Origin of the sequence: Streptococcus cristatus (assembly GCF_003943815.1) — a bacterium.
Taxonomy (GTDB): Bacteria; Bacillota; Bacilli; order Lactobacillales; family Streptococcaceae; genus Streptococcus; species Streptococcus cristatus_F.
In genome coordinates, this window is the sequence record NZ_RJNA01000002.1 from 115,344 (window position 1) to 173,014 (window position 57,671).

Consider the following 57,671-nt stretch of genomic DNA (forward strand, 5'->3'; position numbering starts at 1 on the left):
TATCACATTCTCGACCCAGAATCTGCTGAATCGTATGATTTTTTAAGACAGTCTTTCTTCGAGGACAAAATCAATCGGCAGCCAAGCTAAAACCTTCTCCAATTGCTTTTCCCAGTAGTACCATTCGTGCTTACCAGGACTGTGGCTGTAGCTAATATCCAGTCCTAGTTTTTTCAAATTTTCCACGGCATGGTTATTGGCCGCATAGAGGAAATCCTCCTCGCCGCACCAAGCCCAAAACTTGGTTTTTCCATCCGACTGCTTGGCCAAAGTTTCCAGCGAATAAGGGCTGCTGGTCCAGTCCTCCAAATCACCAAAAATACCACGCCAGTATGCCGGCTTGGCTAGGTCAGTATCATCTGGATGCTGATTGTGAAAGCTGAGTGCCCCAGACAAACTAGCTGCATAAGAAAAACGATTAGTCTTAAGCGCCAGCATAAAAGATCCATAGCCACCCATGGACAAGCCAGCAATAAAGTTTTTCTCCCGCTTATCAGACATATTGGGGAAAAAGCGTTTGAGCACCCGTGGCAGCTCCTCAGCGATAGCTTCATAGTAAGGATAGCCATACTGGGTATCGGTGTACCAGCCATTGTTGGTATTTGGCATCACAACAATCAAGTTAGTAGAGCGAACCAGACGTTCGATATTTGAGCGCTTGAGCCAGCTATTGTGATTACCGTTCATACCATGAAGCAGATACAAGACAGGAATATCCGGATCATCTGGTTCGTCCACGCGCGACGCATCTGGATAAAGGACATTGACTCCCCACTCCATCTCCAAGGCTTCTGAATAATATTCTATCTGCATCACTGCCATCTTTTTTCTCCTCTTGTAAAAACTACTGTTCTTAGCTAGGCGTCACCGCTAGCCACTCTCTGAAATCAAATCCTGTTCTGCGACCGCCAAAAGATAAGAAAAAGCCGATATTCGACTTTCTCTCTGCAAAATACTGGGAAAGCTGTTCCCACGAATAATCTAGCGAACTTCCATGACAACCGGAAGAATAGCCGGCCGGCGTTTGGTTTGCTCGAAGAGGAACTTGGCCAAACTATCACGGACGGTTCCCTTAAGCTCACCCCAGTCAAAGTTATCCTGAGCCAGATAGTCTTCCACTGTCTTATTGATCAAGTCAGTGCTCTCCCGCAAGATATCACGGCTCTTCTTAACATAGACAAATCCACGAGTATGAACCTTGGCTTTGGAAATGATTTTCTTTTCCTTGCGATTGACTGTAAGTGCCACGATAAAGATACCGTCTTCAGAGAGAACCTTACGATCACGCAGGACGATATTGCCCACATCACCGATGGCATTTCCATCAATCATGACATCGCCTGCTGACACTGCTCCAGCTGGCACAAAGTCGCCATTTTCGTAGGACATGACGCTACCACGCTTCGGTATCAAGATATTTTCTGGTAAAATCCCGACTTCCATGGCTGCCTTAGCATGGGCATCCAGCCCACGGTATTCTCCCTGAATCGGGAAGAGGTACTTGGGTTGCAATAAGTTGAGCATGAGCTGCAAGTCACGCGCATTGGCATGGCCAGATACACGCAAGTTTTGAGTAATCAGCTTAACCACGCCACCAGCTTGGTAAATCATATTTTCCACACGCGCTACGACTGCTTCCTTGGCAATAGATGGCGTTGTAACGATATAAACCAAGTCCCCGTCTTTAATTTCTACATAGCGGTGACGACCAATGGACATCTTGCGTAGACCATTAATAGGCTCGCCCATCCGACCCGTCTCCAAGATAATCAGCTCGTGGTCCTCAAACTTAGACATTTCCTTAGGTTTGATCAAAAGGCGCTCATCCGCCAAGGATAATTTCTTGAGGCGGATAGCCGTACGGACGATATTTTCAATATCAAAGCCTGTCAAAACGACACGACGACCTGTTTCTGCCGCAGCTTCAAAAACCTGTTGGATCCGAGACAAGTTGCTGGCAACCGCTGCCACGATGACACGCCCATCCCAATCCGAAATCGTGTCCGTAATCTCACGGCCAACCTCGCTTTCACTAGCCACTTGCACAGTGCTGTCAGCGTTGGCTGAATCACTCAGCAAAGCTAAAACGCCCTCACGGCCGATCTCAGCCAAACGGCCGAAATCTGTCGCATAAGATTCGCTGGCAGATTGGTCAAACTTGAAATCTCCTGTATAAACAATATTGCCTTCACGCGTCTTGACAACGATTCCCAAGCTCTCTGGAATCGAGTGCGTCGTCCGGAAGAAAGAGACAACCGTTTCGCCAAATTCAATTTCTGTATTTTCATCGATAACATGAAAATCATTGAACTTCTTAACAACATCATTGTTTTTGACAAAGAGCTTAGCTAGCTCAATCGTCAATTCCGAACCAAAGACTGGTACCTTAGCTTCTGCCAAAAGATAGGGCAGTGCACCGATGGCATCCGCATGACCGTGAGTCAGAAAGACACCCGCAATTCGGTCTTTATTTTCAAACAAATAATCCATGTTGGGAATGACTACATCTACTCCCAACTGCTCATTTTCTGGGTACTTGAGCCCAGCATCCAATACAAAAATGGAATCATCCACTTCGGCGACATAGAGATTTTTCCCATTCTCACGAACGCCACCCAAAGTAATCAGCTTAATCGTGCTTTTACTCATTTTTACTCCTATTCGATTTTAGAATCTCATGTATCAAAGATTCCTTGATTTTATTACTAACGGTCCTTGGCAAGCCAAGTCGAATTACAGTTTTGCAAACAAAGTTTGCACATCTTAGTCATTATAGCATTTTTTCACGTTTTTTTCAAAACAAAGGAAACTCATAGAGCAAGCTAGAAATCTAAAAATAGGTATTTGATACAGCAAGTTTCTGGCCACTTCTTCCTTCCTGATTAAAAGTGCAGCTACGCTCTAGTCAATCTCTTCTCTAGCTCCACTATAGCAAAAAAAGAAGACGCTAGCAACGCCTCCTTTTCGACTTCCTAAAAAGCCACTCTTTCTTCTATAATTTGTGGAAGACTGAAAATCCTGACCTAGTCCTTGCAAATCCTTTTACTGATCTCTCAGAATTTCAAATTCCTTTGAGTGCCTTTAACATCCCCTAACATAATAATCTTGACAAACCTTAGTCAATCACAATCATGGCTTTAATGGTCTTCCGTTCGTCCATATCTTTATAGGCTTGGTCAATCTCTTCAAGTTTATAACTTGAAGTGAAGACACGTCCCGGATTAATGTCCCCATCAAGAACTGCTTTCAGCAAGACTTGCTTGTCGTAGGTGGTGACAGAGGCTGCACCACCTGCCACTGTGATGTTTTGTGCAAAGGTGGAACCAAGGGCACGATTATTATAGTGGGGAACACCAACAAAACCTAATCGACCACCATTATGGAGGACACCAAGGGCTTGGTCAACAGCCGCTTCTGTTCCGACACATTCAAGCGCAGCGTCGGCTCCGCCACCGAGGAGTTCGCGCACCTTAGCAATGCCTTCTTCGCCACGTTCAGCAACCACTTCTGTTGCTCCTGATTCAAGCGCCATCTTTTGTCGGTCTTCGTGACGGCTCATGAGGACGATTTGGGAAGCTCCCCGCATCTTAGCCGCGATAACAGCACATTGTCCAACAGCGCCATCCCCAATGACAACTACCTTGTCGCCTGGTTTAACATCCGCCACACGCGCTGCATGGTAGCCTGTTGGCATGACATCGGCCAGCGACAAGAAGGACTTAAGCATCCCTTCTGAATAATCTGACGGCTGACCCGGAATTTTCACCAAAGCCCAGTTGGCATACTCGAAGCGAATATATTCCGCTTGCACCCCATCTGACCAGTTATTGCCAATATGGCGGTCACAAGTCCCGTCATATCCTGCACGGCAGGCATCACAGTCCCCACATCCATGAGTAAAGGGAGCAATGACAAAATCACCTGCTTTCACAGTCGTTACTGCTTCACCGACTTCCTCGACAATACCGATCGCCTCGTGACCGCTATTTGGATGTCCCTTTTCGATATCTGGACTGCGATAGCGCCATAGATCAGAGCCACAGACACAGGTCCGAACAATGCGGATAATGGCATCATCTGGATCTAGAATTTGTGGATGATCCATTTCTACTAGTCCAACTTGACCAACCTTGAGATAAACTGCTGATTTCATTGCTTTTCTCCTTGTGTTTTGCTAACTATATTATATCACTTTTCAGAGACCTAGCCTAAGGGAAGGTAAAAGAGTTGCGTGACAATTTTCTTTCCCAGCAAGCCCTACCTCATCGCTTTTTAAAAGCTGCTTTCTTAGTCCTCACTAGCTGAGGGCAGACTCCAGCAACACCCGCTGAATCCATCAAAATGACCTCTAGCGTGACTCGGCTAGAGGTCTGATTCACCTTGCTGATATGGGAGCAATCAGTTTATTCCATTTGGAACTGACTAACAATAATTGTTGATTATTAAATTTTTAATTCCTTTAAGCGCTAATGATTTTCTTTTATCTTAGCATTAGAAATATTGATCACAAAGCAACTATCGGTTAACATCTCGAAGACTGAAAACCATCTAAAAGCTTCTACTTTCTATCCCACTGTCATAATCAGATAGGCTAAGCAGGCCTACCCAATGATTTAACCAATAGTCCAGTAAAGCAACGACTTATATGTTACAAATAAATATATCAGCAAAGCAAATCGAATGCGAAATTAAGTTTTTCCTTTCCCTATCTTTACTTATATTATACTCCTCCTACCAAAATATTGCAAGCGTTTACGCTATGAAGTTTGGAAAAATTTAACTAAAAAGAATGAACAGAAAAAAGTAAAGGAGACCCTAAAATGAGGCCTCCTTTAGACTGTAGTTGATTTCTATCAGCTACTATATATAATATAGCATAACCTTATTTCTCGTCGTCTTTATGAAGCATGTTTTTAACACCTTCAATAGCGCCTTCAACTGCATCTTTTGCATCTTCAGCAACTTCTTTGACTTTAGAAACAACTTTTTCAGCTGCTCCTTCTTTTTCAAGTTTTTCGTCACCGATTACTTTCCCAACACCTTCTTTGACAGCGCCTTTAGCTTGGTTGAATTTTTCTTCTGTTGACATAACTATGTCCTCCTTTATTTCTTTTTGTTTCTAATTAATGTACGCGAGCTTTTTCACTTGATGAAGCAGCATCTTTAACAGCTTCTACACCTTCACCAACTTTTTCTTGAACGGCTGAAAAACCACCGCTAAGACCAGATTTTGCTTTTTCGAATTGCTCTGAAGCAAATTCTCCTGTTGATTCAGCAACATCTGTCACTCGATCTTGAAGGCTAACTGAGTCAGCTTCATGTTGTTCTTTCGTTTTAATATCAACAACATTGACATTTACTTCAACAACTTCCAAATCAGTCATCTTAGAAACTTCCGCCACAACAACATCTTTAATTTCCTTGTACAAGGCAGGAACATTCTTTTGATATTCCACTACTACGTTCAAGTCAACAGCCACTTGTTCTTTCCCAACTTCAACATTAACACCATTCGTTACGTTATCAGTGTTAATCAATTTATCTGCTAAATTAGAGAAGAAGCCACCATCAACAGCTAGCAAACCTGAAACTTTCTCTAAAGAGAGACCAATGATTTTTTGAATGACTTTATCTTCGTAAGTCAATTCACCTTTTACTTCATGAGTTGCTTGCGCAACTTCTTTTTTAGCAACATCTTTAAAATCTTTATTTGTATTTGACATAAGAAACTCCTTATTATTTATTTAATATATTTTTTTGTTGTATATAATATCCGATTCCTGCTCCTATGGCAGCGCAAATCAAGACAAATAGTGTCTTAAAGAAGCCAAAGGATAGGATAAAGCAGGCTAGAACACCGCCCGCTAATCCAGATAGGATTAGATATTGATATTTTTTAAACCATTCCATTTTGGTACTTCCTTACTTTACACGACTAGTATTTTTTTTAGCCTGCGATTTTGGTTTGAAATCTGATACAGAGATTTCAAGCTTGACATCATGATTGAGACCGAAGAATTCTGTTAATCCAGTAGCAATTTCATCCTGAATCAACTGACTTCTTTTGATGATGTTTTCTGACGGAACAATTGCTCCTTTAACAGAAACCAGACATTTGTTTTTCCGGCTATTTACGGAAACTGTAGGATCTTTAATAAAATCATGGTCTGTCACCAGACTACGAACAAATCCTTCTATCGCTGAATTTTTCAGCATTAGTTTACCATCCGCATCAGCTAACTGAATTTCCAAACGTCTCTTAGGATAAAAAAGTATCACTAACATCAGCAACAATATTAAGCTTGCTAAAACCAGTGTCCCCCAGAAAACATATCTAGATAGATAGTACCCTACAAACGGAATCTTTTTCCAAGTGAATAACTGGAGGCCTAAACCGCTAACTTTATGAAAATCTAGTAAAACAGGAATCAAAATCGTCAAGATTAAAATACAGAAAATAAGGGAAAGTATTTTTCTTGATTTTGACATATTGAATCCTTTCATCATTAAATTATATTTGTACAAAAAGCAATTCTATGCTTTCTTTCCTACAAAAAACGATACAACTGCAACTACAATAACTGCGCCGATGATAGAAGGAATCAAAGCCATGCCAGCCAAACTAGGTCCCCAAGTTCCTAAAAGAGACTGACCAACAGCTGAACCAACTAAACCTGCAACAACGTTGGCGACAATTCCCATAGAACCGCCTTTTTTTGTTATTGATCCAGCAACCAGACCAATAAGCCCACCGATAATAATTGACCACAACATAGTGATTCTCCTTTCTAATTTTTCTGAATCAAAATGTCTTAATAATATTTTTATATTATTTTTTGATTAATATAATTATATAATTTTCCAAATTGGAAACATAATAATTCAGCTTGGTTTTCTTACCGTTTATCTGTACTATAGATACAAAAAGATAAGAATTCCTTGTTCTACAGGCTTTTACAAGCATTTTTAGATATATTTCAGAGTTATTAAACGAGATTAAATGTATAAAAATATGGTATAATTTCCTGATAATAAAAACACTATATAAAGAAAGATAATATTTTAATGCGAGAATTACTGTCTAAAAAGAGTCACAGGCAATTAGAACTATTAGAACTACTATTTAAAAACAAACGCTGGTTTCATATTTCTGAACTGGCTGAACTATTAAATTGTACAGAACGTTCAGTAAAAGATGATTTATCCCATGTTAAGTCCTCTTTTCCTCAATTGATTTTTCACTCGTCCACTAATGGCATACGTATCATTAATACTGATGATAGTGATATTGAGATGGTCTATCATCATTTCTTTAAGCATTCAACTCATTTTTCAATTTTAGAATTCATCTTCTTTAACGAAGGATATGAAACTGAGAATATTTGTAAAGATTTTTATATAAGCTCTTCCTCACTCTATCGTATAATCAGTCATATTAACAAAATCATAAAAAAACAATATAATTTTAAAATTAGTCTCAATCCTGCTCGAATCATTGGAGATGAGATTGATATCCGTTATTTTTTTGCACAATATTTTTCGGAAAAATATTATTTTCTTGAATGGCCCTTTACAGATTTTTCAGTAGAACCTTTGTGTAAGCTGTTAGCACTGGTCTACAAAGAAACTGCATTTCCTGTCAATTTCGCAACTCAACGAATGTTAAAATTGCTCCTCGTTACGAATTTATATCGAATCAAGTTTGGCCATTTCTTGGAAGTTGAGAAAAATTCTTTTAACAATCAATTGTTAGAATCCTTCATGCAAGCAGAAGGAATTGAAGACATTGTAGCGAGCTTTGATTCTGAATATCATATCTCTTTGAATAAAGAAGTGATCGGTCAACTATTTGTCTCCTATTTTCAAAAAATGTTTTTCATTGATGAAAATCTATTTATGAGCTGCGCAAAAACAGATAGTTATGTAAAAAATTCGTATCAATTATTAAGTGATTTAATTGTTCAGATAGAAAGCAAATATAATCTTAAAATTGACAATAATGATAATCTTATTTGGCATTTGCATAATACAGCACATCTGCACCGTCAGGAACTATCTACAGAGTTTATTCTGTTTGATCAAAAAGGAAATACAATCAAGAACTTTCAAAATATTTTCCCTCAATTTGTTTCAGATATTAAAAAAGGGATTGAACATTACCTAGAGACTTTGGATATCCATAGCACACCAATGAAAGTCAACCATCTATCCTATACCTTTATCACTCACAGCAAACATTTAGTGCTGAATCTTTTACAAAATCAGCCTAAATTAAAGGTTTTAGTCATGAGTAATTTTGATCAGTATCATGCAAAATCAGTAGCAGAGACACTTTCTTATTATTGCAGTAATAATTTTGAACTTGAAGTTTGGAATAAATTAGAATTATCAATCGATTCTTTAAAAGAATCACCTTACGATATCATCATTTCTAATTTTATTATTCCACCCATTGAGAACAAGAGACTGATCTATTCCAATAATATTAATACAGTCGCGCTCATCTCCCTGCTTAACGCGATGATGTTTATTCGCTTAGATGAGTGATTTAGACTATTTTGATAACAAAAAACCGCAATCTAGCGGTTTTTATTCATTTATCTGAGCAAATTTTTGAAAAACGGATACACCCCTGTGAAGACAGAGATATATCCGTTTAATAATTATTTACTGCTTATTCATTTTTTAGCATTCCAAAAAAATGGGCAAGCCTATTCAAACAAGCCATAATAGTCCGCTATGGTCATCTTGGCTTTTTCTTCCTGCTTGAGGTCTTGGATGATTTGCCCTTCCTTCATGACAATCAGCCGGTTGCCGTATTTGAGAGCATCCTCCATGTGATGGGTAATCATGAGGGCCGTCAGCTGGTCTCTGCGGACAAAGTCGTCAGTCAACTCCATGAGAGCCACACTAGTCTTGGGATCCAGTGCTGCTGTATGCTCGTCCAAAAGAAGCAGTTCCGGACGCTTGAGGGTCGCCATGAGCAGACTCAAAGCCTGTCTCTGACCACCAGAGAGAAACTCAATCGGCGTATCCAGATGTTTTTCCAGACCATTGCCAATCTTATCAATGGTCTCCTGAAACTCCTGCCGATAGCTATTCAGCCGACGAGGGACTAGACCGCGCGATTCGCCACGAAACTTGGCAATCAGCAGGTTTTCCGCCACTGTCATCCGAGGAGCCGTTCCCATCTTGGGATCTTGAAAGACCCGCGACAGATATTTGGCTCTCTTTTCAGGTGAAAAGTTGGTCACATTTTCGCCCAGGATGTGAATGCTACCGCTGCTCAGAGAGAGCGTGCCGGCAATCACATTAAAAAGAGTTGACTTCCCTGCTCCATTACCACCCAAAATCGTGATAAAATCATGCTCATGAATCTCCAGCGACACATCGTTTAGGATGACCTTTTCTTCATCAAAGCCGTTATTGACCCGCTTGCTGGCATTTTTTAATTCTACAATCGCTGTCATTTGCTTAACTTAGCTCCTTTAAAGAATGTATTTTTCAAGGTTGGAATCATGAGGCAGATCGCCAAGATAACCGCACTGTAGAGACGGAGATAGCTCGTGTTGAAGCCAAGAGCAATGACGCCCCAAATCAGAAACTGGTAGGCAATGGCACCAACCACAATGGTAATCAGGCGTTCAGCCAAGGTCAGACCCCTAAAAAGCACTTCTCCGATAATCAGACTGGCCAAGCCGACGACGATAACCCCAATCCCGCGGGACACATCCGCATAGCCTTCCTGCTGGGCAATCAGAGCACCAGACAAGGCAATGACGCCATTAGACAAGATCATGCCCATCAATTCCATGCGGCCAGTATTGATACCGAAACTACGCGCCATATCAGGATTATCCCCAGTTGCGATGTAAGCCTGCCCCAGCTTGGTATCTAGGAAAAAGAGCAGAGCGACAATAACCAGACTGACAAAAATTAAGCCTGTCAGGAGATTATTGATTTCCCCAGAGAAGGGCAAAAAGTCCTGAATCTGTCGAGTTCCCAGCAAACCTAGATTAGCCCGCCCCATGATCATGAGCATGATGGAATGGCAAGAGGTCATGACCAAAATCCCTGACAGCAGGGTCGGAATCTTGCCCTTGGTATAGAGAAGCCCAGTCGCCAAACCTGCCAGACAGCCCGCCAATACCGCAGCTGCCGTTGCCAAGAAAGGGTTAACCCCCTTGGTAATCAAGGTGACAGCTACCGCCCCACCTAGAGGGAAGGAGCCCTCAGTCGTCATATCTGGAAAATTTAAAATCCGAAAAGTCATGAAAATCCCCAAACCTAAAATGGCCCAGACCAGACCTTGTGAAATAATGGAAAGAATCATCTTATTGTCCTAACTAAATTAAAATCGTATTCTATTTTAACACAAAAAAGCAGCCAATTTCAATGCCGAAATACCGACAGATAAATTGGCTTTCCTAGCTAATTACTGAACGACGGTCATTCGCCCTGTAGCAACGTCATACACTGCTCCTGAGATCTCTACATCATCTGGGATTAGGGGGGATTGGCGGAGAAGCTCCACGTCTTCCCGCACACTTTCCTCCACATCTGTAAATGGAAGAAAATCCTGACCGTTGACATCAACGCCTAGCTCTTGATTGAGAAAAGCAGTAAATTCTTCATTTTTGAAAGTCTGTGCTCCACAATCCGTATGGTGCAGGACTACGATTTCCCGCGTGCCCAGCTGCTGCTGCGAAATAACCAGCGAGCGAATCATGTCCTCCGTCACTCGACCGCCAGCATTGCGCAAGATATGAGCATCTCCCAGCGCCAAGCCCAGAGCCTGAGCCACGTGGAGCCTAGAGTCCATGCAGGTCACGATTGCCACCTTGGTCTTGGGTTTAATCGGCAGGTGGGAGGTTCCATGCAGGTCCACATAGGCTTGGTTGGCCTTCATAAAATTTTCAAAATAGGACATTCTTTCCCCTTACTAGAATTTATTTGATAGTCAAACCATTTCCTACCATCTTATCATCTTTTGGGTATTTTGTCAGTTTTCAGATCTAGATAAAGCAAAAATGTCCGTTTTTTATGAACAAATGAAATGAAATTTTAAAAAAGATGCGGAAATTCATCCACACCTTTCTATGAACCTTTTGCGATATAGCGGCTGAGTGAGCCCGCAAAGCTTTGAAGATTGAGACTTTGAACATAGATTTCCCCAGTGCCTCGGAAGGTGTTGACAACTCCTTCTCCCGTTCCGATCGACTGCCAGAAACCATTTTCCAGATGGATATTATAATCCAAGGACTGACTCCAAGCTACGACATGAGCATTGTCAATGGTTACTTCTTGGTTATTTAGTTCAATTTTCCTAATCGATCCGTAGGCATTGGCCAAGAGAGTGCCCTGACCTTGAGTCGTCATGACGAAGAGGCCACCTTGACCGCCAAATATCGCCTTGCCAACAGATTGGCGCTCCATGGTATAGTAAGCTGTACCGTCCAGAGCCAGAAAGGCACCGTCATTGAGCCGGTACTGCTTTTCTCCCAGATAGAGAGGAATAACTTGGCCGGGAACTTCTGGTGCTAAAGCTAGGAAACCGTTATCGGACTGGGCAACAGCTTGGGTAATGAAGGTACTTTCACCAGACACCATAGAACGGCCGACTGCCTTGACAAAGCGTCCCAAACCTGAACCGTTAGCATTGAGCTGAGTGTTCAAGGTCACATTAGGGGTGTGATAGACCATACTGCCACGCTGGATAAAGACCGTCTCTCCTTGATTGAGGTAGAGGTCAACGAGTGGAAATTGCATGTTGCTATCCATGGAAAATTGCATAAGAGTTCCCTCCTTGTTTTTTAAGAAAATTATAGCAATAATAAAATATTTTTGCAATCTAAAACAAAGAAAATCATCCAGCAAAGACTTTTTTCAAGACTTCCCCAATTGTTGTCACACCGATGACTTGGATATTGTCTGGCACCTTGAGGCCGTTCAGAGAGTTTTTAGGAGCGTAGACTTTGGTGAAGCCCAGCTTTGCTGCTTCGTTGATGCGCTGCTCGATACGATTGACCCGGCGGATTTCACCAGTCAGGCCAATTTCACCGATAAAGCACTCTTGGGGGTTGGTCGGCAGATCCTTGTAACTGGAAGCAATGGCTACCGCCACCGCCAAATCAATCGCTGGCTCATCTAGTTTGACACCTCCAGCTGACTTGAGGTAGGCATCTTGATTTTGCAGGAGGAGCCCCGCCCGTTTTTCTAGAACCGCCATAATGAGGCTGGCTCGGTTAAAGTCCAGTCCAGTCGTGGTCCGCTTGGCATTGCCGAACATGGTCGGTGTCACCAAGGCCTGCACCTCAGCTAAAATCGGCCGCGTTCCTTCCATGGTCACGACGATGGATGAGCCTGTCGCACCATCCAAACACTCTTCCAGAAAGACTTGGCTGGGGTTGATAACCTCAACTAGCCCACCAGACTGCATTTCAAAAATGCCGATTTCATTGGTTGAACCAAAGCGATTTTTAACTGCCCGCAAAATACGGAACGTGTGCTGACGTTCGCCCTCAAAATAAAGCACGGTGTCCACCATGTGCTCTAGCGTTCGAGGGCCGGCCAAGGTTCCTTCCTTGGTCATGTGACCAACGATAAAGGTCGCGATATTATTGGTCTTGGCCAGCTGCATGAGCTCAGCTGTCACCTCTCGGACCTGAGAGACAGAGCCTTGAACACTGGAAATTTCCGGCGACATCACCGTCTGTATAGAGTCGATAATCAGAAAATCTGGCTTGATTTTCTCAATCTCCGTGCGGATGTTTTGCATATTGGTCTCGGCGTAGAGATAAAATTCACTGTCAATATCACCGAGGCGCTCCGCCCGCAGCTTAATCTGCTCAGCTGATTCCTCCCCACTGACATAAAGGACGGTGCCCTGATGAGAAAGCTGAGTGGACACCTGCAGAAGCAAGGTAGACTTCCCGATGCCGGGATCCCCGCCAATCAGGACCAAACTGCCAGGCACTACGCCACCACCCAACACACGATTGAACTCGTCCATTTCCGTCTTGGTCCGATTGACATCAATCGAAGTGACCTCAGCCAGCTTCATTGGCCGAGTCTTTTCACCTGTCAAGGAAACTCGGGCATGCTTGACTTCCGCAGCCTCTACTTCCTCAACAAAAGAAGACCAAGAGCCGCAGTTGGGACAGCGGCCTAGGTATTTGGGCGAATGGTATTCACAATTTTGACAGACAAAGGTCGTCTTTTTCTTAGCGATGATAAACCTCTTTCTATATTTCTATCTCACACTCAATCACTTGGCAAAAATCAATTTGCTCATTTGGCACAAACTGACGGATCAGCATGCGATGGGCTACAAGGACTACTGTCTGGTAATCTCGATACTTTGCCATACAGTCTACAAAACGAGCCTTCATCTCCTCAGCCGTCTCATACTGAATAGGACTACTGGGGAGCAAGGCACCATTATTTTCTAAAAACAGGCTTCGAGCTTTTTCAAAGTTCCCTCTTCCCGTTTGATAAACCTGCCATTCGTGTAGCAAAGGCTCCACTCTCAAAGGAAGGCCAGTGGCACAAGCCACATAAGATGCCGTTTCTAAAGCTCGCGTCATTGCAGAAGACACCAGCAAATCAGCTGAACGCAGTAAAGGATGCTGGCAAAGTTCCTGAGCCTGCCGTCTTCCCTGCTCACATAAAGGCGCCAAATCCAGACCAAAGCCAGTATAAGAACGCTCCTCTAACTCATGGTAATCAGGCTCACCATGGCGCACAAAAATCACTTTCATCTCAATGCCCCGTCGATCCAAAGCCGCCAGTCCGCACGCCGTCGGCTACATCCCCATCCGCAATCAAAAATGGTGCAAAGACAGCTTGCACAATGCGGTCACCCACTTCCAGTACAACCTCTTGGTCTGTGATATTTTGCATCTGAGCAAAGATATGGCCTTCATTTTCAGGATTGCCGTAGTAGTCGCCGTCAATAACCCCAACGGAGTTAATCAAAACCAGGCCTTTTTTACGAGGATTGGACGAGCGGTCGTAAAGATAAAGCACCTCGCCCGGCTGCATATAGGCCTTGACACCAGTCGGAACCAGCTTAATCTCCCCTGGCGCAATGATGGTGCGCTCTGCTACTTTCAAGTCATAGCCCGCTGCGTGAGCCGTCTCTCTCTTGGGCAGCAAATCTTCATTTGGAAAGCTGGAAACCAGCTCGAATCCACGAATTTTCATACAGTTCTCTTTTCTATTTTTGCTGTCCCTATTATACTAAATTCGCAAAAAACAAGCAAAAGAACCGCTGATTGGGCGGTTCTCCCTAGTATAAATCTCTGACAACCTCTCCATCCTCTAGATAGGTAAACTGCTCCGTCAAATCTGATGTGAAAACCTGATACATTTCCTGAAAGCTCACAGCCAGCGAGTAGCTGTCAAGGTCTTTGCGGTCAATCCAGAATACCTCGCCTTCTTCGGATGAGACCAGTTCTCCCTCAAAACGATTGGTCTTGTAAAGAAAAACGATATAACGCTCATCTTTTTCAGTGTAAAACTGCTTGACACCACACAAGCGAGGCTCATAGATAGTCAGGCCTGTTTCTTCTTTGATTTCCCGTATCACTGATTTGACAAAGGACTCACGATGTTCAACATGACCACCTGGAAAGCAGAGGCCCGTCCAATCATCATTTACTTTATTTTGCACTAAAATGCGGTCCCCATCGTAAACCATACACATATTTGTTAAAATAACTCGTTCTGCTCTTGACATCTCTGCTCCTCCATCTACCGACCGATTCGCTCGGCCCGCTGTGACTCATTATAGCATAAAAGTGATCAAATTGATGAAAATCCAGATTTCTCAGCCCTTCCAGCAAAAAAACCGCCGATTGGGCGGTTCTTATAGGGAGATTATTATGAAAAAGAAAAGTTTTAGGATTTCATCAAATAAAGTTAGGAGGTCTTCATTTGATGGTTATATTATATAAAGCTTATCTTAAAATTAGCTAAAAATAATTTTAGATTTTATAATTCTTGCAAAAGATATTGAAATAGCTCTAAATTGCCCTTTTCTTCGTTGATCAAAAACTCTGGATGCCACTGAAGGCCGATGATACGGCTGCCGTCCACAGCTTCAATCGCTTCGATGGTATTATCCCTTGGGTCAAAGGCAGTTGCTCGGAAATTAGGCGCCAAGTCCTTGATGCTTTGGCGATGGACAGAATTAATCTGGCTGGCTTGACCAAATAAACGCTCCACGACGCTGCCTTTCTCTGTGCGAATGGAGTGCGAAGTTCCAAATGGTTGCCCCTGCCAATGATTGTCAATTTGCTGATTAAGCGTGCCACCAAAAGCAACATTGACCAACTGCAGACCGCGGCAGATAGCCAAGACTGGCTTACCCTGACGAATAGCCTCCTTTAAGAGTGCTAGCTCAAACTCATCGCGAGCTAGATTGTAATCATCGCTATCGATGGCCTTTTCCTCCCCATAAAACTGCGGATGAACATTTTGACCACCTGATAGAATGAGCTTATCAATGGTTTCTATATAGTCCTTGACCAGACTTTTATCCCCGACAGGAATCACCATAGGCAGACCGCCGACCAGCTTGATGCTTTCGGCAAATTTGCAGGATACAGATGAATGAATGTTTTTGCCCGCCTGATCCACTGGACAAAGATTAGCCGACACTCCAACAATTGTTCTGCACATAGATGATCCCTCCTTAACTTGATATAGAATATCTTACCATTCCACCTCTCAGTCGTCCAATAGTATTTTTTAAAGCTGGCCATAAAAATTTTTTATGTCAAGAACAGATTTCCACAAAAAGGAATCTAGTAGCGACAGACAAGAAAAATCAGCAGAAGTCCGCTGATTTCATTTTTCTAATTCAAGCATAACGCTGACTGCGGTCAAGGCATAGAGCGGGGCGGTTTCAGCCCGCAGGATACGTGGACCTAGACCTGCTGACACAGCGCCTACTTGGTCAAAGGCTGCTATTTCCTCTGGCGAGAGACCACCCTCCGGTCCGAAGATGAAGAGCAGTTTGTCTCCCTCGGCCAAACCTTTCACAGCCTGCACTAGAGCTGCAGATTCTCCTTCTTTGGCCGATTCTTCATAGGCTACGATGATGCTGTCAAAGTCTGCCAAGGCGGCCAGAAAATCTGCCTTTTTATCAAAGAGTCGAACCTCAGGAATCAGATTGCGCTTGCTCTGCTCTGCTGCTCCCTGAGCAATTTTCTCTAGCTTTTCACTCTTTTTAGCCAGCTTTTTGCCATCCCACTTGGCCACCGACCAGTCCGCTGGAAAGGCCCAGATAGCACTGGCTCCTAGCTCCGTTACCTTTTGAGTGATAAATTCCAACTTATCACCCTTAGGAAAGCCTGAAGCAATGGTCACTTGAATCGGCAACTCGGTATTGTCTGCCAGTTCCTCCAAGATTTCCAAGCTCTGCTGACTGGGGTCCAATACTCGGGCCAGTCGTTTCACGCCATCATCAAAGACCAGTGTGACTTGGTCGCCCTCTTTGAGCCGCATGACTGAAAACATATGTTTGGCCGTGTCCTTATCCGTAACCACCAGAGGGGACTGAGGATTTCCTTTTATAAAATACTGCTGCATCTATCCACCTATCACGCCTGAAATGTCCTGCGTTTTCTTAAAGACACAGGCATTCCATTCGCCCTGAATCATATGTGTTTCCAGGAAAAATCCTGCTGCTTCTGCTGACTCGCGCACCATTTCCCACTTCTCAGAAATGATTCCACTCATAATCAGATAGCCCTCATCATTGACCAGACGGTAGGCATCCTCTGTCAGATGGATGAGAATATCTGCCAAAATATTGGCAACAATGACATCCGCTTCGATTTCTACACCTCGAAGAAGATCCCCCGGCGCAACATGGATGTTCTCCATACCAGGGTTAAGCTCAATATTTTCCTGGGCCACGCGCACCGCCACCTCATCTAAATCATAGGCGTAGATGTCCTTAGCACCCAAGAGAGAGCTAGCAATGGAGAGGACACCGCTACCTGTACCCACATCCAGCACAGTTTCTCCGCCCCGCAAGACCTGCTCCAGAGCAAAGAGGCTCATCTTGGTCGTCGGGTGAGTACCCGTACCAAAGGCCATGCCAGGATCCAGCTTGATAATCTTCTCATCAGCTGTCGCCTCATACTCCGTCCAGGACGGGACAATAGTCAAGTCATGGGTGATCCGAGCCGGCTCAAAGTATTTCTTCCAATTGTCCGCCCAGTCTTCCTCAGCCAGTTCCTGCCGAGTCAGCTGAATATCTCCTGTCTCCAAGCCAAAACCATCCAGCTCAGCCAGGCGCTCATTAGCCTGGGCCGCAATGGCCTCTATATCCACAGAATCCGGGTAGTAGCCGGTGATCTTGACCCGCTCGCTCTGCTCAACTTCTGGAAAAAGCTCACCGTACTGGTCAACCTGCCCCAGATAATCTGCGCTATCATCGATAGCCACACCCTGACTGCCCAGTTCAATCAGAATATTCGAGGCAGCTTCCTCCGCCTCACGCTTCACTTCAATCGTTAATTCCTGCCAAGTATCCATCATTAAAATACCAAGCCCGTAAAACACAAAGCCAAAATAGGAAATTCTCTAACGACGTTTGCGTCTAAGAGGACTTTATCTTTTGCTACAGTGTTTAGGGCAGGTTCAGTTTAGAAATTTAACTGAACAATCCTTTCTTTGTTTATTTTATTGTCTTCGTCATGTAAACCATATACATGCCCTCTTTTTCGGGCTCCGTATGGGTCTGATGATAGCCATTTTTCTCATAAAAAGCTACCATACCTTTATCTTGGAAAACCGTACATAAATCCCATTTCATAACGGTGGAGAATTTCTCCTCTATTAGAGCGAGCCCCTCAGAGCCATATCCTTTATTCTGGTGCTCTGGCAAAATCGCCACTGTCCCAATCCAGCCTGCTGTCTGTTCGTCATTTGTATTCAAGCGAATAAAGCCCAGAATCTTCTCGTCGTCTTTGACAAAATAATAAAAACTATTGGGCCGCTCAACCAACTTCCAGCGAATCCGCTCTCGCTCCTCCAGATAGGGGTCGTATTGATCCTGATATTTCTCATAAACAGCCTTAAAACTCGCTCGCTGAATGGCAATAATGGTTTCTAAATCCTCAGCTCCCGCCCGTTCAATATGAATCATGCTCGCACCTCCAAATAATCCCTCACCCTATCCTGCAACTGAGGCACAACCTTATCTGAGCCAAGAAACTCATCAATGCTCATCAATTTGTAGCCCTGTCCTTCATCGCCAAAGACGATACTATTAAACTGGTCCTGCGTTAACTCACCGACTAGAAAGACGGATTCCTTCCCCTCAAAAAGCATGCTTGGATAAACCTTACTCCAAAGCAGACAATCCTCAGTCAAATGAATGCCCAGTTCTTCATAAACTTCACGCGCCACGCACTCAAAAGGACTTTCATCGCCTTCACGTCCACCACCGGGCAACTCCCACATATTGGGCCAGGGAATGTTTGACTTATCATCCCGCAAGATAGTTAAAATTCTATCGTCACAAAAGAGGGCAATCTTGCAGCCTGTAAAATCAGAAATTTCTATTTCCATATTAGACTCCTTCGGCTAATGCCTTTTCCAGCTCTGCTAACCAGTTTTCATAATAGCGTTTCTCGTCCCGTAGCATTCGGCTGCTATTCATTTTCTGTCTAGCAATCTTCATAGCCTTGCGAGTTTGAGCTACATCTTTCTTTACCTTAAATTGATACCAGGCTTGAATCATCTGCACATCTGCTATTTTTAGAGATAAAAAGGATTTAACACTTCGAATACCTGCATATTTCTCCGCTTTCTCATTATCTCCTTCCAGCAAGGCGATTTGAAGAAGGTATAATTGCGAAAGAGTTTGAGACATCGAATTATCTGTTTTATCTAATAAAGACTGAAACCGTTTTTTTGCACCTTCTATATTATCATCCAATATGAAAACCACTCCCTCAAGAGTTTGAATACTTTCTGCAAAGCTCCCACTTGCATCCTCAGGAACAGGCATGGTAAAGTCTTTCAAATCATACTCTTGAGGAGCAAGCAAAGTTTGGGCAGAATGCCTTAACACCAAGTAAGCGTATTTGATATTTTCAGGGTGTTGTCGCAATTCCCAGATTTTTGCTCCATCGGTGATGCCGACTGGCAAAGCGTTGCTTAGGAAGAAAGACAAATTCAGAAAAATCCAAGTACCAGCAAAATACCAACTTTTTGTCAAAAATCCAAACAATATCGCTAATAAGATCAAACTGAGATGAACCAGCAAACCTCCTGAAAGCATCAAGATGATTCTTTGATCGCTTTCATCTTCTTTCAATCCAATGTACTGAGCACCAACATTTTTCAGAACGGCTGTTCGACTAAGATGAAACCTACCTGACTTTTTGGTCAAAAGAAAATGTCCTAATCCAAATGCCACCAACCGATAGCCTGTCAAGTAGCCACAAAAAGCATGACCCAGCTCATGAAGAATAAAGATTAAATACATGCTTAGAAGAGCGAAGCTATAACCAAAAGTAAAGACTAAAACTGCGGAATACCCCAACTCTGCAAATGCGATAGTGCCACAAGCAAAAGCTAGCATAATAAAGGCAAAAGCTAGCACATAAACCAAATACGTCCCAATTTTCTTCATAAAATCTCCAACCAACTCCTAATATCTCGGATAAGGATAGAATTCCGTCTCAGCCAAGTCAGCTCTGCCATTTTCAAAAGCCTCAGCATTCCAAGCCATCTCAAACTCTGCTGCCTCTGGATCTGCTAAAAAGTCCATGAGCGCATCAAGGCCAGACTCAGCCGTTTGGGTTAGGAAATCCACGAAATAAGCCAGAAACTCCCTTGACAGCCCCTTCTTCGGCTCATAGGGCAGGGCAGCCAGATAGTCCTCGGCCTCAAAACGAGACTTGACCGGATTATAGAAAAGCACAGCTTCCTCAAAGTAAATATCTTCTGCCGAGGCATTACCCTCAGCATCAACCGTCTCAATACCGCCGGGATTTTGCACCTCAAGGAGGAAGGCCACTTCCACTGCGTGATTCTTCTTGTCCCAGTTTATCTCATAGTCAAAAGGAAAGCTCTTCCCCATTTCCTCGTCCAATATCTCTAAAAAACCGTACTTAGCCATGATTTCCTCTTTTCATTGTGATAAAATATTACTATCTATAATAGTAACACAAAAAGCCAAGAAAAACACTTGCAGAAAGGAAATCTTATGCCAGAAAACCTCGCCCTGCGCATGCGGCCAACCAGCATTGATCAGATCATCGGCCAGCAACATCTGGTCGGACCCGGGAAAATCATCCGCCGCATGGTTGAAGCCAACCGCCTGTCCTCGATGATTCTATATGGACCACCCGGCATCGGCAAAACCTCCATCGCCTCGGCTATTGCCGGCACAACCAAGTTTGCCTTTCGGACCTTTAACGCCACCGTAGATAGCAAGAAACGCCTGCAAGAGATCGCTGAAGAAGCGAAATTTTCCGGCGGACTGGTGCTCCTGCTAGACGAGATTCACCGTCTGGACAAGACCAAGCAAGATTTCCTGCTGCCACTATTAGAAAGTGGGCTGGTTATTATGATTGGGGCGACGACGGAAAATCCTTTCTTCTCAGTGACACCCGCTATTCGCAGCCGGGTTCAGATATTTGAACTTGAGCCCCTCAGCAACGACGACATTCGGACAGCTATTCAGTTAGCCTTGACAGATAAGGAACGAGGATTTGATTTTCCAGTGGAGCTAGACAAGGAAGCTCTGGACTTCATCGCTATCTCTACCAACGGAGACCTGCGCTCCGCCTATAACTCGCTGGACCTAGCCGTACTCTCTACCCCAGAAGATAGCAAGGGCATCCGTCACATCACGCTCGATGTCATGGAAAACAGCCTGCAAAAGAGCTATATCACCATGGATAAGGACGGGGACGGCCATTACGATGTCCTCTCTGCCCTGCAGAAGTCCATCCGTGGCTCCGATGTCAATGCCAGCCTCCACTACGCAGCTCGCCTCGTTGAGGCAGGAGACTTGCCTAGCCTAGCTCGACGCTTGACCGTTATCGCTTACGAAGATATTGGCCTAGCAAATCCTGACGCCCAAGTCCATACCGTTACAGCCCTGGAAGCAGCCCAGCGGATCGGCTTTCCTGAAGCCCGTATCCTCATTGCCAATATTGTTATTGATCTGGCTCTGTCGCCCAAGTCCAACTCAGCCTATGTGGCTATGGACAAGGCTTTAGCCGACCTCAGAAAGAATGGAAATCTGCCCATCCCACGCCACTTACGAGACGGCCACTACGCAGGAAGCAAAGAATTGGGCAACGCACAGGACTATCTCTACCCTCACTCCTATCTTGGCAATTGGGTCAAGCAGGACTACCTGCCCGATAAGATAAAAGACGCCAATTATTTCACTCCCAATGAAAATGGCAAATACGAGCGAGCCCTTGGATTGACCAAGAATAAGATTGATGACTTAAAAAAATGATGGCATCGTTTGCAAAAAATCACATTTTTCTCTTGAATTTTTCAAAATTTATGGTATTATAATTATAGAAACGCTGTGGTGTACGACTTCACACTTAAGTGTTGACCGACTATTTTTTGTATTATTAGGGAAACAAAAGACTTCTAACAGCGTGCAAGCCGTGTCACGCGGAAGCAGCTTCAGTTAGAGCGAGTTGCCCACCTGCTTAATTGCGCGGGTTCAATACAAATCGTGAAGGTCCGGCACCAATACAGCTTTTTCTCTTGCCTCCTTAGCTCAGTTGGTAGAGCAGTAGACTCTTAATCTATGGGTCGCAGGTTCGAGCCCTGCAGGGGGCATAGAAAGTATGACTAAGAAAGCCTACTCTGTAGGCTTTTTTGCTTGCTCTGAAATCATTTTGCCCCACTTTCTGCCCCACATTTTTTTATGAGCAATCTTTCCAAATATCTCTTATTTGATTAAATTCTTCAAAAATTTTCTCTTCTAAAGTGTGTCCGTACACTTCTACCAACATTGAAATATCTCTATGCCCTAGAATTTTTGCGATAACTCCAAGGTCAAATCCTTTGTGCCAGAGGTAGCTCCCATAGGTATGACGTGCTCCTTTTGTCGTGATAATTGGATAAATGTCCAACTCATTTAAGAGAACACTCAAAGCTTTATTGACACTTGCGATATCTGGGACTGAATGAATATATCCAAAATGTTGAAAAATCATCCGATATCGATTTTTGATTCCTAACTCCATGTTTGCCCTTTCTTGCTCCGTTTGTAAAAGGCGCAAAATTTTGATACACTCCTCGTCTATTGGAACCATCCGAATAGACGTTTTATTTTTTGGTGGAACAAACTTATGAGAGAGAGTATTATACCTCCTGTATGTTTTTAACAATCCTCTGTCAAAATCAACCTCATTCCAAGTTAACGCTATTAACTCTCCAAACCTCATGCCTGTTTTTAATAGAAAATAGACAATATAAGGAACAATTGAACGTTGGTAATCAAATTTTCTCTTTACTGCTAAAAGTAAATCCAGATAGTCCTTTTCTGTATGTAAATATTTCTCTTCTGTCATCTGTTGTTCTTTGGATGAAAATAATTTGCTGTATGAGGGCGATTTTCTTTTTGTAAGTCAGACTGAACTTCCAAATTATCCATTTAGTTTATTGACATTTCCTAAAAAAGGGTGTAGAATACTTTTAATAAAAAACTATACTATATAATAGGAGTGTATTGAAATGAAATTTTCTAATCGTTTACTGCTATTCCTTGCAGGAGTTGTTTTTGTCCTTTTAGGACTTTTCCTATTTACACACCCAGTAGCTAATCTTGTTGCTTACAGCTGGTGGATTGCATTTGATTTACTGGTTTCTTCTATAGCAGCTATTTTAGGCTATTTCTCTGCACCAAAAGAGCTTCGCTCACCTGTTTATCTTTTCCAAGGGTTTGTTAGTCTTCTCTTAGCTCTTTACCTCGTTGCTTATGGCTTTGTGACCCTGCCGGTCGTCATTCCGACCATTGTAGGAATTTGGTTAATTGTAGAAGCCATTATTGTTTTCTTTAAAGGCAATCGTCTAGGATTGATTTTCCCTATTATTGGTAGCAATATCATGTGGGTAGCCTTGCTTGTATTTTTACTAGGTCTAGTGATTCTGTTCAATCCAGTGGCTACAGGTGTCTTTGTCGTTTATGTCATTGCCTTTTCATTTTTAGTTACTGGCTTCACCTACATTATTGAGGCCTTTCGTAAATAGTCTAGTTGCTATTTCTATCGCATTCAAAAAAGCTGGGAAATCATATTCTCAGCTTTTTCGTCTCTTTACCTAACAAGAGGCAACCAACTATACACAGAAGATGGAAAAGAGTTGTATATTGATCCAACTTCTCAGAAAAGAACACTTCATACCCAATATGAACCTGGTTTTATTGAAGCAAGAGATAAATCTCCACTAGAGCTCTTAATTGAAAATAAGGAGCTATTAGATTAAATAAAAAAAGCGAGGATATCCTCGCTTTTCTATTGTAAAATCTTATTCTTCATTATCAATCATCAAACACTCTGCCTGTGAGTTGGTACATGAGGTAAATGTGCTCCAAGGTTTTGACAATTCGCGTCACATGAAGTTATTTAAGCATCTCCTTTTCTCTCATTACCATTTTCTGTTATAATAAATTGTACTTCTAGAATAGAAAGGACTTAAGATGACAACTCTTATTAAACATAAACGTGTAGAATTTTCAGAACTTTTTTATGACCTAGTTTTTGTTTTTGCAATTTCAAAAGCAACTACTTTAATTGAGCATCTTCATAACGGTATTTTGACTTGGAATTCTTTCCTTGATTTTTTCATGGCTGTTTTGGTTCTCACTGATTCATGGATGATTCAAACCGTTTATACCAATCGCTATGGAAAGAACTCTTTATTTAACATGGTAATCATGTTTATCAAAATGGGACTTTTACTCTTTATAGCCAATATGATTGGACCTGATTGGCAACAATATTTTCATTATCTTTGTTGGGCTGTTGGTACATTAACCTTTACCTTATTTTTACAATATTTGGTTGAATTTTTTAGAAAATCAACCGATAATGTTGAACGGGAAAGTATCAAAGGTTTTCTATGGATAACAGGGCTAGGAAGTTTAGGAGTCTATCTAGCAGCTCTTCTTCCTATTTACGTTGGAGTCTCTGTCTTATTTGCTAGTATTCTGCTAACATTTATTATGCCAATTATCTTGCTTAGTAAAGATAAGCATTACCAGGTAAATCTCCCCCATTTAATCGAGCGCATCTCCCTTCTTGTCATTATTACGTTTGGAGAGATGATTATGGAGCTAGCTAACTTCTTTACAATCGAGAATTTCTCGATTTATTCGGTTCTTTATTTCATTATTATGCTTTCTCTGTTCTTGTTTTATTTTGGTCAATTCGACCATGCTATTGATGAAGAATCTAATCAAAAGGGACTATTTCTAATTTACAGTCACTATCCTATTTTCATTGGACTTATTATGATGACCGTTTCGATGAGTTTTCTTCTGAATCCTGAAGCTAATCTTCTCTTTGCAACCAGCTTCTCTTATATCGGATTTGGCCTCTTTCAAGCTGCTGTCCTAGTAAATGGGCCCTATAACAAACACTATCTTCGCTATTCGAAAAGTTACTACTGTGTCCAAGCGACACTCTATCTGGCTGCCTTGATTCTCTCTTTAATCTTTGCNTCTAATCCTATAATAGTAGTGAGTATAACAACCATTTTAGCTCTAGCTATAGCCATTCATTTTATTTATTTTTATGTGACACAGAATAAAAAATATTCCAAATCTAACTGGGGGTTCTTTTAATGAGTTTATAACATAAAAAAGCTTTGGGAACCAAGGCTTTATATGATATCAATCACCGACCACGAAAATGTTTAGCTTACAGAACTGCTAGTGAAGCTCTAGAGGATGAGTTCGAGTAAATGTTGCACTTATTCTTGCAATTTATCATTTACTTGATGCACGAACTCGATATTTTTTTCGTTAATTTGTTTTTGCCCCACTTTTGCCCCATTTTTAAATCCTGACATTGAAAATACCTAAAAGTATTTCCCTAAAATCAGCTATATTTCAACATTTTTGTTTATTTTCAATATGAAAAGTTCTTACAAATTCATGCAGGGGGCATAGAAAGTATGACTAAAAAGCCTTGGAATCTAAGGCTTTTTCATTATTTTACAAGTTTTTGTCTCATTAATAGCACAATAAAAAGGCTTCAAACCATTGTTTTTGATCAATAGTTTGAAGTCTTTTTTACTTTATTGATTTCAAAAAAGTTGTACTTTCTTTGATGTGCCTTACATCATGCCGCCCATCATACTTGGGTCCATAGCTGGTGCTGCTGGCGCAGGTTCTGGCTTATTAGCCACAACAGCTTCTGTTGTCAAAATCAAGCTAGCAACTGAAGCGGCATTTTGCAGGGCTGAGCGCGTTACCTTAACTGGGTCAATGATTCCAGCTTCAATCATGTTCACCCATTCGCCAGTCGCAGCATTAAAGCCTGTACCTGCTTCAGAGTTTTTCAGGCGGTCAATGATGATAGAGCCTTCAAATCCTGCATTCAAAGCGATTTGACGGACAGGCTCTTCCAAGGCACGGAGGACGATGTTACGACCTGTTGCTTCATCACCTGTTAATTCGAGAGCAGCTACTGCATCCAATACGCTAACAAAGGCTGTACCACCACCTGACACGATTCCTTCTTCTACTGCGGCACGAGTCGCGTTAAGGGCATCTTCGATGCGGAGTTTCATTTCTTTAAGTTCGGTTTCGGTTGCCGCACCGACCTTAATCACCGCCACACCACCGGACAATTTAGCCAGACGTTCTTGTAGCTTTTCTTTATCAAACTCAGAAGTTGTACTTTCGATTTGAGATTTGATAACGGCCACACGATTGGCAATAGCTTCTGGATTACCAGAGCCTTCCACAATCACAGTGCTATCCTTGTCAACAGTTACTTTAGAAGCTTGTCCAAGCGCTTCAATGGTCGCATCTTTGAGCTCCAGACCAAGGTCTTCTGTAATCACTGTACCACCAGTCAAGATTGCAATGTCTTCCAACATAGCCTTTCGACGGTCACCGAAACCTGGTGCTTTAACAGCCACTACATTGAAGGTGCCACGAATCTTGTTAAGAACCAGTGTTGGCAGAGCTTCACCATCCACATCATCCGCAATAATCAAGAGCGGACGGTTGGTTTTCAAAATACTTTCCAACAATGGCAGAATCTCTTGAATGTTAGAAATTTTCTTGTCTGTAATCAAGATATAAGGGTTGTCCAGATCAGCCACCATTTTTTCACTATCCGTCACCATGTATTGAGACAGGTAGCCACGGTCAAACTGCATTCCTTCTACGACATCCAGCTCTGTTTCCATCCCTTTGGACTCTTCGATAGTGATAACGCCATCGTTGCCAACTTTTTCCATAGCTTCAGAAATGTACTCACCGACTTTTTCGCTACGAGAAGACACGGCAGCAACCTGAGCAATCGCTTCCTTGTTAGAAACCGGAATCGCCGTTTCTTTCAGAGCGCTGACAGCAGTCGCAACTGCTGCTTCAATCCCGCGGCGGATACCGATTGGATTGGCACCAGCAGTGACGTTTTTGATTCCTTCACGGACGATAGCCTGGGTCAATACAGTAGCAGTCGTTGTTCCGTCTCCAGCAATATCATTGGTTTTTGAAGCAACTTCTGATACCAACTTAGCGCCCATATTTTCAAAATGGTCTTCCAGTTCGATTTCCTTGGCAATGGTCACACCGTCATTGGTGATGAGGGGTGAGCCAAAAGATTTTTCCAAAACAACATTGCGACCTTTAGGGCCCAAGGTTACCTTGACAGTATCTGCTAAAATATCCACACCACGAACCATTGCACTGCGTGCATCTGATGAAAATTTAATATCTTTTGCCATTTTTAAACCTCTTTCTTAGATTTTTACTCCACAATTGCAAGAATACTTGCTTCTCCAACAACCAAGAATTTCTCATCCTGATCTTTGACTTCAATGCCAGCATGGCTTTCAACTAAAACCTTATCACCTGGCTTGACACTTGGTGCGACCAGTTCTCCGTTGAGCGTACGGATGCCTTGGCCGACTGCGATGACTTTCGCTTCTTTTGTTGCGTCCTGCCCTGCACCAGCAATGACAAAGCCACCAACTTTCTGTTCTTTTTCTTCTACTTTTAAGACCACACGGTCACCTAATGGTTTTAACATGGTTTTCCTCCAAAGATTGAATTTTAGCACTCTATCTACACGAGTGCTAATCTATAGTTAATATTGTATCACTTGGTCAGAAATAGTCAAGAAAAAAACTTTGCCAAATGACAAAGTTTTTTGGGGGAAAATTAATTGGAATCCTTATTGAGCTAACTTCAGTTTCTCTTCAAAATCATCAAGAACCTTTTGTAAATTTAGTCTACCCTTATAGATGCCATAGCCAAAAACTAGCATGGCAAGGATGCCCAAAATAGCTAAGATAACACCGATGATGAACAGAAGCAGATTGGTTCGATGAAAGAGATAGATCAGGACAAAACCGATACTGGCAATGGTAAAGAAGAGACTAAACCAGCGTCCGAGATTTTCAATCATATGCTTCTGGTATTGAATTTCTGTTTCATAGCCTTGAATCAATTCTTGTTCTGTCATGATGTTTCCTCTTTTTCTTAATATTGGAGACCTGGATTAAAGAAGCCAGCTAGTACACCAAGGAAGGCAATAACAACAAGAATGAGCATCACTTTGATTGGAGAAAGGTTCTTCTTGGCCATGAGCCACCAGCAAAATACGATAAAGACAGCTGTCAAGAGGCCTGGATAAACACCGTCTAATTTGTCTTGCAGGACAAGGTAAGGCTCTTTTTCACCTGGATTGGTCAATTGGAAAGCAGTTTTGATAGGTACCCAAGTTGCTGCAACAGCACCGATAACCATTCCGCCGACAATCCCAACAGATTTACGGATAGCTTGCCCTTGTTCTCCTACTAAGAATTCAACGGCCTTGTCTCCTAATTCATAGCCTTTAAAGTAAGCAAAACGCATACCGAAATAAGCTAGCAGATTCCAAACTAGGATATAGAAGATAGCACCGACAGGTGAGCCTCCATTTGAAAGTCCCATTGAGATCCCCAAAATAACTGGAATCAAGGTTCCAACGATCAGAGAGTCACCGATACCAGCAACCGGCCCCATCAAGCCAGCCCGAAGTCCGTTGATGGTTTCGTCATTTACCGCTTCTGCACCATTGGCACGCGCTTCTTCCAAACCAGCTGTGATCCCAACGACCAGAGTACCCAGCTGAGGTTCCGTGTTGAAGAAGGCTGTATAAGTGTGCATAGAACGCGCTTGCTCTTCTTTCGTATCGTACAATTCTTCCACGATTGGTAGCATAGAGGTCAAGTAGCCAAAAGTCTGCATGTGCTCTTGAGAGAAGCAGGTCAAGTGACCATAGTACCAGTGGTGGAACGATTTGGTCAGTGTTTTTTTAGATATTTTTTTAGTTGCCATTTAGATATCCTCCTCGTCATCATCGTCAAAATCACCTACTGCCACAGCACTAACTTTGACATTTTTCGCCATCTGTACTTCATAGAAGAGCAGAGCAAAGATCAGTGATACAACTGCACTAGACACAAGGTTGAGGCCAAGTGAAGCAGCCAAGGTAAAGCCAACGAAGAATGGAACAAAGTCTGTCACCTTTTCAACGATTTGCTTCAAGAGAATCGCAATACCGACACATGGAAGGAGAGAACCTACTGTAAAGAGGGTTTTCATTGGTAGTCCATCCATTGGGAGGGCATCTTTCAGAGCTGTAACGGCATCAGCACCGTAACGGCAAAGAATCAATGTTGGCAAGAAAGAGAAGAGGAAGTGGGAAATCCATGGCAGATACCAGTCAACTGCATACAATTTTTTGTATTCTCCCTGTTCGACTGCTTTCCAGCCCATGTGTTGCCATACCAAGTTCATCGTTGCTGTTCCGTAGAAGAGAACGGTTCCCAGCGTACCAACCAGCACACCCATTGATTTTGCAAAGTCAGCAGCCTGCTGAGCATCTGAAATCCCTTGTGATTTGATCGCAACCATTGCCAAAGGAATACCGATATAAGAAATTGCACGGACATCGGCCGAAACAGTACCGCCAGGCGTTACCAGCGCGATATACACCAACTGCATGGCCACCCCACAGATAATACCGAGGCTCACATCTCCTAAAATCAAACCACAGACGAGTCCTCCGACAAGCGGACGTCCAAGTGTATAGTTACCAATACTTGTGCCACCCATACCCGGCATAGAAGATAAACTAGCAAAGATACCGAGTATTGCGGCTTGCAACCAAGAAATTGTCATAATCTTTCTCCTTTAAGTAAGATTGAGCAGTAGCAGGAGATCGGTTCTAACTCCTTCAAACAGATCTTGCCCCGCAAGGCTATAGGAAGCTTAAAACCTTGTCCTGCTTAAACTTCTGCTCCTATTTAAAAACCAAATTTAGATTTGAAATCGCTCCAGTAACCGATGGAAACGTCTGGAAGCAGCTGGAATTTTACCTTGTAACCTGCTTTTTCAATCGCTTCAATCGCTTCCGCTTCTTCTTGCGTGATGGATTGATTGTTGCCCAGCTTGACAGCTCCTGGACGGTCATTGGCTGGTCCGACGATGATTTCTTTGACATTACCTGGCACAAAGCCTTGGTCCACCAAGATTTCTTTCATATCAATCGGATTTTTAGTAATCAAGAAATAACGGCTGTCAGATTCGGTTACCTTGCCAGATTTTTCCTTGAAGGCTTCCTTGGTCCAAACGAAAGTTTTCTTGTCAGAAGCCCCTTTGTAGGCTTGGATCAAAACTTTGTTGCTGGCTGCTGCATCATTGACTGCAATCAGCCCATCGCAAGGATATTCCTTAGCCCAACGAGTGACCGTTTGACCGTGGATCATGCGGTCGTCAATCCGTACAAATGTTACTACCATTTTGAATCTCCTATCTAATTTAGTAAATGAATAACTTTTTAAATATCGTCGTCCTCATCATCATCGTCTGATGAGACTTCAAACTCCTGCAAGGCTGCCGTCGCTTCTGAAAGAATCGTCTGTGCAAGGTCTTTGCCTTCCAGCATGTCCTTCATCACAAGGCCAGTGAGCCCCATCGTCAGATTCAGCCCTCCAAGAATGACTGCCGAATCCAATTTTCCTAATTCTGCTAGGACACTAGCCGCTGTTGTCAGAGGACTTCCTCCCACAATATCGGCTAAAACTAAGACAGAATCCTCTGCTTCTAAACCTGCCAAGGCTTGACGGAAATCATGAGCAAAATCATCGACTGATTTCCCCTCTTTCAGACCCACGGCAATGATTTGGTCTGTTTTATCTCCAGCAAACATCTTCAAGGAGCTTTGTACGCCTTCAGCTAGCCCCCCATGACTGACCAGTACAAGATATTTCATCTTTCCTGCCTCCTTATTTTCTTGATTCTATTGTACACAAAATGAAATCGCTTCCCTATTGTCAAATGTCACTTTGAAAAGATGACAAATGTGAGTTTAGATGTGACAAATGTCATATTGGTCTAGTCATCCGTTACTTTCTTTCTGACTTAATTAGAAATAAAAAAGAAAGCAGAAAATTATCTGCTTTCAATTTCTTTTTGAATACTTGGGAGGGCACTGTCAATTTCTTGATTTCCCAGAGCTTCCTTAATCAAATAATCAAGTCTTTCCAAGGTCTGCCGATCAACTTCTTGTCCAATATCTATGATAGAACGCTCCATCATACTATCTAGCCTCTCAGAAGTCAGAGAATCCAAGCCGAAGTCATCTGCCTGCAAGATTTTTCTGGTTTGCTGACTTTTCACGACAGAGGGCAAGACTGAAGTTCCCTGCGATTTTTCAAACAAGTCCTGCTGGCTCTCTTTGTCCTGTGACAACAAGAGCATAAATTCCCAAGCCAGCTTTTCTTGCTTAGTGTTGGAAGACATGCCAAAGAGGGAAGTCTTGACCTGCGTTCCCATCACCTTGCTATCGGCTGTCGGCATCGGGATACAGGTCCAAGAAAAGCTAGAATATTTAGCAACATGATAAGGATAAGGCTTGTAGGTCCGATACTGGGCCAGACTCATAGGATAGAAGGCCACTCGCCCCTCATCAAAGTCATGAGAAGTCACCTTATAGTGCTGGCTGAGCATGTCTAGCTTGCTCATAAAGGCCAAGGCTTGGTGCATCTCTGGGCTGTCTACATTGATACCGGATTTATCGGTTAGATGGCCGCCGTAAGCTATCAGAGCTTGCTGCCAAGTATAGTCTGTAATACCGTACTGATCTGCCACGCCATCGCCATTGGTATCCTTGGTTACTTTCTTGCAAATCTCATAGAAATCCGCCAGGGTCCAACCTGACTCAGGAATGCTGATTCCTTCTTTTTCAAGCAGGTCCTTATTGACACACATCATGATAGGATTGCTCTCAACTGGAAGAGCATAGCTGACTCCCTGATATTGTCCAGCTTCATAAGCGACGGGATAAAAGGCTGTCCGTTCATCATCCGTTAGGAGGGTATCCAAGGATTTGAGGGCACCAGCTGAAGCCAACATGCTAAAGTCATTTTCTGGCACCATGAAAAGATCTGGCTGTTCGCCTTTTAAAACCTGTTCTGCCAGCCAGTCAGCATAATTCTTCTTGGGAATCCCGCTTTCGTAGATGATCTTGACATGGGGATGCGTCTTTTCAAATTTTTTAATCAGGGTGTCCAAGGCCTTGTTTTCACGACTATTTGGAACATCCCAGCTCGATCCCGCATAGACACCGATGCGTAGGACTTTTTCATGACTAGACGACCAAAGTGCAAAGCTTAAAATAACTGAAACAAAAACCAAAACAAGAACAACCAAATGTCTAAGTCGCCACTTCATTTGTCACTTCCCTTGCTAAAGTCTCGCTGGGTGACTCCGGTCTGCACGGCCCAGATAGCCAGCTGAGTCCGGTCACGCAGATTCAGTTTAGACAGAATCCCTGATAGGTAGTTGCGCACGGTTCCTTCCGACAGATAAAGCTTGGCTGCAATCTCCTTATTAGAAATCCCAAAGCCAATCTGCTGGATAATCTTCCACTCCGTCCGGCTCATGTCCTCTACATTTTCCTCTGACACCGTGATAGCAAAGTTGGACTGGGCCATCTGTGAAAAGATTTTGAAGACCTTGGTGGCAATATTGGGATTGATCATAGCTCCGCCCCGATAGACTGTCTGAATGGCTTCGTGAAGCTCTTCTGTCGAGACCCCTTTTAGAATGTAGCCAGAGGCACCGTATTTGAGAGCAGAGAAGATAAATTCATCGTCATCAAAGGTCGTCAGAATGATAATCTTAACATCCGGATACTGCTCCTTGACAGCCTTGGTACAGAGCACACCGTCCATGACTGGCATGCGAATATCCATCAAAATCACATCTGGACGCACCCGATGAAGCTTTTCCAGCACTTCCTTGCCATCTCCAACTGTCCCGACTACCTCGATGTCAGCATGAGCAGACAGGATGATTTGCAGAGACTCACGAATCAAGGCCTGATCGTCTGCAATTAAAACTTTAATCATTCCAACCTCCTATTTTAGGGATTTCAATGTAGGTATAAAAACCTTCACGGTTTTCAAAATGAACCTTCCCACCGATAATAGCCAACCGTTCCTGCATTTGCTTCAGACCATAGCCATAGTGCAATTCATCAAAACCTACACCATCATCTCGAATGGTCATAATATAATTTTCTTTTTCTAACAACTCAATCCAAACGGTCTTGGCGTGCCCGTGACGCACAGAATTGGTAATTGATTCCTGAACGATGCGAAACACAATATCTTCTTTGGCAATATCTAAATCGATCGTATCCCATTCATAGAGAAAATGGATATCCAAGTTGGAAATGGCTTCATACTCTCGGATAATCTTTAACAAAGCCTCTTTCAGACTATTATTCTCCAGAGTACCTGGCCGCATTTTATTGAGTGAGCCTCGGACATCCCGAATCCCGTCACGAACGACGACCGAGACATTGTTGAGCTGTTCCTTGGCCCGCTCGGTATCAATATCCACTAGTACCTTAATGGCATCAATTCCCGCTGAGATACCCGTCAAAGCATGGCCCAGTGTATCATGAATCTCACGGGCAATTCGTTTCCTTTCTCGGTCTTCAGCAATTTTTTCTGACAAAGCTAGATAGCTATTCAGCTCCCGATTGGCCTGAGAAGCCATGCGAAGCTCCTCCTCAATTCGGTGCCGCTCTGTAATCGCCGACATGATATAAAAGAGCAAGGAAATCATAAAGACTACAATATTGAGGGAGAAAAGAAAATTCTTACCAAAAAGCAGCAGCAAACGTATAGATTCTGGATAAAAACGAATATAGGTATCCAACGAAGGCAGTTTAACAAAGAGTGACAGCAGGTCGTAGTTTGACAATAGCAACATACTGAAACTCAAGATAATAAAGGAAAACCAGTATTTTTTATCCTTGGAGGCATTGAACTCTTTAGATCCATAGAAAATATCTGCAAAGACGAGAAGAATCAGCCCATTGTAAGACGAATGCAGGGCAGTAAAGATGACCAACATCAGCAAAATCTCAATCATGGTCACCTTATCGTAAACGGATAGCTGATTGGGGTGCTTTTCCCGATAGTACATCACCAGCAATAGGCAGGCATAAAAGATAATGGAAATCAGAAAAATGAAACTGGGAGATCCTGGAATGGCATCCAAACGTTCCAAAAGCGAGTGACTGAAGCCTCTTGTTACGACATAATTGGTTGCAAAGAGGTAAATCGAAGCATTATAGACAATGGCTATAAAATTGATGACCATCAGAGCTATTTTACTGTAAAAAATGCTTTTGTTTGGTTTCATTACTGCCACCCTGTAACTATATACTCGCTGATATTGTCCTTGTTTATCAAGCGGACTGGTATCAAATACTGTCTATCACACGACTTCTCTTCCCGCAGCAGCTCAATCACTTCTGCCACCTTTCGTCCCATCTGAATAGGCGACTGGGCCACTGTTCCTTGAATGTCGTTCGTATTGGCTAAAAAATTCTTAATATCTGGAGAACCGTCAACTCCATAAATATAAATTTTTTCTGCTACACCTTGATCCTTGATTGCTGCCAAGGCACCGATTGCTGCACGGTCATTAAGAGCCATGACAACGTTAAATTCCAAGCCATTATCCAAGGCATTTTTGACCTGGGGCATGCTTTCTTCGGTCTGTCCCAAAGTCTCCAGCTGAGAAACGATTCGATAGCCGGGATGTCCCTTGATGGTATCCAGAAAGCCCTGTAGCCGATCCATAGCTGAGATGGCATTCTGATGTTCAAGCAAGAGAATATTCGCCTCGGAAAGCCGACTCATCATATCTTTAGCAATCAAAACTCCCGCTTGATAGTTATCTGACACGATAGTCGTGTCAACAGCTACTTGCTTGCTCATTGGCGCATCTACCACGATAATGCGAATACCCGCTTTTTTAGCTTTATTCAAAGCCTTGATAATAGCTGGGCTGTCACTCTTTACTGGATTGATGACGATGATATCCACTTTCTCTTTGATAAAATAAGCAATTTGCTGGCTCTGCTTTTTCTCATCTAACTCCGAATCACGAACATAGAGCCGACTCCCCTGTTGATTGGTTTTTTTCTCCAATTCAGCATTCAAGGTTTGATAAAAATCATTGTTCATGGTCATATAGGTCGCCCCGATTTTCATTTGATTGCTATCGGGCATACTAGCCTTAGAATAAATAAAAGTAAGGCAACAGATTACCAGCACAAAAATAGACCAGAGAGCACATTTCTGGCAAGTCTGAATCCTCTTTTTCCCCTTACTTAATCCCATTCCCATCTCCTAGTCACCTATACTTATTAACAGTTCACCTACGTTTATTATATTATAATCAAGCGAAAAAGCAAAACGTTTCTTGAATCCTCTAATCAATCAGAGGATAAACGACAAACTTTTTTATCTTCTGATTTTTAGGGCAAGATAAATGAATATCAAAAACAAAAAACGAAGGTATCCTCATGGAATATCTCCGTTTCTGTATATATTTATTCAAACACAAATTGATTGTGGTAGAGCTCAGAATAGAAGCCGCCTAGATGCAGCAATTCATGATGATTGCCTCTTTCAATGACTTCCCCATCTTTTAAGACAATAATCTGGTCTGCATTCAATATAGTCTTTAAGCGGTGAGCAATGACAAAGCTGGTTCGGCCTGCCACAATAGCCTCCATCGCACTCTGGATCTTGCTCTCAGTCACCGTATCAACATTGGAGGTAGCCTCATCCAAGATCAGCACTTGAGGATCGGTCAAAAGGGTTCGAGCGATCGAAATCAATTGCTTTTGACCTGTTGAAAAGATGTTTTGATCATCATCTACGATTGTATCGTATTGATCAGGCAAGCTTTCAATATACTCGTGAATATGGGTAGCACGCGCAGCAATTTCAACCATCTCCTGACTGGCATCCGGCACTCCAAATCGGATATTATCTCGAATGGTTCCGCTGAACAAGACAGAATCTTGCAAAACGATACCTACATGACTGCGCAAGCTATCCAAGTCATAGTCTCGGATATCGCGCCCGTCAAATTCGATACTGCCCTTATCCACATCGTAAAAACGATTGATCAGGTTCATAATGGTCGTCTTTCCTGATCCTGTCGGTCCTACAACGGCAATCATTTTACCTTTTGGAGCCGAAATGGAAACATCTTTCAAAATCGGCTTTCCTTCTACATAAGAGAAATCCACATGCTTTATCTCGACGCCTTCTTTCAGCTCGGTAAAGGCTGGTGCATTCTGAGGGCGCACTTCCTCAGGCGCATCAAACATTTCCTGAATCCGATCCGCACCAGTGAAAGCCAGCTGCAGGCTTCCCCAGCTTGCCGCAACCTGAATGATAGGCTGATAGTATTGTTGAGAAAACTGTGTAAAGGTTGAAATCAGACCAATGGCTACTGAGGTCTTCACATTAGGATCATTGAGCATAATGGCTGAACCTACAAAAATCACGATAGCCGTATTGATCAGGCTCATTCCGTTCATGACAGGAAAGAGCAAGCCAGCAAAAGCGCGTCCTTTGAAAGTAGCTGACCGAACCTTATCATTTTGCTGGACAAAGCCTTTGATGACTTCTTCTTGCATTCCCTGCACAATGACTACCTTCTGGCCGGAAATCGTCTCATCCATATAAGCATTGAGCTGACCGACTTCTTTTTGCTGCAAGTCTGTGTACTTGCGAGCCAGTTTGACGATAGACACCAAGACAATGATGGCTACTGGCGTACTGGCAATCGTCACCCAAGCCAGGGTCGCATGCCGCATAAACATGATGACAATCAGGCCGATGTAGAGAGCGATATTGCTCATCACTTGGACTAGACTCTCGTTGAAAGCCTGCAAGATATTATCCAAATCGCTGGTAAAACGCGACAAGATATCCCCGTCTTGATGGCGGTCAAAGAAGGAAACGGTCAAGCGAGCCAATTTTCCAAAGAGCCCCTTGCGCATTTCATTGGTTGAGTAGGAAATGATCCGACTCATCAGCAGCATGTAAATCAAGCTCGATAGCGAAAGGAAGATGAAAGCTAGCGCTAAATTCCACATGATTCCTTGAAAAGCGGCAAAGGCTGAAACATCACCTGAAGCAAGCTTGCCACTCGCAAAAGCACTGCCCAACTCCACCAGCTCACTAATGGCTAGACCGGTAAAAATTGGAAAGAGAACCTGTAAAACCGTCGAGATGACAATCATAATCATGACGACCAAAAAGGCCAGTTTATACTGTTTAAAATATTGCCAGAAAAATTTTGCTGTCTTCATCTTAGTCCTCCTTTCCTTTTTGAGTCTCATAAATTTCTCGGTAGACATCATTTGTAGCAACCAAGTCTGCGTGTCTACCTTGGCCAATCAAACGCCCTTGATCTAGCACCAAAATCTTGTCCGCATGAACAACGGAGCTAATCTTCTGAGCAATGATGATGGTCGTTGTTCCCTTCAAATCCTTGTTCAGCGCCTCTTGGACCAGTTTTTCGGACTTGGCATCTAGAGCTGAAGTTGAGTCATCTAGGATAAGAATATTAGGATTGCTGACGACACCACGGGCGATAGACATTCTCTGCTTTTGTCCGCCAGAGAAATTATTTCCCCGTTCTTCGACTTGGCTGTTGTAGGTATCTTCCATGCGATTGATAAACTCGCTTGCCTGAGCAATTCGCGCCGCCTGTTCTAATTCTGGCAGGCTGGCATTTTGCTTTCCTTGACGCAGATTGTCCGCAATTGTCCCCTTAAATAAAATAGCTTTTTGCAGAACGATGGAGACATTTTTTCTCAGCGAAGCTTCACTAATGTCTCTCAAGTCCTTGCCACCAATTTTGATGGAGCCTTCCTGAGGATCAAAAAGACGCGGAATGAGCTGGGCCAGAGTTGATTTTCCCGCTCCTGTCGCTCCGACAACACCAATCATCTCTCCCGGTTTGACTTCAAAGCTAATATCCTTGAGCATGGGCTCTGTATCTGTCGGATAGGTAAAGGTCACATGGTCAAAGACCAGACTACCTTCCAAATCTTCTTCATCTTCATTCTTGAAAGTCATCGCTGGCTCTGTATCCAAGACCTCCTTGATCCGCCGAATCGATACCATGGCACGTGTAACGGTATTGCCCAGAAAGCCAACCATGATGATGGTAAACATAATTTGATTCAGGTAAGAAATGAAAGAGACAATCGAGCTAACCAAGCCTGGATCCATCTGTATCATGCTAGACAAGAGCCACATAGTCAGATAGACAGCACCGTAGCCGACGATCATCATCATCGGTTGAACGATCGAAAAGGCATAGCCAATAAAGAGATTTTGCTCCAAAAGTTCATCTGAAACTTGCGTAAACTTCTGATACTGCTCTCTCTCCTGCACGAAAGATTTGACGACACGGACGCCACGCAGATTTTCTTTGGCAATCGCATTGATCTTTTCTAAGAGAACTTGGAATTTGGCAAAGCGTGGACCCATCAAGCCCATCATCACTCCTGTCAAAAAGAAGACCAAAAAAACCATCAGGACAATGACCCACCACAAGGAAGGAATGGTCACCACCGCCAAAATAAAGGAACCTAAAAATAAAATAGGCAGGCGGAATAAAATCTGAAACATCATCATGACCAAATTTTGTACTTGGTTGATGTCGTTGGTCATGCGGACGACTAGATTCCCTGCATTGAACTGTTCAATATTGGCATAAGAGAAAGTCTGGATTTTCCGAAAGGTCTTTTCCCGTAAATCTGACGACACACCTTGCGCAATATAGGCTGCCAGGGTCACATTTGCCCCGCCAGCAAGCAGGCCAACTAGACCAAAACCCAGCAACCAAGCCCCTAAACGATAGATTTCTTCACGATTTCCTGATAAAAGAGCATTCAAGACATCTTTGAGATACAGGGGCTGCAACAGCGAGCTAGCCAGCATCAGCGATGTCATCAGAAGAGATAAAAAGATAAATAATTTATAGGCTGATAAAGCTTTTCTGAACATAATTCCTCCTCGTAGATTTTTAACTTTGTTTAGCTTCCTTACTATATCATAGATAAAAACAATGTCAAGTAAGAAATTTCAGTTATTATATGGTACAATATAATAAATAACTCTAAATTGATTGAGTCCTTTTGTGGGTCTCGTACAAGGAGAAAAGATGGATAAACAACGAATTGCTGTGATTGGCCCTGGCTCTTGGGGAACGGCTCTGTCGCAAGTCCTCAATGATAATGGCCATGAAGTCCGAATTTGGGGCAATATTGCAGAGCAGATTGACGAAATCAATCACCAACATACAAACAAACGCTATTTCAAAGATGTGGTTCTAAGCGAGGAAATTAAGGCTTATCATGACTTGAACGATGCTCTAGAAAACGTCGATGCTGTGCTTTTTGTCGTACCGACCAAGGTGACTCGTCTGGTAGCCAAACAAGTTGCGCAAACCTTAGATCACAAGGTAAAAATCATGCATGCATCCAAGGGACTGGAGCCCAATACCCACAAACGGATTTCAACTATTCTGGAAGAAGAAATCCCTGCAGACTTGCGTAGCGAGATTGTCGTTGTTTCAGGACCTAGCCATGCTGAGGAAACTATCGTCCGCGATATTACCCTGATTACCGCAGCATCTAAGGACCTCGAAACCGCTAAATATGTGCAGGAACTCTTCAGTAACCACTATTTCCGCCTCTACACCAATACCGATGTCGTTGGAGTGGAGACAGCAGGTGCTCTGAAAAACATCATCGCAGTCGGAGCTGGAGCTCTCCACGGACTGGGCTATGGTGACAATGCTAAAGCAGCCATCATCACACGCGGGCTGGCTGAAATTACCCGACTTGGTGTCAAACTTGGAGCCAGCCCTCTGACTTACAGCGGTCTTTCTGGTGTCGGCGACTTGATTGTCACAGGAACTTCTGTCCACTCTCGCAACTGGCGGGCCGGCGATGCGTTGGGTCGTGGCGAAAAATTGGCTGATATTGAAGCTAATATGGGCATGGTTATCGAAGGAATCTCTACCACCAAGGCAGCCTACGAACTGGCTCAGGAGCTCGGTGTCTACATGCCAATTACCCAAGCTATTTACAAGGTCATCTATGACGGCCATGATATCAAAGATGCTATTCATGATATGATGAATAATGAATTCAAAGCTGAAAATGAATGGTCTTAATTTACAATATTTTTTATAAAGGAGAAATTTATGTCAAAAGTCAGAAAAGCAATCATCCCTGCAGCCGGTCTCGGAACCCGCTTCTTGCCAGCCACTAAGGCACTGGCCAAGGAAATGCTGCCAATCGTTGACAAACCAACTATTCAGTTTATCGTCGAAGAAGCTCTTAAATCTGGAATCAAAGACATTTTGGTTGTCACAGGGAAGTCAAAACGCTCCATCGAGGACCACTTTGACTCCAACTTTGAGCTAGAATACAACCTCAAAGAAAAGGGCAAGAACGACTTGCTCAAGTTGGTGGATGAGACCACTGGTATTGGCTTGCATTTCATCCGTCAGAGCCATCCGCGTGGACTCGGGGACGCCGTACTTCAAGCCAAGGCCTTCGTCGGAAATGAGCCTTTTGTGGTCATGCTGGGGGATGATTTGATGGACATTACCAATGACAAGGCAGTGCCACTCACCAAGCAACTCATGGATGACTATGCAGCAACCCACGCATCTACAATCGCAGTTATGCAAGTTCCTCATGAAGAAGTCTCTGCTTACGGCGTTATTGCACCACAAGGCGAAGGCGTCAATGGCCTCTACAGCGTTGAAAAATTTGTTGAAAAACCAGCACCAGAAGATGCACCAAGTGATTTGGCCATTATCGGACGCTACCTGCTAACGCCAGAAATTTTTGAAATTTTGGAAAAACAAACTCCCGGCGCTGGCAATGAAATTCAACTGACTGATGCCATCGATACCCTCAACAAGACTCAGCGCGTTTTTGCCCGTGAATTCAAAGGCGACCGCTATGATGTCGGTGACAAGTTTGGCTTCATGAAAACTTCTATCGATTACGCCCTCAAACACCCTCAGGTTAAGGATGATTTGAAGCAATACATTATCGATTTAGGCAAAAAATTAGATAAGAAAACGAAAAAATAATAGAAGTGCATAAGCAATAGATTAGCTAATGCAACAGCTTTTAACACTATACAGGAAAACACCTAGATTTACTAGGTGTTAGATTGAAGAAAAAGTCCATTTTGGACAATTTCTTCAATCTTTTTCTTTTGCTGGATAAAGTAAAAAAACTCTTAAAAATAATATCACATCAACATCTCTAAGAGTTTTCACTATATGGTAATCAACCTCTATCAGCAATTTTTCTATTGCTGATAGAGGTTCGCCACATTTTGGAATACCACTTTAAAAAGCGGTATTTGGGGTTCATTTCTTAAAAAATTGGTCGTTGAAAAGTCAGAAAAATCAGAATAGCTGCTAATCCAAAGTAGACTGCCAGTGCTAAAAAACGTTGAGACTTGCTAAAAGCGTAGCGCTCTCCCGAAACCGGTAAGATCACAGCCCCTAAAGCTCCGCCAACTAGACCGCCCAAGTGGCCTGCAAGACTAATTCCCGGTAAAAAACTCATGACCAGATTGACAGCCAGCAGGCTCATATAGGACTGACCCAGCTGCTGCAGATAATAGTTTCGCGTAGCAAAACGAAGCACAACAACGGAAGCAAAAAGGCCGAAAAGAGCAGTAGACGCCCCGGCTGCCAGGCTATTGGGTGAAAAATAGACCACAAATAAATTCCCCATCACGCCTGACATTAGGTAGAGTATCAAAAATTTCCAAGAGCCAAAGATAGCCTCAATCTGTCGACCAAGAAAGTAGAGCGTCAGCATATTGACCACAAAATGCTCCAAACCAATATGGATAAAAATAGCAGCAAAAACCCGCCAAAACTGCTCCGGCATCGCTTGAATAGTATAACCGTGCACGGCTCCAAAATGATACAAGGCTTCGGAACTGCTGTATTGAAAACTGTAAGAAAGAAACATCAAGGCAAAAACAAGGCTCGTTAGGATAAGCAGGATACTTGTCACAGGATAGTCTCTATCAAAGATTTGTTTCATAAATGAGTAACTCCTTTACTGCGACATCATGTTGGGCTGGTGTAAATTCTGCCTGTTGTACTGCATAAATAGTGCTGATGGATGCTCCTTCATAATCAGCCAGATAGCGGTCATAGTAGCCGCCTCCGTAACCAATCCGAAAGCCTTGAGAATTAAAGACCACACCCGGCACATGAATCAGATCAATCTCCGTCTTCTCCACAGCCTCTTCACTTATTGGCTCCAGCAGACCAAAAGAGCTTTTTTGTAGGCGACTTTCATCATAGTCCACAAATATCATCCGACCCTGGCCATAGGTTTTGGGCACTAAAACCCGCTTGCCGTCCAACTGAGCCTGCTCGATAAAGGATGCAGTTGAGACTTCATGCGGCATAGAAAGATAAGTAGCGATGACCTGAGCTTCTTGATAAGCTGCTGAACTGAGCAAGTGCTGGGTCAGCCAGCTATCTGCCTGCTCTTTTTCTTTTCCCGACAGTTTTTTCATTTGCTTTAGTACAGTTTGTCTCAGCTCTTTTTTCATGCAGGTCGTCCACCTTTTTCTTATCTTTCGTTGATTTTATAATCTAGGAATTTCCAAATCTTTTCAATAGCAAAGGGCAGTGCTGCCTCATCCGGTGTCATCTTTGGATGATGGAGGGCATAGGGACTGTCCACTCCCAGCCAGAACATGACGCCCTTGACCTTGCTGAGCAGATAGCCAAAATCCTCGCCTGTCATAGCCGGCGCAATATCAATCAGTTGAACTCCTTCTTCCTTCTGAAAAAAGTCCATCAATTCGTCTGCTAGACCATGATGGTTTTCTACAGGTAGGTAACCACCTTGTTTAAGCTCCAAGTCCAATTCCAGACCGAAACTTTGAGCTATGCCCTCTGCTATTTCCCGCAAGCGCTTCTGAGTCAAGAGGTTCATCTCCTGAGTCAGAGTCCGAATGGTACCGTGCAGAAAGGCTGTTTCTGCGATGACATTGTTGGTCGTGCCAGCATGGAGCGAACCAAAGGTCACAACTGTCCCCTCGATAGGATCGACATTGCGGCTGACAATGGTCTGCACCTGGGTGATAAAGTAGCTAGCTGCCACCAAAGCATCATTGGCCTCATGAGGAAAAGCCGCATGGCCTCCCTTCCCCTTAAAGGTCAGCTTGACTTCACAGGTGCCAGCAAAAAGAGTTCCTCTATTAGTGGCAATATCGCCAACTTTGAGATCTGGCCGCACATGGAGGCCGTAAAACTCATCTGGCAGCCAGTCGCCAAACGCACCGTCTTCGTACATAAGCATACCGCCAGCTTCATTTTCCTCAGCAGGCTGAAAGAGAAAGAGCAGATTATGGGTAGGCTGAGCGCTCACAGCTTGTTCCAGCAGGCCTAGAGCGACCGTCATGTGCATATCGTGTCCACAGGCATGCATCCGACCTTCATGAGTGCTGGCAAAGTCCAGTCCTGTATCCTCCACAATCGGAAGACCATCAATATCTGTCCGCCAGCCAATCGTCTTATCCGGTGAACTTCCTTTGATAAAGACCAAAATACCCGTCCGCCAAGTCCGAATTTCCACAAAGTCTAGGCCAGCTGTCAGGCCATCAATGACCTGCATCAGGTAGGCATGAGTCTTGTATTCTTCCAGACCGATTTCTGGTATCTGGTGTAAATCACGGCGAATGTTCAGATAATCAAGCATTTTTCTTTCCTTTAAAATCTTGTCAGACCAGTCAGAGCGTTGGGCCGCACCCAATCAATTCAAATTTATGCTATTTTTAAAGAGTACGCAGAGCGTCTTCCAGAGCTGTCTTCTGCTGGGTCTTCTCGTCAATGGTCTTGATAACTCGTGCTGGAACGCCAGCAACTACTACGTTTTCCGGAACATCCTGGGTCACAATCGCACCAGCCGCAACAACGGAACCACTGCCAATTTGTACACCTTCAATCACAACCGCATTGGCACCAATCAGCACGTTATCTCCGACCCGAACTGGCTCAGCACTAGCAGGCTCAATGACTCCCGCCAGAACTGCACCAGCACCGACGTGGCTGTTTTTGCCGACAATCGCTCGGCCGCCCAAAATAGCACCCATATCAATCATGGTACCAGCACCGATTTCTGCACCGATATTGATAACCGCCCCCATCATGATGACAGCATTATCACCAATTTCAACTTGGTCGCGAATAATAGCGCCCGGCTCAATGCGGGCATTGATGTCACGCTTATCCAAAAGCGGCACTGCAGAGTTGCGGGCATCCTGCTCTACGACATAGGTCTTATTTTCCTCTAAGTTCACTAGGAGTGGCTTGATTTCCTCCCAATCCCCAAAAAGAACATTGCCTAACTTCACAACAGACCAAGGAATCGAACCGTGCAATTCTCCATCAAAGGTCACCTTGACCGGAGTTTTTTTCTTGGCATCAGCGATAAATTTGATAATTTCTTGAGCGTTCATTTTCGTAGCAGACATGGTGTCACCTCTTTGTTCTTTCTATTCTTTGTTGGGAGAGGATAGTCCCTCTCCTATCTCTTTTATTTCTCTATTATAACACAATTCAGCTATGCAGTTGTGACTTTATTAGCAGCTAGTATGCTATTTAGACTCTTGAACTTTATTCAAATGAAATTGTCCGTCCTTGCCCTTTACAAAGTTTAAATGGAAGAAGGTTTTATCCTCTGCCCTATAGCCCATAGACATACTATAATATCCTTTCACCACTGCCTTGTAGTAGTTGTTGGGACGTCCCAAATGTTCTATCACTTCTAGATCAGTGATGCCATTTTCTTCATCTGACGTCATTCCCTTAAGGAAGGAAAGCCGTTCCCCTGTCAAATCCTTATTTTGATAAATATTATAAGCTATGCTAGTAAGATGTAGACCTGAACCAAAATCCCAGAATTGAATGACGGCAAAGCCTCCTCCCTTCAAATCATAGATCAGTGATAATAATTTATCCTTCTTGCCAATCACCGTTTCATCGCTGCTTTTAGCTAAACCATGTTGACGAACAAAATTGGATACTGTTATATTTTTATCCTCGTCCTCTTCAATCTTATACTTTATAAAATCCCTTGGTTCCCAATCCAAAACTTCGGCATTTGAAGAAGAATATTTTGCTTCTGTTCTTACAAACGTATTCTTTCTGTAAGAATTGGTCCAATTCCCGATTAAGACAAGTAGGCTGATAACAAGGCCAATCAGGGCTAGAGCACTCACTAGCTTGAAAAATGGTGATTTGTGTTTAAACTTTGCGGTTCTCTTAAAAGTTGACTTTGATTCTTGTCTTGTGCCTTCCTTGAGGTTTGTTTCAGCTAGCAAACTAGCTCCTTCCTTAGACTCTCGTTTTAAGGGTTCCCTAGTTCTACTAAATTTTCCCTTATGTTCCCTTCGTAATTTTTCTAAATCTCTTTTTCCCATCTTTCTATCCTTGTCTGTTTAAGAAAAAATTCCGTGCTCTCAGTCTAGGCTCTCAGACCGTGCTTGTCATCATACTTTTTAGACGGTAAAGCCCATTCACTTCGTCAAAAAACAAAGAAACTGTCATATTGTCCGTGGTTGAATATTCAAGAAGAAGTGAATCAACTTGCCACTTAACTGGTTTAGAAGCATAAATCCTCTTAGGCATTCCCAGTTCTGCTATGGCCTGTTTTACTTCCATTCCTTCTTGCTTATCTTGAGGAATAAGAGTTCGGTAATCATCGACCGATTTCGTAATTGATTCCCCAGCATTCTGGAAGAAATCGGCAGATACACTATAGAGCTCCATTCCTCCTCCAGCACTCCTGAGATGCATATTAACAACTCCTTTTCTTCCTACCAAATTGTAGGAAAGTGTCATCAATTTACTGCCCTTCACGCTATTATCCTCACTCCCAGAACTGGCTTTTCCATACTTCTCAACGATATCCTCTGGAGACACATTAGGTTCGTTCATGGTTTTAATCAATTCTAAAATCTCTTCGAATGGAAAATCTACCTCTCGATTATCTTCAATAAAAGGTGAACTACTCTCCGTCAGGATCTCTATCTTATTTTCTGATTCTGTCGGAACAGTATTAACAGACGATATAGCTGATTGATTTCCTTCTGACTTAAAAGTTGGTCGCATATACATCATCAAGAAGCTAATCAGTCCCACTAGACCTGCGGCAATCACTAAGAGTGAGGCATAACGAGATAGCACAGACTTTGCTAAAAGCTGGCCATTAGGTTTTCCTGCTGACTCTGTTCGCCGCTTTTCTTTACTTGCTTCTTCCTTTGTCTGTTCGAGGGCAACTTCTCCCCGTTCCCGCTGATTCTTGACCGACGAAGTGTTTTTAGCTTTAAACTTGGATTTGTGCTCCCGTCTCAATGCTTCTAAATTTCTATCTTTCACCTTTTCACCTATCAACTAAATACTTGATTGCTCATTCCCTTTCTACAAACGGCTGATGCTCCTGCTAGGCAAGCGCTACTGAGCACCTGCATCTCCCGCTTCACTTCCCAAACCTGAACTCTCTGTCAATTGATAGCTTTGAGAGTTTTTATTTTTAAAAGAAAAACCGACCTCCTGCCCATCCTCTAAACGATAAGAAATCGATAGAGTAGCATTGCCCAAGATTCCCCCATTCCAATCGAGGCGCTCTGGAAGTCCCAACTGACTGACAATCTCTTGATAGGTCTTTCCTTTCTCTATACCAGAAAGATCTTGACGAGTGAGCTGAGCATTTCGGTTAGGCAGTTGCGCACTACTGAGATGCGTACATTTTAGGGATTCCAACTTAAGAGTTTCAGAAGGACCAAGATAGCTCTTAAAAGAGAGGTTAACTTTCGCTTCCGTCCCTGCTTGTGAATAGTTTAAATCTATTGTCTTGATTAGGTCATCTTGGTTCGTTTCCCTACCAGACTCAGCTTTCCCTAACTTTGCAACCACCTCGTCGACCTTTGTCAGATTTGGAACCGATGAAGTGAAGTCTGAGAATAAAGAAGTGATATCATCATAGGTGATATGAAACTGATACTCCTCTTTCTTAGCAATCCATTCTGGACGATTATCAGATTTTAAATCTTGATCCTTTCCATATGAGTCTAACATACGAGAAATAGCTGCAGCTTCTTCCATGCGTTTTATATCATCATTCTTTTTCCACTGCTCTACTATGCTATACATTGAGGCTATAATCCCCAAACTAGAAAGTAGCATCACCCTTATCTTAGAAAAGATTCCTCGTTTTTTCTTCCTAAACTCTACTTTATCTGTCTCTCTAGCAAGCTCATTGGAGCTTATTCGCGGAGAAAGCTTGGTCTGCTTTGCTTCAGTTACAAGGCCTGACATCGGCTGGCTAGCTTGATTTCCACGAAGGACTTGGTTTTGTTTTTTAGCTTTCAGTGATTCTAAGCTAGAAATAAGGCGCTTCAGCTCTCTCTGCTTTAATTCCAACAAATTCTGTGATAGAAGCGACAGAGGCTCCTTCACCTGCTGAGCTCCTTCTAATTGCTCAGAAAACACCGGCTGGTCTTGAGAACTTGGTTTAGCCCCATAGCCGGTTTTGTCCTCTATCGAAGAAATGTCAGATAGCTCATTGCTTGAGCTCTCTATTGGAAATACCACTTTTGATGGAGACGAACCTGAAGGACGAGGTTGATTTTCTTCTGCCCCTCTCTGCGCTTCTTGCAATTTAGCAGACGGTTTGATGTATTGGTCTTCCTTGGTTTTCCATTTGGATAGAAAGGATGATTGGCTATTTGCTGGCTTTTTCGTTTGGGCCTTCTTGAATTTTGATTGATGTTTCTGCCTCAAAGCTTCCAGATTTCTCTTTCCCATAACTCCTCCTCATCTATTGACTCTTCTATCATTGAAAAGACGACCCTATTAACCGTTAACAATTCCTACCGCTGAATGCTACTATTCTCTTTTCTATACCATTCATACTGGGGGTAACATCCAGCGATTGTCTGCACCATGAAACTTGTCATGCTAATATAACTTTATTCCAGTATATCATATTTTGAACTGGCTTAGCTTGAAAGCATACAAGCAAAAAGGCACGAACTCTCGTCCGTGCCCATGAAAATAACTATTTATGACTATTTTTGTTTCACTTTTTCAGCCAATAATAACTTCATCAGGACTCCTTTCCAATCTTGGTCTTCTGTTTTTCTAGAACCGTCCAAATAGCAGCCAGCTCAACTTTCTAGATAAAAGTCTATCACATTGCTACTGCATCTTCTCTGATTGTAACATATAATCAGGGAAAGGAAAACTGCTGCTGAATAGATAAGTAAGTAAAAGACAAGCTAGATAGAGAGCTAACTAACAAAACATGATAAAATCTATTTTTTAAAATAGCAAAAAACCTCCTAGAAGGGAGGTTGTGCCTAGTTTTAGACTTTTATTTTTCTAAATTGCTTGATTTGAAATTTTATTATGGTCAAGCAGTTTCGAAAATCTGAATGGTAGAGCTCTTTTCAATTACTACTGCTTGGTCTGCTGCAACATGGAGAGTGCCCGGCAGGCTGCCCTCTTTTGAACCATCAAAAGAAATCGTGATATGGCCCAGTCCAGTTAAATTTTTTTCTACTACATTTCCTACGGCAGTAATCGAATATTCCTGACTATCTACGACTAGCTTTCCACCTTCTAGTATTGCACCTAGAAGATTTTTGTTATCGATTTTAAAACAATACTCTGCTAAGTCTTCCGGAGCTTCTTCTCCAAACAAAATGAGCATATTGGCATCTTGAATCATATTCTGAGCTTCAGGCCCCACTTGAATTACTTTAGCTTCAAAAATTTTCTTCATCTAATTCCTATTCATCCTTTCTCAAATCTGTCATAAACTTATGCTTATAGATAAGTTTAACATAATAGTTGCTATGTTTACGTGCATCTATCAAAGGTCTACTGATAAAGACCAATACTAGCTATCCAAGCTACTAGCACCCGCGGAACACCATTGAGGAAGCGTGAATAAAGCACAGAAGGGACACCAACCTCAACTGTTTCAGACTTGGCTTCAGATAGACCGAGTGCTACAGGAATGAAATCACAACCGTTTTGAGTGTTGATAGCAAATATAGCTGGCAGAGCCATTTGGGGCGGAATATTCCCTTTGCCGATTTCAACTCCAATTAAGGTTCCAATAATCTGACTGATAACAGCTCCGGGGCCTAACAAAGGAGATAGGAATGGCAAGGAACAGATAAAGCCAATCAAAATGAGTCCCCAGATGTTCCCTGCTAGGGGAACCATTAATTTTGCCAGCCAATTTCCAACACCGGAACCTTGAATAACCCCAATCAGCAAGGAAACAAAGGCCATGAAAGGAATGATTGTGTTGAGCATTGTTTGGATGGCTTCACGAGCAGCCTGGTTGAAAGTCGCAACGACCTTCCCAGCGCCCATCCCAATTCGTGCTACAATACTTGTTTCAGCTTTTTGCTCTGTAATTTTTTTAGTAGTATCGTAAGTTGGCTTTTCTGTTACCACAGTTGTCTCTTTTTCATCTTCATTAGCAGCAGAAATTTGATTAAGGCCAACTGCTGACACATAGATTTCCTCAGTGATATATTGAGCTAGAGGGCCACTTTTCCCTGTAGCGACGATATTGATTGTAGGGATCCCCTTTTTAGGATAAATACCGCAGCGAAGAGTACCGCCACAATCCACGATTGCTAAAGCAATTTCCTCATCAGGGATAGAAGTTTTAAACCCGTTAACAGCTTCCATACCGGTCAAATCAGCAATTTTATCTACAATATCTGGCTTTTCTCCGCCGCCAGTGATATAGATAAATTTGTGCTTAGCCTCACTAGGTGTAATGACCAAAGGTCCTCCGAAGCCGCCATTTCCTTTAACAACTTTTATACTCTTATATGACATAATTTCACTCTTTCTATCAATCAAATGTTTTACTCAAGGTAACACCTTGCTGTTTTGCTACATAAGCAGTTGTAAAATCGGTCACCCAACCGCCTACAAAGTTCATGACAAGCCCAACAAGCATGTAACGAATGGCTAAGTCCATTTGACTTAAACCTAAAGTTTGAATTCCTGTTGCAATTCCCATCCATACAAACAATTCCCCAGGATTGATATGCGGAAATACACCATTTGAAGTGTGGCAGAACTGCATCTGAGCTGCTACAAAACTAGGTTTATAATATTCTGGTAAGAAACGTCCCATACTGATTGACATCGGATTCCCCAGCATAAAGGCTGAAATGAAAGGTAAAATCATATACCGGCTAACAGGATTTTTGGCAGAAATCTTAGCCAGGGAATTGACCTTCTCTTCTCCCAAGAAAGCGATAAGTGTATTCATTGCAATCAATAGCATTAAGACAAGCGGTACAATATTTGTCATCCAGCTAATAAAGGTTTCTCCACCTAATTGGAAGAGTTTCATAAAACTCTCTGCAAAATTTGTAATGTGATTCATAAGGAACTCCCTTTCTTATTTTTTTTAAATAACTGTTTAATAGATAATTGTAAGTAATTCGCATAAAAGCCGAATCCCAGAAAAGAATCAGATGAACTTGTCTCTTTCTCAATACCTGCCTCATGCCAAAGATAGACTTTTCTAGCATCTTCTATGGCTGATTGCATCAACTTATTTTCTTTTCTCACAAGAGGATTATACTTGTCAAAATAATGGATGTCTTCTCCAACATAATCGTCCATATTTTGAAAACGTGCTAAGATTGTGACTCCTTGCATTTTGCTAGCTTTAAGAACCCGACCGTTTTCATCAACCGCGAACATGACAATCGTACCGGATTTGATTCTTCCGGACTCCCTGCCAATCGCTACGCGCCCCAGTTTTCGGAGCATCGTATAGGTCTTATTGAAGTCTTTAAGTTGCTGCCAGCCGAGGAACATTTGAAATACATAAGCTGCCATGACAAATACAGCGAAAATTATTAGCGAACTCATTAAAATACTCCTTTACTCTTAGAAAATGATAGAAACTCTGTCTCTGTTTCTACAGCCCTCAATGCTTCTTTTAGAGAAGGCTCTCCTGCAATTCGAAAAATATCGTCATACAATTCCAGCAATTCACTTTCCATTTTTCTTTCAATTTCTGAGGGAATGGCGACTAGAAAGATAAATTCAATCCATTCATCTTCTTTTTGATAAGGCTCTTCTAGTTTTCCGAACATTAAAATAGTCTTTGCATAACCCTGGTTAATTGTATGGGGGAAGGCAATTCCTCCACCAAAAATGGTTGATTGCTTTTTCTCCCTATCAATTATCCGATTTCTAAACCCTTCATCAATCATCTGAAGCTTCTCTAACTCTGCAACCATATTTAGCAAGTATTGCTGATAGGTTTTTTGGGGGCTCAACCGAAGAAAGCGCAAGCTGACTGTTTCTAGATTTTTTTGATGAAAAGCATTGGCCCTCTGCCATTCTTCCTGCAGCCATTGATCATCAAAAAGATGATTAACCTGAATGACTGGAGATTTGGAATTTTTATATTTCAGAGGCACCGTCGTAAAAATTGCAAAATATTCCTGGTTCAGCTCTACATTAAAATCCTCTTCAGAATGTTGGGTAATGTCTATATCATTTCCAAGGACTCGCCTGAGTTGCTGAATAATCATCGCAGCAGTTCCTCTTCCTGTTGTGCAAACTACAGCTATCTGCTTGCGAGAACCCTTAACAGCAGAATTTTGCTTTCTTAAAATCATTTCAAAATACAAAGCCAGATATCCGATTTCAGATAATTCCAATTCAGAACCAAAAATTACAGATAGTTCTTCTCCAGCTATTTTTGCCATTTCAAAAGCAAAAGGATATTGAGTTTGAACCTCGCCATGAAATATATCATTAGCTTGCACATGGAAAATCAGTCGATTGATTAAGGGGCCTAGATGAGATTTGATTTCTTCAAATAATTCTTCATCATCAAAGTGAACCAACATTGTCTCTTTGACTTTCTTGACAATCCCTTGAAAAATGTTTGAAAGCTGTTCAGATTGATAAGACGGCTTGCTTAAAGTGTCAATAAAACGGACATTAAACGGAAAACACAAAAAGTCTATCTCAAACTGACTGAGGGAAATCTTATAAGTCATCTCAATATGATAGATTAATTTCTCAGCCAAATGTGTCTCTGTTAAATCATTCCTATAGTAAGGAATAGGACAATTCAACACTCTAGATGTATGAATACGCTCCACCATAATTGAAATGGTCTTTCGAAGGAGTTCCTGTGTTTCTTTAGGGATTTTATAGTCCTGAACTAGCGTCTCCAGAAAAGAAGATGTTGCCTCAGTGAGTGTCCTTCCTTCAAAGTAAGGAGCCACTTGGTGAATATAGAGCAAGCGCAAATTCAGCTCGCTCCCCAAGACCTCCAGCCCACGGTTGGGCTTTCCTGAAATAGTGATAGAGTAACTCTCTGCCAAAGATTTTACTTGTTTCAAATCCTTATTAAGGGTACTTCTACTAACACCTACTTCCTCAGCCAAGTCGTCAATAAGAAGAGGGGAGGTTGACTCAATTAAACGTTTTAGCAAATAGGCAATTCTTTTACTGGAAGAATTGAAGTCACTCTCCTGTTTTAAACTACCAGATAAAATCCTTTCCAACTCTGTATAGTCATATACTTCTAACATTAACTGATCATCTTGTGCGATAATCTGGATATTAGGAGCCAAAACATCATTTAATTGTTGGATACTCTTTTGCAAGGTTTGCAAGCTAATATCCAGTTCTGAGCGCATATCTACCAAGGAATAAGTTGGCTGCGAGACCATTTTATCTAAAATATTATACCACCGATTTACTAAGGTCAACTCTCTTCCCTACCTTCATTGTTTTAACCGCGAGTTTTACCTCCGGCAATATTTGTAGTGACACCTGTTATATAGCTAGAACGGTCTGAAATATAGAACGCTACAAGATCAGCTACTTCCCGTAGTTTCCCACTCCGTCCCAATGGAGTCGTTGAAGTTGAAGCATAACCAGCTCGAATATCTTCTACCGTCTTTCCACGAGTATAAGCAAGAGCTTCCTCATAAGAAAGAGTTCGAAGTCCCGTAGCTTCCATAATTCCTGGAGCAATTCCAACCACACGTACACCATGTTTACCAAGCTCTTTCGCCCATGAACGAGTGTAACTATAGACTGCCGCTTTCGTTGCAGCATAGGCACTTTGTCCTTCAGAACCTTCCAAGCCTGCTTCTGAAGCCATGTTCACAATTACACCTTTTCCGTTTTGAACCAGAATCCGGCCTACTGCCTGACTAACCAAATACAGACCTTTTTGGTTAATCATTGTTACTTTTTCAAACGTTTCATCGTCTAACTCGTAAGGACCTTTAGGATTTTCTGCATCAATTAATAATCTAGGAACATTAATCCCTGCATTATTGACTACCGCATCAATATTGCCAAATCTTTCAACTATTTTGGCAACACCCTCTTCTACTTCAGAGCGAGAAGTTACATCAACTTTTACAAATAATAGATTCGGGTGACGTAAATCGTTGTCGCTAAGATCAAAATTCGCTACATTGACTCCTAATTCCAACAATTCTTCGACGATTGCCTTACCAATCCCAGATGACGCACCCGTCACAAGAACTGTTTTGCCTTTAATGTCTAACCAATCATTCATTTTGATACCTCTCAAATTTTATTTACAAGGCAATTATACAGCGCTTTCATAAAAGAATTAAGACACTCTTTTTTACACTGTTCAAAAAAATAATAAACTAATTAAGAGGCTTGTACTAAAAAATCCACAAGAAATGAACCTGTGGATCTTTTTATATCCTGAATGAACTCAAAGCATATGAGAATCAAAGGCGTGCATTCAACTCAGCACCCAGCTCTTCAAAGCCTGGTTTCCCAAGAAGAGCAAACATGTTTTTCTTATAAGCCTCAACTCCAGGCTGATCAAATGGATTGATACCATTCAGGTAGCCAGAAAGAGCAATAGCTAACTCAAAGAAGTAAATAGTATAGCCCAAAGTGAACTCATCTTGCTCAGGCAGGGTCACAAACATATTTGGCACTCCGCCGTCTGTGTGAGCTAACAGCACTCCATCTGTTGCTTTCTTATTGACAAAGTCAACATCTTTTCCTTGCAGATAGCCAAGGCCATCCAAGTCTTCTGCTAATTCAGGAATCAACACATTTTTGCGAGGCTTATCTACACGAATAACTGTTTCAAAGAGGATACGAGTTCCTTCTTGAATAAATTGCCCCAAAGAGTGCAGGTCTGTTGAGAAGTTGGCTGAAGTTGGGTAGATACCTTTTTGGTCTTTACCTTCTGACTCACCAGCCAGTTGCTTCCACCATTCTGAGAAGTATTGCAAAGATGGTTCGTAGTTAGCTAGAACTTCTGTCAGATAACCTTTACGGTACAAGATATTGCGTACAACTGCATATTGATATGCTTCATTTTCAGCCAACTTATCAGAAGCATAAGCCTTGCGAGCAGCATTTGCTCCTTCCATCAACTTGCTGATATCAGCCCCTGCAGCTGCGATTGGCAAGAGTCCCACTGCTGTCAATACTGTAAAACGACCACCAACACTATCAGGCACTACAAAAGTATCCCAGCCATTAGCATCTGCTTCAACCTTAACTGCACCTTTAGCGCGGTCTGTAGTTGCATAAATCCGTTTATTTGCTTCTTCCTGACCATACTTCTTAACCAAGAGTTCTTTGAAGACACGGAAAGCAATAGCAGGCTCTGTAGTTGTTCCTGACTTAGAAATAACGTTGACAGAGAAATCTTTGTCTGATACATAATCTACCAAATCAGCCAAATAGCTTGAAGAGATAGAATTACCAGCATAGAGGATTTGAGGTGCCTTACGTTCTTCCTTGCTTTGTAGATTTACAAAAGAATTATTCAAGAAATCAATCGCTGCACGTGCCCCTAAATAAGATCCTCCAATACCGATGACGATTAACACTTCACTATCAGATTGGATTTTAGCAGCCGCCTTTTGAATACGAGCAAATTCATCTTTATCATATTCTTCAGGCAAATTCAACCAGCCTGTCATTTCTGCTCCAGGACCTGTTCCGTTTCGTAGAGCATTATCTGCTGCAGTCACTTGAGGCTGCATATAATCTAATTCATGTGGTGCTACAAACTTATCCAGTACCTTTGAATAGTCAAATTTAATATGTGTCATGTTTATCCTCCAATTGTTCTTTTCTTTTATGATAACGCTTTAAGAAAAAATAAGCAAGTACTTTTACTATTTTAAAACGTTTACATTTTTTATTCTATACTATTTTTCTAAATAAGCTAACCCTAGGACATAACTGATAGCAATCGTTTGCGCAAGTCAACAAATCTTAGGCCTATTGAGAAGAACAGTTTTGATTGACAAGAAAACCAATATGCTTCTTAAGATTGGATGTCAGCTGAATTCATTTCAGGTCCGTTCAAACTAGATTCACTGCTCCAATATTCATCTGCGCCTTTTAGGCTTGATTCATCAAGGGCAATAGAAAAGAGCACACAGTTCAAATCGCTTAGGGCTGCTGGATTCCTCCCCTGACCCGCTTCACGCAGAACTGTTGCTCCATTAATTAGTATAACACAAACTTTCTTTTTTGGCTAATTTTCTTTACTTTTTCCTGCGATTTCTGAAAAAGTTCTGCATAATCGCCGCACATTCTTCTTCTAAAAGGCCGCTTTCAACCTCTACGCGATGATTCAACCGCTCATCCGTCAGAATATCGTAGAGACTACCCCCAGCACCGAATTTCTGGTTTTTCGCCCCATAGATCACCTTGGGAATGCGAGCCAGACCGATAGCTCCGCTACACATGACGCAGGGCTCAATCGTGACAAAAAGCGTCGTATCTAGCAAGCGCCAGCTATTTTCCCGCTGATTGGCCTCCTCGAGCGCCATGATTTCCGCATGCATGACCGCCCGCTGCAGCTCCTCACGCGCATTATGCCCGCGTCCGATAATCTGGCCATCCTTGACCAAGACACAACCAATCGGTATTTCATCATTGGCGAGGGCAATTTCTGCCTCCTTCAGCGCCTCCCTCATAAACATTTCTTTTTCCTCTATCGTGTAGTCCATCTCTTCCCTCTTCCTTTTAGTTTCTTTGTTCATTATACCATAGGCAGCTTAGGACTCACCAAAAAAAGCCGCTGATTGGGCGACTCTTATGGGAGATTATTATGAAAAAGTTTAGGAGGTTTAAACAAAGTTAGGAGGTCTTTGTTTATGCTTCTAGTATAGCTGGCCTATCTTAAATAAAGCTTAAGCTTTTTGAATATTGATGATTTTAGCAATATCGCTAACTTCTTGGGCAATATAAGTGGCTCCGGCTTCTTCCAATTCTTCCCTGCTACCAAAGCCATAAAGGACGCCGATAGAATCAAGCTTTTGCGCTTGAGCGCCAAGCACATCGTGCTCCCTGTCTCCAATCATGATGGTATGCGCCAAATCTGTAATCTGATTTTGCTCTAAGGCATACTGGATAACATCGCATTTTTTACTACGTTTTCTATCCATGGTTGCACCAGCGACAAAATCAAAATAGTCATACAAACCAAAATGCTTGAGAATTTGAATGGAAAATTCTTCAGGTTTTGACGTAGCTACAATCAACTGTTTGCCAGCCTGCTTGAGAGAAGCCAGCAAGTCAGGGATGCCTGGATAGACCTCATTTTCATAAAGACCTTTTTCGGAAAAGTACTCATGATAGTAGTCAATGGCCTTTAAACATTCTTCCTTAGAAAATCCATAAAAGCGCTCAAAAGACTCCTGCAAGGGCGGACCGATGAAGACTCTTAATGCTTTCTTGTCTGGCACTTCGATCCCATATTTTCCTAAGGCATAGGCCACTGAGTTGGTAATCCCTAGTTCTGAATTGGTCAAGGTACCGTCTAGGTCAAATAAAATCGTTTGATACATTTTTTCCTCTTTCTGCTTTCAAAAAGAGGCTGGGACAAAAGTCCTAGCCTCTCAATTGTCTTTGGATTGTCGAGCAAGACGCAGTGGTTGAGTGGGCTCTACTACGCTGATTTCATCAGCTTTTACAGCCCTACTCAACTGTGCGGAGGTGGGACGACGAAATCGAATTCTAACGAATTACCGATTTCTGTCCCACTCTCTTGTCTTCACTTGCTTATAAACTTGACCAAACGCTTTCCAAGATATTGGTCTGCTCGCGACCTGGTCCGACTGAGAAGGTTGAAATGCGGACTCCAACCAGTTCGCTGACACGGCGAACATAATTGCGGGCATTTTCTGGCAGGTCTTCTAGGCTGCGGACACCTGTGATGTCTTCTGACCAACCTGGCAATTCCTCATAGATTGGCTTGCAACGTTTGAGCTGCTCCAGACTTGCTGGGTAATGGTCGATTCGCTCTCCATCCAAATCGTAGGCTACACAGATTTTGACTGTATCTAGACCACTCAAGACGTCAATAGAATTGAGAGAAAGGTTGGTAATTCCTGATACGCGGCGGCTGTGGCGCATCACAACGGAGTCAAACCAGCCCACACGACGCGGACGGCCCGTCGTTGTACCGTATTCATGGCCCACTTCGCGGATACGCTCGCCCACTTCATCAAACAATTCAGTTGGGAATGGTCCATCACCGACACGGCTCGTATAGGCCTTGCAGACACCAACTACCTTGTCAATCTTGCTTGGACCAACACCTGAACCGATCGTCACCCCGCCGGCAACTGGGTTAGACGAAGTTACAAATGGATAGGTACCTTGGTCAATATCCAGCATGACACCTTGTGCCCCTTCAAAAAGGACACGCTTGCCTTGATCCAGAGCGTCATTGAGGATAACAGATGTGTCAGTCACATACTGCTTGATTTGCTGACCGTATTCATAATATTCTTCAAAAATATCGTCAACGCTCATCGCTTGGCTATCGTACAATTTCTCAAAGAGGCGGTTTTTCTCAGCAAGATTCCGTTCCAAGCGCTCTCTGAAAATGTCTTTATCCAAGAGGTCAGCGATACGGATACCAACACGCGCA

Annotated in this window: 59 protein-coding genes, 1 tRNA gene, 1 other RNA gene and 1 pseudogene (1 of these 62 only partly in view); 7 read left to right on the forward strand and 55 right to left on the reverse strand. The window is 42.7% G+C overall.

The genetic code is table 11. The features are described 5' to 3' along the window. Positions 1 to 42: 42 nt before the first annotated feature. The 8 genes from D8872_RS01805 to D8872_RS01840 form a co-directional block, all read right to left on the reverse strand. Positions 43 to 822 carry an alpha/beta hydrolase gene (locus D8872_RS01805; protein WP_125379002.1) on the reverse strand — a complete coding sequence of 260 codons (780 nt, stop codon included), beginning with the start codon at positions 820 to 822 and terminating at the stop codon, positions 43 to 45. A gap of 159 nt (positions 823 to 981) precedes the next feature. Beyond that, positions 982 to 2,649: a ribonuclease J gene (locus D8872_RS01810; RefSeq protein ID WP_125389740.1), complete on the reverse strand. Its 1,668-nt coding sequence runs from the start codon at positions 2,647 to 2,649 to the stop codon at positions 982 to 984. 466 nt (positions 2,650 to 3,115) lie between these two features. Beyond that, a complete protein-coding gene (locus D8872_RS01815) occupies positions 3,116 to 4,153 on the reverse strand; it encodes a zinc-binding dehydrogenase (protein ID WP_125389741.1) in 1,038 nt (345 codons plus the stop codon). Positions 4,154 to 4,882: 729 nt separating this feature from the next. Next, complete coding sequence (locus tag D8872_RS01820) at positions 4,883 to 5,089, reverse strand: CsbD family protein (RefSeq protein ID WP_005591616.1); 207 nt, start codon at positions 5,087 to 5,089, stop codon at positions 4,883 to 4,885. A gap of 34 nt (positions 5,090 to 5,123) precedes the next feature. Next, positions 5,124 to 5,723, reverse strand: a complete 600-nt coding sequence (locus D8872_RS01825) for an Asp23/Gls24 family envelope stress response protein (RefSeq protein ID WP_005591615.1) — start codon at positions 5,721 to 5,723, stop codon at positions 5,124 to 5,126. Between the two features lie 13 nt (positions 5,724 to 5,736). Further along, a complete protein-coding gene (locus D8872_RS01830; RefSeq protein ID WP_005591614.1) occupies positions 5,737 to 5,910 on the reverse strand; it encodes a DUF2273 domain-containing protein in 174 nt (57 codons plus the stop codon). Positions 5,911 to 5,922: 12 nt separating this feature from the next. Continuing rightward, positions 5,923 to 6,489, reverse strand: a complete 567-nt coding sequence (amaP, locus tag D8872_RS01835; protein WP_125389742.1) for an alkaline shock response membrane anchor protein AmaP — start codon at positions 6,487 to 6,489, stop codon at positions 5,923 to 5,925. A gap of 45 nt (positions 6,490 to 6,534) precedes the next feature. Further along, positions 6,535 to 6,774, reverse strand: coding sequence for a GlsB/YeaQ/YmgE family stress response membrane protein (locus D8872_RS01840; protein WP_015605856.1), 240 nt, complete (start codon positions 6,772 to 6,774; stop codon positions 6,535 to 6,537). Between the two features lie 291 nt (positions 6,775 to 7,065). On the opposite strand from D8872_RS01840, the gene D8872_RS01845 reads away from it, so the two are divergent. Then, the gene (locus tag D8872_RS01845; RefSeq protein ID WP_125389743.1) at positions 7,066 to 8,547 is read left to right on the forward strand and encodes an AcpB/EbpR/MafR family transcriptional regulator; all 1,482 of its coding nucleotides are present in this window, start codon (positions 7,066 to 7,068) and stop codon (positions 8,545 to 8,547) included. A gap of 164 nt (positions 8,548 to 8,711) precedes the next feature. On the opposite strand, the gene D8872_RS01850 is transcribed toward D8872_RS01845, so the two are convergent. From D8872_RS01850 to D8872_RS01930, 15 genes are all read right to left on the reverse strand, one after another. Next, positions 8,712 to 9,470, reverse strand: coding sequence for an ABC transporter ATP-binding protein (locus tag D8872_RS01850; protein ID WP_125389744.1), 759 nt, complete (start codon positions 9,468 to 9,470; stop codon positions 8,712 to 8,714). Next, positions 9,467 to 10,333 carry an ABC transporter permease gene (locus D8872_RS01855; protein WP_062004373.1) on the reverse strand — a complete coding sequence of 289 codons (867 nt, stop codon included), beginning with the start codon at positions 10,331 to 10,333 and terminating at the stop codon, positions 9,467 to 9,469. The genes D8872_RS01850 and D8872_RS01855 overlap by 4 nt, the downstream gene beginning before the upstream one ends. Before the next feature lie 102 nt (positions 10,334 to 10,435). Then, positions 10,436 to 10,930 (reverse strand): beta-class carbonic anhydrase, encoded by a 495-nt coding sequence (locus tag D8872_RS01860; RefSeq protein ID WP_125389745.1) that lies wholly within the window; start codon positions 10,928 to 10,930, stop codon positions 10,436 to 10,438. Between the two features lie 167 nt (positions 10,931 to 11,097). Further along, positions 11,098 to 11,793 (reverse strand): TIGR00266 family protein, encoded by a 696-nt coding sequence (locus D8872_RS01865; RefSeq protein WP_005591607.1) that lies wholly within the window; start codon positions 11,791 to 11,793, stop codon positions 11,098 to 11,100. A gap of 73 nt (positions 11,794 to 11,866) precedes the next feature. After that, positions 11,867 to 13,234, reverse strand: coding sequence for a DNA repair protein RadA (gene radA, locus D8872_RS01870; RefSeq protein ID WP_125389746.1), 1,368 nt, complete (start codon positions 13,232 to 13,234; stop codon positions 11,867 to 11,869). A 10-nt stretch (positions 13,235 to 13,244) separates the two neighbouring features. Then, entirely contained in the window at positions 13,245 to 13,760 is a 516-nt protein-coding gene (locus D8872_RS01875; RefSeq protein ID WP_125389747.1) for a histidine phosphatase family protein, read from the reverse strand. A 1-nt stretch (position 13,761) separates the two neighbouring features. Further along, positions 13,762 to 14,205: a dUTP diphosphatase gene (locus D8872_RS01880; protein WP_125389748.1), complete on the reverse strand. Its 444-nt coding sequence runs from the start codon at positions 14,203 to 14,205 to the stop codon at positions 13,762 to 13,764. 85 nt (positions 14,206 to 14,290) lie between these two features. After that, positions 14,291 to 14,740, reverse strand: coding sequence for an 8-oxo-dGTP diphosphatase (locus D8872_RS01890; protein WP_125389749.1), 450 nt, complete (start codon positions 14,738 to 14,740; stop codon positions 14,291 to 14,293). A gap of 254 nt (positions 14,741 to 14,994) precedes the next feature. Then, positions 14,995 to 15,684, reverse strand: coding sequence for a gamma-glutamyl-gamma-aminobutyrate hydrolase family protein (locus D8872_RS01900; RefSeq protein ID WP_005591601.1), 690 nt, complete (start codon positions 15,682 to 15,684; stop codon positions 14,995 to 14,997). Positions 15,685 to 15,852: 168 nt separating this feature from the next. Beyond that, a complete protein-coding gene (locus D8872_RS01905) occupies positions 15,853 to 16,596 on the reverse strand; it encodes a 16S rRNA (uracil(1498)-N(3))-methyltransferase (protein WP_125389751.1) in 744 nt (247 codons plus the stop codon). Further along, positions 16,597 to 17,550, reverse strand: a complete 954-nt coding sequence (gene prmA, locus D8872_RS01910) for a 50S ribosomal protein L11 methyltransferase (protein ID WP_312023909.1) — start codon at positions 17,548 to 17,550, stop codon at positions 16,597 to 16,599. It abuts the gene before it with no gap. Positions 17,551 to 17,692: 142 nt separating this feature from the next. Further along, positions 17,693 to 18,163: a GNAT family N-acetyltransferase gene (locus D8872_RS01915; protein WP_125389753.1), complete on the reverse strand. Its 471-nt coding sequence runs from the start codon at positions 18,161 to 18,163 to the stop codon at positions 17,693 to 17,695. Further along, the gene (locus tag D8872_RS01920) at positions 18,160 to 18,588 is read right to left on the reverse strand and encodes an NUDIX hydrolase (protein ID WP_125389754.1); all 429 of its coding nucleotides are present in this window, start codon (positions 18,586 to 18,588) and stop codon (positions 18,160 to 18,162) included. Before D8872_RS01920 ends, D8872_RS01915 begins: the two co-directional genes overlap by 4 nt. A 1-nt stretch (position 18,589) precedes the next feature. Continuing rightward, positions 18,590 to 19,657, reverse strand: a complete 1,068-nt coding sequence (locus D8872_RS01925) for a site-2 protease family protein (RefSeq protein WP_125389755.1) — start codon at positions 19,655 to 19,657, stop codon at positions 18,590 to 18,592. An 18-nt stretch (positions 19,658 to 19,675) separates the two neighbouring features. Continuing rightward, positions 19,676 to 20,146: a DUF3013 family protein gene (locus D8872_RS01930; RefSeq protein ID WP_125382820.1), complete on the reverse strand. Its 471-nt coding sequence runs from the start codon at positions 20,144 to 20,146 to the stop codon at positions 19,676 to 19,678. 87 nt (positions 20,147 to 20,233) lie between these two features. Between D8872_RS01930 and D8872_RS01935 the strand changes: the two genes are divergently transcribed. Next, positions 20,234 to 21,502, forward strand: a complete 1,269-nt coding sequence (locus D8872_RS01935; RefSeq protein ID WP_045500409.1) for a replication-associated recombination protein A — start codon at positions 20,234 to 20,236, stop codon at positions 21,500 to 21,502. Between the two features lie 265 nt (positions 21,503 to 21,767). After that, a tRNA-Lys gene (locus D8872_RS01945) sits at positions 21,768 to 21,840 on the forward strand. Between the two features lie 86 nt (positions 21,841 to 21,926). Here D8872_RS01945 and D8872_RS01950 read toward each other — a convergent pair. Continuing rightward, positions 21,927 to 22,604 (reverse strand): annotated as a pseudogene (locus D8872_RS01950) (site-specific integrase); the annotation flags it as partial. 136 nt (positions 22,605 to 22,740) lie between these two features. Here D8872_RS01950 and D8872_RS01955 point away from each other — a divergent pair. Further along, complete coding sequence (locus D8872_RS01955; protein ID WP_125389756.1) at positions 22,741 to 23,256, forward strand: DUF308 domain-containing protein; 516 nt, start codon at positions 22,741 to 22,743, stop codon at positions 23,254 to 23,256. Positions 23,257 to 23,704: 448 nt separating this feature from the next. Then, the gene (locus D8872_RS01965; protein ID WP_002919842.1) at positions 23,705 to 24,850 is read left to right on the forward strand and encodes a low temperature requirement protein A; all 1,146 of its coding nucleotides are present in this window, start codon (positions 23,705 to 23,707) and stop codon (positions 24,848 to 24,850) included. A gap of 494 nt (positions 24,851 to 25,344) precedes the next feature. Here the strand turns inward: D8872_RS01965 and groL are convergent, their stop codons facing one another. The 13 genes from groL to D8872_RS02035 form a co-directional block, all read right to left on the reverse strand. Next, positions 25,345 to 26,967: a chaperonin GroEL gene (gene groL, locus D8872_RS01975; protein WP_005591590.1), complete on the reverse strand. Its 1,623-nt coding sequence runs from the start codon at positions 26,965 to 26,967 to the stop codon at positions 25,345 to 25,347. A gap of 23 nt (positions 26,968 to 26,990) precedes the next feature. Then, positions 26,991 to 27,272, reverse strand: coding sequence for a co-chaperone GroES (groES, locus tag D8872_RS01980; RefSeq protein ID WP_048766103.1), 282 nt, complete (start codon positions 27,270 to 27,272; stop codon positions 26,991 to 26,993). A 144-nt stretch (positions 27,273 to 27,416) separates the two neighbouring features. Then, positions 27,417 to 27,707: a DUF202 domain-containing protein gene (locus D8872_RS01985; protein ID WP_125389757.1), complete on the reverse strand. Its 291-nt coding sequence runs from the start codon at positions 27,705 to 27,707 to the stop codon at positions 27,417 to 27,419. Positions 27,708 to 27,724: 17 nt separating this feature from the next. Continuing rightward, positions 27,725 to 28,564 (reverse strand): PTS system mannose/fructose/sorbose family transporter subunit IID, encoded by an 840-nt coding sequence (locus tag D8872_RS01990; RefSeq protein ID WP_039975565.1) that lies wholly within the window; start codon positions 28,562 to 28,564, stop codon positions 27,725 to 27,727. Next, positions 28,565 to 29,410 carry a PTS mannose/fructose/sorbose/N-acetylgalactosamine transporter subunit IIC gene (locus D8872_RS01995; protein ID WP_125389758.1) on the reverse strand — a complete coding sequence of 282 codons (846 nt, stop codon included), beginning with the start codon at positions 29,408 to 29,410 and terminating at the stop codon, positions 28,565 to 28,567. It abuts the gene before it with no gap. A 125-nt stretch (positions 29,411 to 29,535) separates the two neighbouring features. Then, positions 29,536 to 30,030 (reverse strand): PTS sugar transporter subunit IIB, encoded by a 495-nt coding sequence (locus D8872_RS02000; RefSeq protein WP_125382829.1) that lies wholly within the window; start codon positions 30,028 to 30,030, stop codon positions 29,536 to 29,538. A 38-nt stretch (positions 30,031 to 30,068) separates the two neighbouring features. Next, positions 30,069 to 30,503: a PTS sugar transporter subunit IIA gene (locus tag D8872_RS02005; RefSeq protein ID WP_125389759.1), complete on the reverse strand. Its 435-nt coding sequence runs from the start codon at positions 30,501 to 30,503 to the stop codon at positions 30,069 to 30,071. A 179-nt stretch (positions 30,504 to 30,682) separates the two neighbouring features. Continuing rightward, positions 30,683 to 31,963 (reverse strand): ABC transporter substrate-binding protein, encoded by a 1,281-nt coding sequence (locus D8872_RS02010; protein WP_125389760.1) that lies wholly within the window; start codon positions 31,961 to 31,963, stop codon positions 30,683 to 30,685. Further along, entirely contained in the window at positions 31,960 to 32,643 is a 684-nt protein-coding gene (locus D8872_RS02015) for a response regulator transcription factor (protein ID WP_061908824.1), read from the reverse strand. The genes D8872_RS02010 and D8872_RS02015 overlap by 4 nt, the downstream gene beginning before the upstream one ends. After that, the gene (locus D8872_RS02020) at positions 32,636 to 33,949 is read right to left on the reverse strand and encodes a sensor histidine kinase (RefSeq protein WP_125382837.1); all 1,314 of its coding nucleotides are present in this window, start codon (positions 33,947 to 33,949) and stop codon (positions 32,636 to 32,638) included. Before D8872_RS02020 ends, D8872_RS02015 begins: the two co-directional genes overlap by 8 nt. Continuing rightward, complete coding sequence (locus D8872_RS02025) at positions 33,949 to 34,935, reverse strand: substrate-binding domain-containing protein (RefSeq protein ID WP_125389761.1); 987 nt, start codon at positions 34,933 to 34,935, stop codon at positions 33,949 to 33,951. Before D8872_RS02025 ends, D8872_RS02020 begins: the two co-directional genes overlap by 1 nt. A gap of 212 nt (positions 34,936 to 35,147) precedes the next feature. Further along, positions 35,148 to 36,926 carry an ABC transporter ATP-binding protein gene (locus D8872_RS02030; protein WP_125389762.1) on the reverse strand — a complete coding sequence of 593 codons (1,779 nt, stop codon included), beginning with the start codon at positions 36,924 to 36,926 and terminating at the stop codon, positions 35,148 to 35,150. A gap of 1 nt (position 36,927) precedes the next feature. After that, entirely contained in the window at positions 36,928 to 38,634 is a 1,707-nt protein-coding gene (locus D8872_RS02035) for an ABC transporter ATP-binding protein (protein ID WP_125389763.1), read from the reverse strand. Between the two features lie 157 nt (positions 38,635 to 38,791). On the opposite strand from D8872_RS02035, the gene D8872_RS02040 reads away from it, so the two are divergent. Beyond that, positions 38,792 to 39,808, forward strand: coding sequence for an NAD(P)H-dependent glycerol-3-phosphate dehydrogenase (locus D8872_RS02040; protein ID WP_125389764.1), 1,017 nt, complete (start codon positions 38,792 to 38,794; stop codon positions 39,806 to 39,808). 30 nt (positions 39,809 to 39,838) lie between these two features. Continuing rightward, positions 39,839 to 40,741 (forward strand): UTP--glucose-1-phosphate uridylyltransferase GalU, encoded by a 903-nt coding sequence (gene galU, locus D8872_RS02045; RefSeq protein WP_125387238.1) that lies wholly within the window; start codon positions 39,839 to 39,841, stop codon positions 40,739 to 40,741. A gap of 292 nt (positions 40,742 to 41,033) precedes the next feature. On the opposite strand, the gene D8872_RS02050 is transcribed toward galU, so the two are convergent. From D8872_RS02050 to D8872_RS02135, 18 genes are all read right to left on the reverse strand, one after another. Further along, positions 41,034 to 41,717 carry a rhomboid family intramembrane serine protease gene (locus D8872_RS02050; RefSeq protein WP_045500370.1) on the reverse strand — a complete coding sequence of 228 codons (684 nt, stop codon included), beginning with the start codon at positions 41,715 to 41,717 and terminating at the stop codon, positions 41,034 to 41,036. Next, positions 41,701 to 42,237: a 5-formyltetrahydrofolate cyclo-ligase gene (locus D8872_RS02055; RefSeq protein ID WP_045500367.1), complete on the reverse strand. Its 537-nt coding sequence runs from the start codon at positions 42,235 to 42,237 to the stop codon at positions 41,701 to 41,703. The genes D8872_RS02050 and D8872_RS02055 overlap by 17 nt, the downstream gene beginning before the upstream one ends. Positions 42,238 to 42,257: 20 nt before the next feature. After that, the gene (locus D8872_RS02060; RefSeq protein WP_045500358.1) at positions 42,258 to 43,391 is read right to left on the reverse strand and encodes an N-acetyldiaminopimelate deacetylase; all 1,134 of its coding nucleotides are present in this window, start codon (positions 43,389 to 43,391) and stop codon (positions 42,258 to 42,260) included. A gap of 76 nt (positions 43,392 to 43,467) precedes the next feature. Beyond that, positions 43,468 to 44,166 carry a 2,3,4,5-tetrahydropyridine-2,6-dicarboxylate N-acetyltransferase gene (dapD, locus tag D8872_RS02065; protein WP_002917803.1) on the reverse strand — a complete coding sequence of 233 codons (699 nt, stop codon included), beginning with the start codon at positions 44,164 to 44,166 and terminating at the stop codon, positions 43,468 to 43,470. A 123-nt stretch (positions 44,167 to 44,289) separates the two neighbouring features. Next, a complete protein-coding gene (locus D8872_RS02070; protein WP_125389765.1) occupies positions 44,290 to 45,114 on the reverse strand; it encodes a hypothetical protein in 825 nt (274 codons plus the stop codon). A 52-nt stretch (positions 45,115 to 45,166) separates the two neighbouring features. Next, positions 45,167 to 46,072, reverse strand: a complete 906-nt coding sequence (locus D8872_RS02075; protein ID WP_260471661.1) for a hypothetical protein — start codon at positions 46,070 to 46,072, stop codon at positions 45,167 to 45,169. A 75-nt stretch (positions 46,073 to 46,147) separates the two neighbouring features. Continuing rightward, a complete protein-coding gene (locus D8872_RS02080) occupies positions 46,148 to 47,500 on the reverse strand; it encodes a hypothetical protein (protein ID WP_125389766.1) in 1,353 nt (450 codons plus the stop codon). Between the two features lie 607 nt (positions 47,501 to 48,107). Further along, positions 48,108 to 48,479, reverse strand: a complete 372-nt coding sequence (locus D8872_RS02085) for a PTS glucitol/sorbitol transporter subunit IIA (RefSeq protein ID WP_048766068.1) — start codon at positions 48,477 to 48,479, stop codon at positions 48,108 to 48,110. A 98-nt stretch (positions 48,480 to 48,577) separates the two neighbouring features. After that, positions 48,578 to 49,558 (reverse strand): PTS glucitol/sorbitol transporter subunit IIB, encoded by a 981-nt coding sequence (srlE, locus tag D8872_RS02090; protein ID WP_048766067.1) that lies wholly within the window; start codon positions 49,556 to 49,558, stop codon positions 48,578 to 48,580. Positions 49,559 to 49,574: 16 nt separating this feature from the next. Continuing rightward, the gene (srlA, locus tag D8872_RS02095) at positions 49,575 to 50,117 is read right to left on the reverse strand and encodes a PTS glucitol/sorbitol transporter subunit IIC (RefSeq protein ID WP_048766064.1); all 543 of its coding nucleotides are present in this window, start codon (positions 50,115 to 50,117) and stop codon (positions 49,575 to 49,577) included. Next, positions 50,114 to 50,611, reverse strand: coding sequence for a transcriptional regulator GutM (locus D8872_RS02100; protein WP_048766061.1), 498 nt, complete (start codon positions 50,609 to 50,611; stop codon positions 50,114 to 50,116). Before D8872_RS02100 ends, srlA begins: the two co-directional genes overlap by 4 nt. After that, positions 50,611 to 52,437, reverse strand: coding sequence for a BglG family transcription antiterminator (locus D8872_RS02105; RefSeq protein ID WP_080978303.1), 1,827 nt, complete (start codon positions 52,435 to 52,437; stop codon positions 50,611 to 50,613). Before D8872_RS02105 ends, D8872_RS02100 begins: the two co-directional genes overlap by 1 nt. A 62-nt stretch (positions 52,438 to 52,499) precedes the next feature. Then, on the reverse strand, positions 52,500 to 53,300 hold the full coding sequence (locus D8872_RS02110) for an SDR family oxidoreductase (RefSeq protein WP_048766056.1): 801 nt from the start codon (positions 53,298 to 53,300) through the stop codon (positions 52,500 to 52,502). 184 nt (positions 53,301 to 53,484) lie between these two features. Then, positions 53,485 to 54,834: a glucose-6-phosphate isomerase gene (locus tag D8872_RS02115; protein ID WP_002917809.1), complete on the reverse strand. Its 1,350-nt coding sequence runs from the start codon at positions 54,832 to 54,834 to the stop codon at positions 53,485 to 53,487. Between the two features lie 310 nt (positions 54,835 to 55,144). Next, positions 55,145 to 55,243: signal recognition particle sRNA small type (ffs, locus tag D8872_RS02120), an RNA gene on the reverse strand. A gap of 32 nt (positions 55,244 to 55,275) precedes the next feature. Next, on the reverse strand, positions 55,276 to 55,743 hold the full coding sequence (gene tadA, locus D8872_RS02125) for a tRNA adenosine(34) deaminase TadA (RefSeq protein ID WP_185761365.1): 468 nt from the start codon (positions 55,741 to 55,743) through the stop codon (positions 55,276 to 55,278). Between the two features lie 183 nt (positions 55,744 to 55,926). Continuing rightward, positions 55,927 to 56,583: an HAD family hydrolase gene (locus D8872_RS02130; RefSeq protein ID WP_125389767.1), complete on the reverse strand. Its 657-nt coding sequence runs from the start codon at positions 56,581 to 56,583 to the stop codon at positions 55,927 to 55,929. 214 nt (positions 56,584 to 56,797) lie between these two features. Beyond that, a protein-coding gene (locus tag D8872_RS02135) for an adenylosuccinate synthase (protein ID WP_048792129.1) crosses the window boundary here: on the reverse strand, positions 56,798 to 57,671 show its 3' portion. Its footprint extends 419 nt past the window's final position; 874 of the gene's 1,293 nt are visible here — the last part of the coding sequence; the start codon falls outside the window, past its right edge; its stop codon occupies positions 56,798 to 56,800.

Coding starts and splice junctions, on each gene's coding strand:
- D8872_RS01875 (WP_125389747.1), bottom strand. CDS start 13,760: ATGAAAGTGATTTTTGTGCGCCATGGTGAGCCTGATTACCATGAGTTA.
- groES (WP_048766103.1), bottom strand. CDS start 27,272: ATGTTAAAACCATTAGGTGACCGTGTGGTCTTAAAAGTAGAAGAAAAA.
- galU (WP_125387238.1), top strand. CDS start 39,839: ATGTCAAAAGTCAGAAAAGCAATCATCCCTGCAGCCGGTCTCGGAACC.
- D8872_RS01820 (WP_005591616.1), bottom strand. CDS start 5,089: ATGTCAACAGAAGAAAAATTCAACCAAGCTAAAGGCGCTGTCAAAGAA.
- D8872_RS01805 (WP_125379002.1), bottom strand. CDS start 822: ATGGCAGTGATGCAGATAGAATATTATTCAGAAGCCTTGGAGATGGAG.
- srlE (WP_048766067.1), bottom strand. CDS start 49,558: ATGTCATATAAGAGTATAAAAGTTGTTAAAGGAAATGGCGGCTTCGGA.
- D8872_RS01985 (WP_125389757.1), bottom strand. CDS start 27,707: ATGACAGAACAAGAATTGATTCAAGGCTATGAAACAGAAATTCAATAC.
- D8872_RS02025 (WP_125389761.1), bottom strand. CDS start 34,935: ATGGGATTAAGTAAGGGGAAAAAGAGGATTCAGACTTGCCAGAAATGT.
- D8872_RS01810 (WP_125389740.1), bottom strand. CDS start 2,649: ATGAGTAAAAGCACGATTAAGCTGATTACTTTGGGTGGCGTTCGTGAG.
- D8872_RS01815 (WP_125389741.1), bottom strand. CDS start 4,153: ATGAAATCAGCAGTTTATCTCAAGGTTGGTCAAGTTGGACTAGTAGAA.
- D8872_RS02005 (WP_125389759.1), bottom strand. CDS start 30,503: ATGAAATATCTTGTACTGGTCAGTCATGGGGGGCTAGCTGAAGGCGTA.
- D8872_RS02110 (WP_048766056.1), bottom strand. CDS start 53,300: ATGAATGATTGGTTAGACATTAAAGGCAAAACAGTTCTTGTGACGGGT.
- D8872_RS02130 (WP_125389767.1), bottom strand. CDS start 56,583: ATGTATCAAACGATTTTATTTGACCTAGACGGTACCTTGACCAATTCA.
- D8872_RS01880 (WP_125389748.1), bottom strand. CDS start 14,205: ATGAAAATTCGTGGATTCGAGCTGGTTTCCAGCTTTCCAAATGAAGAT.
- D8872_RS02050 (WP_045500370.1), bottom strand. CDS start 41,717: ATGAAACAAATCTTTGATAGAGACTATCCTGTGACAAGTATCCTGCTT.
- D8872_RS02020 (WP_125382837.1), bottom strand. CDS start 33,949: ATGAAACCAAACAAAAGCATTTTTTACAGTAAAATAGCTCTGATGGTC.
- D8872_RS01865 (WP_005591607.1), bottom strand. CDS start 11,793: ATGCAATTTTCCATGGATAGCAACATGCAATTTCCACTCGTTGACCTC.
- D8872_RS02115 (WP_002917809.1), bottom strand. CDS start 54,834: ATGACACATATTAAATTTGACTATTCAAAGGTACTGGATAAGTTTGTA.
- D8872_RS01915 (WP_125389753.1), bottom strand. CDS start 18,163: ATGATTCATATTGAACGGGCGGGAGCTGAGGATTTAGAAACCATTATT.
- D8872_RS01850 (WP_125389744.1), bottom strand. CDS start 9,470: ATGACAGCGATTGTAGAATTAAAAAATGCCAGCAAGCGGGTCAATAAC.
- D8872_RS02105 (WP_080978303.1), bottom strand. CDS start 52,437: ATGGTCTCGCAGCCAACTTATTCCTTGGTAGATATGCGCTCAGAACTG.
- tadA (WP_185761365.1), bottom strand. CDS start 55,743: ATGGACTACACGATAGAGGAAAAAGAAATGTTTATGAGGGAGGCGCTG.
- D8872_RS01860 (WP_125389745.1), bottom strand. CDS start 10,930: ATGTCCTATTTTGAAAATTTTATGAAGGCCAACCAAGCCTATGTGGAC.
- D8872_RS02085 (WP_048766068.1), bottom strand. CDS start 48,479: ATGAAGAAAATTTTTGAAGCTAAAGTAATTCAAGTGGGGCCTGAAGCT.
- D8872_RS01840 (WP_015605856.1), bottom strand. CDS start 6,774: ATGTTGTGGTCAATTATTATCGGTGGGCTTATTGGTCTGGTTGCTGGA.
- D8872_RS02055 (WP_045500367.1), bottom strand. CDS start 42,237: ATGAAAAAAGAGCTGAGACAAACTGTACTAAAGCAAATGAAAAAACTG.
- D8872_RS01900 (WP_005591601.1), bottom strand. CDS start 15,684: ATGTGCAGAACAATTGTTGGAGTGTCGGCTAATCTTTGTCCAGTGGAT.
- D8872_RS02035 (WP_125389763.1), bottom strand. CDS start 38,634: ATGTTCAGAAAAGCTTTATCAGCCTATAAATTATTTATCTTTTTATCT.
- D8872_RS02000 (WP_125382829.1), bottom strand. CDS start 30,030: ATGGTAGTAACATTTGTACGGATTGACGACCGCATGATCCACGGTCAA.
- D8872_RS02060 (WP_045500358.1), bottom strand. CDS start 43,391: ATGCTTGATTATCTGAACATTCGCCGTGATTTACACCAGATACCAGAA.
- D8872_RS01995 (WP_125389758.1), bottom strand. CDS start 29,410: ATGACAATTTCTTGGTTGCAAGCCGCAATACTCGGTATCTTTGCTAGT.
- D8872_RS02030 (WP_125389762.1), bottom strand. CDS start 36,926: ATGAAGACAGCAAAATTTTTCTGGCAATATTTTAAACAGTATAAACTG.
- D8872_RS02070 (WP_125389765.1), bottom strand. CDS start 45,114: ATGGGAAAAAGAGATTTAGAAAAATTACGAAGGGAACATAAGGGAAAA.
- prmA (WP_312023909.1), bottom strand. CDS start 17,550: ATGGATACTTGGCAGGAATTAACGATTGAAGTGAAGCGTGAGGCGGAG.
- D8872_RS01955 (WP_125389756.1), top strand. CDS start 22,741: ATGAAATTTTCTAATCGTTTACTGCTATTCCTTGCAGGAGTTGTTTTT.
- D8872_RS01935 (WP_045500409.1), top strand. CDS start 20,234: ATGCCAGAAAACCTCGCCCTGCGCATGCGGCCAACCAGCATTGATCAG.
- amaP (WP_125389742.1), bottom strand. CDS start 6,489: ATGTCAAAATCAAGAAAAATACTTTCCCTTATTTTCTGTATTTTAATC.
- srlA (WP_048766064.1), bottom strand. CDS start 50,117: ATGAATCACATTACAAATTTTGCAGAGAGTTTTATGAAACTCTTCCAA.
- D8872_RS02100 (WP_048766061.1), bottom strand. CDS start 50,611: ATGAGTTCGCTAATAATTTTCGCTGTATTTGTCATGGCAGCTTATGTA.
- D8872_RS02040 (WP_125389764.1), top strand. CDS start 38,792: ATGGATAAACAACGAATTGCTGTGATTGGCCCTGGCTCTTGGGGAACG.
- D8872_RS01830 (WP_005591614.1), bottom strand. CDS start 5,910: ATGGAATGGTTTAAAAAATATCAATATCTAATCCTATCTGGATTAGCG.
- D8872_RS01990 (WP_039975565.1), bottom strand. CDS start 28,564: ATGGCAACTAAAAAAATATCTAAAAAAACACTGACCAAATCGTTCCAC.
- D8872_RS01925 (WP_125389755.1), bottom strand. CDS start 19,657: ATGAAGAAAATTGGGACGTATTTGGTTTATGTGCTAGCTTTTGCCTTT.
- D8872_RS01930 (WP_125382820.1), bottom strand. CDS start 20,146: ATGGCTAAGTACGGTTTTTTAGAGATATTGGACGAGGAAATGGGGAAG.
- D8872_RS02010 (WP_125389760.1), bottom strand. CDS start 31,963: ATGAAGTGGCGACTTAGACATTTGGTTGTTCTTGTTTTGGTTTTTGTT.
- D8872_RS01845 (WP_125389743.1), top strand. CDS start 7,066: ATGCGAGAATTACTGTCTAAAAAGAGTCACAGGCAATTAGAACTATTA.
- dapD (WP_002917803.1), bottom strand. CDS start 44,166: ATGTCTGCTACGAAAATGAACGCTCAAGAAATTATCAAATTTATCGCT.
- D8872_RS01825 (WP_005591615.1), bottom strand. CDS start 5,723: ATGTCAAATACAAATAAAGATTTTAAAGATGTTGCTAAAAAAGAAGTT.
- groL (WP_005591590.1), bottom strand. CDS start 26,967: ATGGCAAAAGATATTAAATTTTCATCAGATGCACGCAGTGCAATGGTT.
- D8872_RS01890 (WP_125389749.1), bottom strand. CDS start 14,740: ATGTCAAGAGCAGAACGAGTTATTTTAACAAATATGTGTATGGTTTAC.
- D8872_RS02080 (WP_125389766.1), bottom strand. CDS start 47,500: ATGGGAAAGAGAAATCTGGAAGCTTTGAGGCAGAAACATCAATCAAAA.
- D8872_RS01855 (WP_062004373.1), bottom strand. CDS start 10,333: ATGATTCTTTCCATTATTTCACAAGGTCTGGTCTGGGCCATTTTAGGT.
- D8872_RS02015 (WP_061908824.1), bottom strand. CDS start 32,643: ATGATTAAAGTTTTAATTGCAGACGATCAGGCCTTGATTCGTGAGTCT.
- D8872_RS01920 (WP_125389754.1), bottom strand. CDS start 18,588: ATGGAAATAGAAATTTCTGATTTTACAGGCTGCAAGATTGCCCTCTTT.
- D8872_RS01905 (WP_125389751.1), bottom strand. CDS start 16,596: ATGCAGCAGTATTTTATAAAAGGAAATCCTCAGTCCCCTCTGGTGGTT.